This window comes from Gracilimonas sp. (genome assembly GCF_017641085.1).
Taxonomy (GTDB): Bacteria; Bacteroidota; Rhodothermia; order Balneolales; family Balneolaceae; genus Gracilimonas.
This window is the reverse complement of sequence record NZ_JAEPPI010000003.1, coordinates 115,344-173,014: the sequence shown is the minus strand read 5'-3', so window position 1 is coordinate 173,014 and position 57,671 is coordinate 115,344. Positions and strand designations below refer to the sequence as shown.

The 57,671-nt window shown below is 44.5% G+C and carries 47 protein-coding genes (2 of these 47 cut by a window edge); 25 read left to right on the top strand and 22 right to left on the bottom strand.

The window, feature by feature from the left end:
- Positions 1-261, top strand: partial view of a hypothetical protein gene (locus JJ941_RS11730; RefSeq protein WP_290965381.1) — the 3' portion only. 141 nt of this gene lie to the left of the window's left edge; only the last 261 of its 402 coding nucleotides appear in the window; its start codon lies off the left edge, out of view; the stop codon is at positions 259-261.
- 40 nt (positions 262-301) lie between these two features.
- A complete protein-coding gene (locus tag JJ941_RS11725; RefSeq protein ID WP_255133146.1) occupies positions 302-457 on the top strand; it encodes a hypothetical protein in 156 nt (51 codons plus the stop codon).
- A 35-nt stretch (positions 458-492) separates the two neighbouring features.
- On the opposite strand, the gene JJ941_RS11720 is transcribed toward JJ941_RS11725, so the two are convergent.
- The 5 genes from JJ941_RS11720 to JJ941_RS11700 all read right to left on the bottom strand — a co-directional run bounded on the left by JJ941_RS11720 (position 493) and on the right by JJ941_RS11700 (position 7,167).
- Positions 493-1,344 (bottom strand): SDR family oxidoreductase, encoded by an 852-nt coding sequence (locus JJ941_RS11720; RefSeq protein ID WP_290965377.1) that lies wholly within the window; start codon positions 1,342-1,344, stop codon positions 493-495.
- A gap of 80 nt (positions 1,345-1,424) precedes the next feature.
- Positions 1,425-2,609: an acetyl-CoA C-acyltransferase gene (locus tag JJ941_RS11715; protein WP_290965374.1), complete on the bottom strand. Its 1,185-nt coding sequence runs from the start codon at positions 2,607-2,609 to the stop codon at positions 1,425-1,427.
- A 19-nt stretch (positions 2,610-2,628) separates the two neighbouring features.
- Positions 2,629-2,913 (bottom strand): four helix bundle protein, encoded by a 285-nt coding sequence (locus JJ941_RS11710; RefSeq protein ID WP_290965371.1) that lies wholly within the window; start codon positions 2,911-2,913, stop codon positions 2,629-2,631.
- A gap of 103 nt (positions 2,914-3,016) precedes the next feature.
- Positions 3,017-5,362, bottom strand: coding sequence for a 3-hydroxyacyl-CoA dehydrogenase/enoyl-CoA hydratase family protein (locus JJ941_RS11705; RefSeq protein ID WP_290965369.1), 2,346 nt, complete (start codon positions 5,360-5,362; stop codon positions 3,017-3,019).
- Between the two features lie 11 nt (positions 5,363-5,373).
- Complete coding sequence (locus tag JJ941_RS11700) at positions 5,374-7,167, bottom strand: long-chain fatty acid--CoA ligase (RefSeq protein ID WP_290965367.1); 1,794 nt, start codon at positions 7,165-7,167, stop codon at positions 5,374-5,376.
- A 115-nt stretch (positions 7,168-7,282) separates the two neighbouring features.
- On the opposite strand from JJ941_RS11700, the gene JJ941_RS11695 reads away from it, so the two are divergent.
- The 3 genes from JJ941_RS11695 to JJ941_RS11685 all read left to right on the top strand — a co-directional run bounded on the left by JJ941_RS11695 (position 7,283) and on the right by JJ941_RS11685 (position 9,683).
- Positions 7,283-7,720 carry a hotdog fold thioesterase gene (locus JJ941_RS11695; RefSeq protein WP_290965365.1) on the top strand — a complete coding sequence of 146 codons (438 nt, stop codon included), beginning with the start codon at positions 7,283-7,285 and terminating at the stop codon, positions 7,718-7,720.
- Between the two features lie 192 nt (positions 7,721-7,912).
- Positions 7,913-8,881 (top strand): oxidoreductase family protein, encoded by a 969-nt coding sequence (locus JJ941_RS11690; protein ID WP_290965362.1) that lies wholly within the window; start codon positions 7,913-7,915, stop codon positions 8,879-8,881.
- On the top strand, positions 8,862-9,683 hold the full coding sequence (locus JJ941_RS11685; RefSeq protein ID WP_290965360.1) for an inositol monophosphatase family protein: 822 nt from the start codon (positions 8,862-8,864) through the stop codon (positions 9,681-9,683). The genes JJ941_RS11690 and JJ941_RS11685 overlap by 20 nt, the downstream gene beginning before the upstream one ends.
- A gap of 211 nt (positions 9,684-9,894) precedes the next feature.
- Here JJ941_RS11685 and JJ941_RS11680 read toward each other — a convergent pair whose 3' ends face one another.
- The 10 genes from JJ941_RS11680 to JJ941_RS11635 all read right to left on the bottom strand — a co-directional run bounded on the left by JJ941_RS11680 (position 9,895) and on the right by JJ941_RS11635 (position 24,399).
- The gene (locus JJ941_RS11680; RefSeq protein WP_290965359.1) at positions 9,895-12,936 is read right to left on the bottom strand and encodes a T9SS type A sorting domain-containing protein; all 3,042 of its coding nucleotides are present in this window, start codon (positions 12,934-12,936) and stop codon (positions 9,895-9,897) included.
- Between the two features lie 128 nt (positions 12,937-13,064).
- On the bottom strand, positions 13,065-14,717 hold the full coding sequence (locus JJ941_RS11675; RefSeq protein ID WP_290965357.1) for a class I adenylate-forming enzyme family protein: 1,653 nt from the start codon (positions 14,715-14,717) through the stop codon (positions 13,065-13,067).
- 162 nt (positions 14,718-14,879) lie between these two features.
- Positions 14,880-16,226 (bottom strand): M24 family metallopeptidase, encoded by a 1,347-nt coding sequence (locus tag JJ941_RS11670; protein ID WP_290965354.1) that lies wholly within the window; start codon positions 16,224-16,226, stop codon positions 14,880-14,882.
- A 195-nt stretch (positions 16,227-16,421) separates the two neighbouring features.
- On the bottom strand, positions 16,422-18,455 hold the full coding sequence (locus tag JJ941_RS11665) for a hypothetical protein (RefSeq protein ID WP_290965351.1): 2,034 nt from the start codon (positions 18,453-18,455) through the stop codon (positions 16,422-16,424).
- Positions 18,445-19,173 (bottom strand): DUF305 domain-containing protein, encoded by a 729-nt coding sequence (locus JJ941_RS11660; protein WP_290965349.1) that lies wholly within the window; start codon positions 19,171-19,173, stop codon positions 18,445-18,447. The genes JJ941_RS11665 and JJ941_RS11660 overlap by 11 nt, the downstream gene beginning before the upstream one ends.
- A gap of 128 nt (positions 19,174-19,301) precedes the next feature.
- On the bottom strand, positions 19,302-21,092 hold the full coding sequence (locus JJ941_RS11655) for a PDZ domain-containing protein (protein ID WP_290965346.1): 1,791 nt from the start codon (positions 21,090-21,092) through the stop codon (positions 19,302-19,304).
- Between the two features lie 264 nt (positions 21,093-21,356).
- Positions 21,357-22,514 carry a homogentisate 1,2-dioxygenase gene (locus tag JJ941_RS11650; protein WP_290965343.1) on the bottom strand — a complete coding sequence of 386 codons (1,158 nt, stop codon included), beginning with the start codon at positions 22,512-22,514 and terminating at the stop codon, positions 21,357-21,359.
- An 84-nt stretch (positions 22,515-22,598) separates the two neighbouring features.
- On the bottom strand, positions 22,599-23,735 hold the full coding sequence (gene hppD / locus JJ941_RS11645; RefSeq protein ID WP_290965340.1) for a 4-hydroxyphenylpyruvate dioxygenase: 1,137 nt from the start codon (positions 23,733-23,735) through the stop codon (positions 22,599-22,601).
- A gap of 100 nt (positions 23,736-23,835) precedes the next feature.
- On the bottom strand, positions 23,836-23,997 hold the full coding sequence (locus tag JJ941_RS11640; protein WP_290965337.1) for a hypothetical protein: 162 nt from the start codon (positions 23,995-23,997) through the stop codon (positions 23,836-23,838).
- Between the two features lie 21 nt (positions 23,998-24,018).
- Positions 24,019-24,399, bottom strand: a complete 381-nt coding sequence (locus JJ941_RS11635; RefSeq protein WP_290965334.1) for a hypothetical protein — start codon at positions 24,397-24,399, stop codon at positions 24,019-24,021.
- 244 nt (positions 24,400-24,643) lie between these two features.
- On the opposite strand from JJ941_RS11635, the gene paaA reads away from it, so the two are divergent.
- From paaA to JJ941_RS11605, 6 genes are all read left to right on the top strand, one after another.
- Positions 24,644-25,588: a 1,2-phenylacetyl-CoA epoxidase subunit PaaA gene (paaA, locus tag JJ941_RS11630; RefSeq protein ID WP_255134669.1), complete on the top strand. Its 945-nt coding sequence runs from the start codon at positions 24,644-24,646 to the stop codon at positions 25,586-25,588.
- Positions 25,589-25,682: 94 nt separating this feature from the next.
- Positions 25,683-25,985 (top strand): 1,2-phenylacetyl-CoA epoxidase subunit PaaB, encoded by a 303-nt coding sequence (gene paaB / locus JJ941_RS11625; protein WP_255134668.1) that lies wholly within the window; start codon positions 25,683-25,685, stop codon positions 25,983-25,985.
- On the top strand, positions 25,982-26,767 hold the full coding sequence (paaC, locus tag JJ941_RS11620; protein ID WP_290965331.1) for a 1,2-phenylacetyl-CoA epoxidase subunit PaaC: 786 nt from the start codon (positions 25,982-25,984) through the stop codon (positions 26,765-26,767). Before paaB ends, paaC begins: the two co-directional genes overlap by 4 nt.
- Positions 26,768-26,872: 105 nt before the next feature.
- A complete protein-coding gene (paaD, locus tag JJ941_RS11615; RefSeq protein ID WP_290965328.1) occupies positions 26,873-27,379 on the top strand; it encodes a 1,2-phenylacetyl-CoA epoxidase subunit PaaD in 507 nt (168 codons plus the stop codon).
- Between the two features lie 150 nt (positions 27,380-27,529).
- On the top strand, positions 27,530-28,309 hold the full coding sequence (locus tag JJ941_RS11610) for an enoyl-CoA hydratase-related protein (protein WP_290965325.1): 780 nt from the start codon (positions 27,530-27,532) through the stop codon (positions 28,307-28,309).
- Positions 28,310-28,434: 125 nt separating this feature from the next.
- Positions 28,435-28,812, top strand: coding sequence for a DUF4260 domain-containing protein (locus JJ941_RS11605; protein WP_290965322.1), 378 nt, complete (start codon positions 28,435-28,437; stop codon positions 28,810-28,812).
- On the opposite strand, the gene JJ941_RS11600 is transcribed toward JJ941_RS11605, so the two are convergent.
- Positions 28,809-29,234: a type II toxin-antitoxin system VapC family toxin gene (locus tag JJ941_RS11600; RefSeq protein WP_290965319.1), complete on the bottom strand. Its 426-nt coding sequence runs from the start codon at positions 29,232-29,234 to the stop codon at positions 28,809-28,811. The two genes, JJ941_RS11605 and JJ941_RS11600, sit on opposite strands and share 4 nt — an antisense overlap.
- A complete protein-coding gene (locus JJ941_RS11595) occupies positions 29,224-29,460 on the bottom strand; it encodes a hypothetical protein (RefSeq protein WP_290965316.1) in 237 nt (78 codons plus the stop codon). The genes JJ941_RS11600 and JJ941_RS11595 overlap by 11 nt, the downstream gene beginning before the upstream one ends.
- Positions 29,461-29,611: 151 nt before the next feature.
- On the opposite strand from JJ941_RS11595, the gene JJ941_RS11590 reads away from it, so the two are divergent.
- The 7 genes from JJ941_RS11590 to JJ941_RS11560 all read left to right on the top strand — a co-directional run bounded on the left by JJ941_RS11590 (position 29,612) and on the right by JJ941_RS11560 (position 36,565).
- Positions 29,612-30,787, top strand: coding sequence for a 3-hydroxyacyl-CoA dehydrogenase NAD-binding domain-containing protein (locus tag JJ941_RS11590; protein ID WP_290967772.1), 1,176 nt, complete (start codon positions 29,612-29,614; stop codon positions 30,785-30,787).
- Positions 30,788-30,834: 47 nt separating this feature from the next.
- On the top strand, positions 30,835-31,257 hold the full coding sequence (locus JJ941_RS11585; RefSeq protein ID WP_290965310.1) for a hotdog fold thioesterase: 423 nt from the start codon (positions 30,835-30,837) through the stop codon (positions 31,255-31,257).
- Between the two features lie 28 nt (positions 31,258-31,285).
- A complete protein-coding gene (gene pcaF / locus JJ941_RS11580) occupies positions 31,286-32,494 on the top strand; it encodes a 3-oxoadipyl-CoA thiolase (RefSeq protein ID WP_290965308.1) in 1,209 nt (402 codons plus the stop codon).
- Positions 32,495-32,599: 105 nt separating this feature from the next.
- Positions 32,600-33,202, top strand: coding sequence for a transferase hexapeptide repeat family protein (locus tag JJ941_RS11575; RefSeq protein WP_290965306.1), 603 nt, complete (start codon positions 32,600-32,602; stop codon positions 33,200-33,202).
- A 43-nt stretch (positions 33,203-33,245) separates the two neighbouring features.
- Positions 33,246-33,611: a four helix bundle protein gene (locus JJ941_RS11570; RefSeq protein ID WP_290965304.1), complete on the top strand. Its 366-nt coding sequence runs from the start codon at positions 33,246-33,248 to the stop codon at positions 33,609-33,611.
- A gap of 9 nt (positions 33,612-33,620) precedes the next feature.
- A complete protein-coding gene (paaZ, locus tag JJ941_RS11565) occupies positions 33,621-35,687 on the top strand; it encodes a phenylacetic acid degradation bifunctional protein PaaZ (protein WP_290965302.1) in 2,067 nt (688 codons plus the stop codon).
- A 113-nt stretch (positions 35,688-35,800) separates the two neighbouring features.
- On the top strand, positions 35,801-36,565 hold the full coding sequence (locus JJ941_RS11560) for an enoyl-CoA hydratase/isomerase family protein (RefSeq protein WP_290965300.1): 765 nt from the start codon (positions 35,801-35,803) through the stop codon (positions 36,563-36,565).
- Between the two features lie 20 nt (positions 36,566-36,585).
- Here the strand turns inward: JJ941_RS11560 and JJ941_RS11555 are convergent, their stop codons facing one another.
- Positions 36,586-39,576, bottom strand: a complete 2,991-nt coding sequence (locus JJ941_RS11555) for a two-component regulator propeller domain-containing protein (protein WP_290965297.1) — start codon at positions 39,574-39,576, stop codon at positions 36,586-36,588.
- A 157-nt stretch (positions 39,577-39,733) separates the two neighbouring features.
- On the opposite strand from JJ941_RS11555, the gene JJ941_RS11550 reads away from it, so the two are divergent.
- Together JJ941_RS11550 and JJ941_RS11545 are read left to right on the top strand one after the other, a co-directional pair.
- Positions 39,734-43,006, top strand: a complete 3,273-nt coding sequence (locus JJ941_RS11550; protein WP_290965293.1) for an amidohydrolase family protein — start codon at positions 39,734-39,736, stop codon at positions 43,004-43,006.
- Between the two features lie 129 nt (positions 43,007-43,135).
- On the top strand, positions 43,136-43,846 hold the full coding sequence (locus JJ941_RS11545) for a DNA alkylation repair protein (protein WP_290965291.1): 711 nt from the start codon (positions 43,136-43,138) through the stop codon (positions 43,844-43,846).
- Between the two features lie 89 nt (positions 43,847-43,935).
- Here the strand turns inward: JJ941_RS11545 and JJ941_RS11540 are convergent, their stop codons facing one another.
- Entirely contained in the window at positions 43,936-45,300 is a 1,365-nt protein-coding gene (locus JJ941_RS11540) for a HAMP domain-containing sensor histidine kinase (protein ID WP_290965288.1), read from the bottom strand.
- A 75-nt stretch (positions 45,301-45,375) separates the two neighbouring features.
- Complete coding sequence (locus JJ941_RS11535; RefSeq protein ID WP_290965285.1) at positions 45,376-46,749, bottom strand: sigma-54 dependent transcriptional regulator; 1,374 nt, start codon at positions 46,747-46,749, stop codon at positions 45,376-45,378.
- A 350-nt stretch (positions 46,750-47,099) separates the two neighbouring features.
- On the opposite strand from JJ941_RS11535, the gene JJ941_RS11530 reads away from it, so the two are divergent.
- Positions 47,100-48,350 carry an efflux RND transporter periplasmic adaptor subunit gene (locus tag JJ941_RS11530; protein WP_255134651.1) on the top strand — a complete coding sequence of 417 codons (1,251 nt, stop codon included), beginning with the start codon at positions 47,100-47,102 and terminating at the stop codon, positions 48,348-48,350.
- Between the two features lie 16 nt (positions 48,351-48,366).
- Here the strand turns inward: JJ941_RS11530 and JJ941_RS11525 are convergent, their stop codons facing one another.
- Positions 48,367-48,726, bottom strand: coding sequence for a four helix bundle protein (locus JJ941_RS11525; RefSeq protein WP_290965282.1), 360 nt, complete (start codon positions 48,724-48,726; stop codon positions 48,367-48,369).
- 128 nt (positions 48,727-48,854) lie between these two features.
- Between JJ941_RS11525 and JJ941_RS11520 the strand changes: the two genes are divergently transcribed.
- The 4 genes from JJ941_RS11520 to JJ941_RS11505 all read left to right on the top strand — a co-directional run bounded on the left by JJ941_RS11520 (position 48,855) and on the right by JJ941_RS11505 (position 56,393).
- Positions 48,855-49,544 carry an ABC transporter ATP-binding protein gene (locus JJ941_RS11520; protein ID WP_290965279.1) on the top strand — a complete coding sequence of 230 codons (690 nt, stop codon included), beginning with the start codon at positions 48,855-48,857 and terminating at the stop codon, positions 49,542-49,544.
- 114 nt (positions 49,545-49,658) lie between these two features.
- A complete protein-coding gene (locus JJ941_RS11515) occupies positions 49,659-52,040 on the top strand; it encodes an ABC transporter permease (RefSeq protein ID WP_290965276.1) in 2,382 nt (793 codons plus the stop codon).
- A 269-nt stretch (positions 52,041-52,309) separates the two neighbouring features.
- Positions 52,310-54,691 carry an ABC transporter permease gene (locus JJ941_RS11510; protein WP_290965273.1) on the top strand — a complete coding sequence of 794 codons (2,382 nt, stop codon included), beginning with the start codon at positions 52,310-52,312 and terminating at the stop codon, positions 54,689-54,691.
- A gap of 199 nt (positions 54,692-54,890) precedes the next feature.
- Positions 54,891-56,393 carry a family 10 glycosylhydrolase gene (locus JJ941_RS11505; protein WP_290965270.1) on the top strand — a complete coding sequence of 501 codons (1,503 nt, stop codon included), beginning with the start codon at positions 54,891-54,893 and terminating at the stop codon, positions 56,391-56,393.
- Between the two features lie 13 nt (positions 56,394-56,406).
- Here the strand turns inward: JJ941_RS11505 and JJ941_RS11500 are convergent, their stop codons facing one another.
- On the bottom strand, positions 56,407-57,671 hold the 3' portion of the coding sequence (locus JJ941_RS11500) for an amidase family protein (RefSeq protein ID WP_290965267.1). 307 nt of this gene lie beyond the right edge of the window; 1,265 of the gene's 1,572 nt are visible here — the last part of the coding sequence; its start codon lies off the right edge, out of view — the gene reads right to left on this strand; it ends in the stop codon at positions 56,407-56,409.

Below are 57,671 nucleotides of genomic sequence, written 5' to 3'. Positions count from 1 at the left end.
GCTGAGGGAGCCGTTGTTCAGGAAGGGCAGTATTGGAAAGAAGGAGACTTATTTAAGCCCCACGGTAAGTGGGCACTGTATTCCTCTATAGACGGAGATATCGTCACAACCTCTACATTTGATAAGGGAGAGCGAATTTCTGTCGAAACCGTGATTGACGGTAAAGTAGTAAAGGCTGATAAACAGCAGCTTGCTATCAAACAAATTGAACAACAAATAGACCAGCTTGAAAAGAGACTTGCTGATCTGGAAGAAAATTAAATAAAAATAAACCGCACCAAAAAAATGAGGAGGTGCTATTATGAGAGCTAAGTTATATGAAAAATATTACAAGTTAGGATTTGACCACTACATCTTTAAGAACATTTTTGGCCTTCATAAGCCGGATAAAAATGTGAAACGTTTCTATTACGTTTTGATCATCTCTGCACTGGCATTAGGACTGGCTATTTCCTGATCCTAAAGTAATAGTGACAGTGAGAATCAATTCCACTAAGGCTTCATTGCTTTAAATAATTTTTTCAGTTTACTGCGCGACATCAAACCGTCCACGAAGTTGAACTGACCGGCCTGAAGCCTTTCTCCTCCGTCAATAACCACACATTCCCCGGTTATATAGGGAGCGAGGTCAGACATAAGAAAGATTGCAAGATTGGCGAGCTCTTCATGCTCGCCATATCTTTTTGCAGGAATCTTATTCTTAAAATTCTTCTCCAACACTTTTTTAGGCACCAATCTTGACCAGGCGCCCTCGGTAGGGAAAGGGCCGGGGGCTATAGCATTTAATCGGATTCCGTATGTAGCCCATTCAAAGGCAAGTGAACGGGTCATCGCTAACACTCCCGCTTTACTGCAGGCTGAGGGCAACACAAAAGCACACCCCGTACCTTCGGCATAGGTGGTTACCATGTTTAAAATATTACCCTCCTTTTCATTGTCGATAAGGTAGTTACCAAATACATGTGTACAATTGAAGCTACCATGAAGGACAATATCTACCACGGCTTTAAATCCACCTGGTGAAAGATCCTCCGAAGCGGAAAGAAAATTCCCGGCTGCATTGTTCACTAAACCGGTAATAGCTCCAAAATCGTCTATGATTTGTTCAAACATCGTTGTTACACCATCATAATCTCGTACATCACATTGATAATAACGTGCTACAATCCCTTCCCCTTCTTTTTCTATCTCCTTGACGGCCTTTTCCAGCTTCTTTTCCGTACGCCCACAGATGGCAATTTTTGCTCCGCATCGGGCAAAACCCTTAGCCATAGAAAGCCCCAAGCCACTGCCCCCACCTGTAATTAAGATTGTTTGTCCTGATAGCGTGTCTTCTTTAAACATAATTTCCTGTATTGGCGAGCGACCTGTAAAAACAGACTACTGATGACCGGCAGTCATCGCTTGTCAATGGTCGTCCTTAATTAAAGATTTTCAAAAATACCGGCAGCACCCATTCCGCCGCCTATACACATGGTAACCAATCCATATTTTGAATTGCGTTCTTTCATCTCGTAAAGAATCTGCGTGGTCAATTTGGCCCCGGTACAACCAAGCGGGTGCCCCATGGCTATAGCTCCGCCATTTACGTTTGTGATTTCCTGGTCTAACCCAAGCTCACGAATTACCGCCAGCGACTGTGAAGCAAAAGCCTCATTAAGTTCTATCAAATCAATGTCCGATAATTTCAATCCGGTTTTGTTCAGTACTTTTGGAACAGCTTCAATCGGTCCTATGCCCATAATTTGAGGAGCTACTCCTGCTACCTGAAAGCCTACATATCTGGCCATAGGTTTCAGGTCAAGCTTCTCAACCATTTCACCACTCATAACCACTACCCCGGCTGCGGCATCATTCATTTGAGATGAGTTACCGGCTGTTACACTTCCTTCATTTTTAAACACAGGCCGCAGTCCCGATAGTGCCTCAACCGAAGTATCTTTTCTGGGGCCTTCATCCTGTTTAAAGGTGAATGATTCCTCTACTACTTCCCCATCAGCCGTTACTTTCTTTTCATGGACTTCTACAGGAGTGATTTGGCTGTCAAACTTTCCATCTTCCCAGGCTTTTATCGCCCGCTGGTGACTTTGATATGCAAATTGATCCTGATCTTGACGGCTGACTTCGTACTTATTGGCTACATTTTCAGCCGTGATACCCATGCTTACATACACGCCCGGCTTATTTTCAACCAACTCCGGGTTGGGTTGAACCGACATTCCTCCCATTGGGACCAGGCTCATGGATTCTACTCCTCCGGCAATGATCACATCAGCGCCACCAGCCATGATACGTTCTGCTGCCATGGCAATGGTTTGCAACCCCGAGGAACAAAACCGGTTTACGGTAACACCCGGAACTGAGTCTGGCAATCCACCCAACAAAGCGATCTGTCGGGCCACATTTAGTCCCTGTGACGCCTCCGGAAAGGCACAACCCATTATAACATCTTCAACCTGCTCAGCCTCTAATCCTTTAGTTCTGTTCAGAAGATCTTTGACTACCTCTCCCCCCATAGAATCCGGCCGCGTAAAACGAAGTGATCCTTTATTAGCTTTACCACAAGCTGTTCGTGCTGCTGCAACGATGTATGCTGTTTTAGTAGACATAAGATGTTAGATAAAAGATTTAAGAGAATTTTTTTATTAAAGTGAACAACATTCTTTGAATCTCAGTTAACTCTGCTGTTAGTTTTTCAAACTCACTTTTTGTCAAATACTCAAGGTTATGGCTAATAATTAATTGCGTTTCCAATTCGGAACATGACCCAAATGAAATATTCAGTAATTGTCGAAATTCCTTGTCAGAGTTTCTTCCAGCTCCTTCTGCTATGTTTGAACTAATTGAAACAGAGCATCTTCTCATTTGCGAAATAATGCCAAACTTTTCTTCTTCTGGAAATTTCTTGGTCACACTATAATATAGAAGAAGCTAACTCAACTGCTTTATTCCATACCTCCAGCTGTTTGTAATTATGCATCTTCCAATCTTAAATCTTTTATCTAAAATCTATATTCTAATTCCTTAACGGTTTTCCCTTCTTCAGCATGTGTTCCATTCGGGCCAGTGTTCGGTCATCCTGCAGGCATTCAAGGATTGCTTCCCTTTCCAGCTTCAAGAGATAAGATTCCGGGACTTCCTGGACTTCACTTAGATCTCCACCGGCCAACACATAGGCCACCCGTTCGGCTACCACTTTGTCGTAATCAGTGATATACTTTCCTTCATGCATAACATGGAGCATGAGTTTCATGGCAGAAAGAGCAGTCTTTCCTAACACTTTAACCGGGGTTTCAGCCGGCGACTGATAACCCGCGTGAACTAAGTTCAGAGCTTCTTCTTTGGCTCTTTTGATTAAAAGATCACGATTCATAACAATTGTATCGGAAGCCCTCATGTAGCCAAGTTCATGAGCCCGGTGAGCGCTTTCCGATACTTTTGCCATCCCGATAGTCTTGAATACCTCCCGGATAAAAGGCAATGGATCTGCATCTCCCTCCAGTTTTCCCATGGCCCTTCGGAGCAGCTCTGTGGTTCCTCCACCGGCCGGAATTAACCCGACTCCAACTTCTACCAAGCCCATATACAATTCATGATGGGCCACTACTTTATCCGAATACAGGCAAAATTCTACGCCTCCGCCCAAAGTCTTCCCAAAAGGAGCAGCCACTACCGGAAATGGAGCATACCTGAGAGCAACGGCTGTTTTCTGGAAGTTTTCAACAGCTTCCACCACGCTGTCCCAATCGTTATTCTGCTTGGCAACCAGGGCCTCCTTGAGGTTGGCTCCAAAAGCGAAGTTGTCGGCATCATGACTGATAACCAGTGCATCAAATTGATCTTTGACCGTATCCAGCGAATTATACAGGGACTGAACCAGCTCGCTGCCCAGTGTAGAATTTGGGGTGTGGAATTCAAACAGTGCAACTCCATCACCCATATCGTGAAGGGACACACTGTTGTTCTCCATAACCGGAGATTTTTGCTTACGAAGATGATGGACCTTGACTTCTCCTTTAGCCTCCGGCGGAATATCTACCATGGCTTTAGATTGAGGATCGTACACCTTTCCATCTTCATAAAAAGAAGATATTCCGGCATCCAGCATTTCACTTATTAACTCAGGAACTGCAGCACCTTCCTTCTCAAGCCGCTCTACCATGTTGTTAAGTCCTAAGGCATCCCAGCGTTCGAAAGGGCCCATCTCCCAGTTAAACCCCCACTGCATGGCGCGGTCGATGGAAAGAGGGGAATCGGTAATTTCAGGAATTCGATTGGCTGCATACAGCAGTAAATCCCGATGCACATTCCAAAGGAAATCACCAATTTTCTCGCCTGAGAAAACCAGAAATTTCAGTCGCTCTTCCGTGTCTTTTATTTTTTTGGCTTCATCCAGAATTGGGTCTTCCAATTGTTGCTGCGACTCATATTCAAAGTTCTTTGGATTGAGAACGAGATATTCCCCATCCTGCTTAGTGTAAAACCCTTTCCCGGCTTTATTGCCAATTATGCCTTCTTCCACCATTTTTTCGAATTCTTTCGGCAGGTTGAAAGTCTCCCGCATTTCATCATCCGGAATGGATGGATACAGGTTTTTGGCTACATGATTGGTAACATCCAGTCCGGCCATGTCTGCCGTTCGGAAGGTGGCTGCTTTGGAATACCCGGTGAGTGTTCCGGTTAGCAAGTCAATTTCTTCAGCCCGGAAGTCACCATCAAAGAAATAAGGCATGATATTAGCGATGGAGAAAATCCCAATCCGATTGGCGATAAAGTTGGGTGTGTCTTTACAAATCACGACCCCTTTGCCGAGTGTTTTCTCACAGAAGCGGTGCATGAATTCAGTTACATCTTCGGAAGTGGTTGCAGTTGGAATTACTTCCAGAAGCTTCATATACCGGGGTGGATTAAAGAAATGCGTTCCCAGAAAATGGGCTTTAAAATCGTCACTGCATTCTTCGGAAATCTCACTTATTGGAAGCCCGGATGTATTGGAGCTGACAATGGTTTCCGGCTTACGAACCTTTTCAATGCGAGACATCATATCTTTTTTGATGTCCATCTTCTCTACGATCACTTCACAAATCCAGTCAGCCTCTTTTAGCTCATCAAAATCATCTTCGAAATTTCCAATTTCGATTCGTTTCGCCAAATCCGGTTTTCCGAAGGGTGCCGGCTTCATCTTCGAAGCTTTTTGAAGACTTTCTTCCACCATTTTATTGGGGCGAATGGGATCATCACTTTTAAGATCCAGTAACACCACATCCAGTCCGGCATTTACGCAATGCGCTGCAATCTGGCTCCCCATCACTCCTGACCCTAATACGGCTACTTTCCTGATCGAATATTTCTTTGTGCTCATAAATTTAGATCCTAAGATTCTTCCTCTTCTTCTGCATAGATACTGTCGATTTGCTCTTTGTATTTCTCATTGATCACATTTCGTTTAATTTTAAGCGTGGGTGTGATTTCCCCGTCATCAATGGTAAACTGATCTTTCAACAGCTTGAACTTTTTCACTTTCTCCCACTTGGAAAGCTCCTCGTTCACTTTGTCTATTTCCTTCTGAATTCTCTTGATCACAAACTCATTCTCAGTAGGATTATCTTCCGGGAAGTCGTGTCCGGTTGACTTAAACCGTTTTTTCATGTTCTCCCAGTTCGGGACAATTAAGGCACCACAAAATTTATGCTCACTTCCTACAACTACCGCCTGTTCAATAAACCCGCTGTTCACCAAAGCATTTTCTATCGGTTGCGGAGCTACATATTTACCCGTTGAAAGTTTAAAAAGCGATTTCTTCCGGTCGGTTACAAACAACCATCCATCCTCATCAATATGCCCGATGTCTCCGGTATGAAACCAGCCGTCTTTGTCAATTGCCTCCTCGGTTTTTTCCGGCATTTTGTAATAGCCTTTCATGATGTTCGGGCCTTTAGCCAGAATTTCTCCATCCTCGGCAATTTTGAGCTCCACATCCACCAGCGGCTTTCCGGATGAACCGATTCGGAGTTCCCCCACAGGTGGCCCGGTAAGTACCGGGGAAGTTTCTGTGAGTCCATATCCCAACCCGCAATAAATCCCAATTCCGTTCATAAAACGAGCGATATTCGGTGAAAGTGCAGCTCCCCCCACATTAAGCCCCACCAGGTTTCCACCAAACATTTCCCGGATTTTAGCATACACCAGCTTGTCGGCAATTTTCCATTTCCAGGAAGCAGGCGGATCTTCCGGATCATACTCTTCAGCCAAATTAACCGCCCAGTAGTAAAGCTGCTTTTTCAGTCCGCTGAATTCCTGTCCTTTAACTTTTATACCGGTAACAATTTTCTCGAGCAATCGCGGTACGGTAACCATGTAGATGGGCTTCACGGCTTGAAAATCATCCCGTATCTCCTCCACCTCATCGATGTAATAAGGAGGAACCCCCACATAGGCATAGATATAGGATGCTGTACGTTCAAACATATGCGCCAGCGGCAGGTAGGAAAGGACCTTTGGTTCATCGTGCTCTTTAGGGTCGAAAGGAAAAATTTCGTGCGAGGCCAGAGCATTCCCGGCAATATTGTTGTGGGTCAGCATCACTCCTTTAGGTACACCGGTGGTCCCTGAAGTATAGATCAGCGTAGCAAGGTCATCAGGTTGTACGTCGCTGCGAAGCTTATCAAACAAATTCGGATCTTCCTCCCCTTTCTTGTGCCCCATTTCCAGGATTTCATCAAAAGTCTTGAGCTTGTTATGGTTTGAACCTAGAATGGAGATGATCGCCTTCACGTTATCGACACCTTTAATCAGTGGCTTGGTTTCCGCAAACACTTCGTCGTTAGATACAAAATGAACCTTTGCCTCGGAATTCTCCAGAATATATTTAATCTGCTCGCCGGGCTGAGTGGTATAGATGGGCACTACAACCGCCCCCAAAGATAGAATGGCCTGGTCAATGACCAGCCACTCCGTACTGTTTTCAGCATGCAGAGAAACCTTATCTCCTTTTCGAACGCCCAGCTCATACAAGCCCATGGCCAGGTCGTGTACCATCTGGTTAAAATCATCAATGGTTGTTTCAATCCATTTTCCATCCCGCTTTACAGCCGAATATATCCCTGTTTCATTTTTTTCAATTCCTTCAGAGACGACAGACAAAATCGTGGTAGGTTCGTATTTCATATTATTTTCCTATCATGTTTGCGTGTATTTTCTAATATACACTTTCACTATTCATTTGAAAGCGGTTCCGATCTTTATTTTAATAACTTAACACTGTTAATCAAATTCAAATTTCATGTTCATCCAAGAGGATCTAAAAAAGAAAGCCGAGATTTATTTCAACTTTTCCCATAAGCATATGGGGCATGCTTTGGGGATGGAGTTTGAGCACGTGGCCAAAGACAAAATGGTAGCCACCATGCCGGTAAATGAAAATTCGGTGCAACCATTCGGGGTATTACATGGCGGAGCTTCTGTTGCCCTCGCCGAAACGTTGTGTTCGGTAGGCGGCTGGTTTCAATTGGACGAGACCAGTCAAACAGTGGTAGGAGTGGAGATAAATGCCAATCACATCCGGTCAGTGAAGATGGGAGGAAAAGTAACAGGAACTGCAAAGCCTGTTCATGTTGGAAGAAAAATTCAGGTCTGGGAATGTGAGCTTCGCGATGAACGGGAAAAGCTGGTGTGTTCTTCGCGGTGTACCCTGGCTGTGATTAATCGACCTGATAGTTGATATTTCAGTGGTACGTAAATTCGTTATTCGCAAATCGTTAATCGGGTTATCGCAATTCTGCTAATTTGATTGGTGATGGATCGAGCTACCGGTTTGGGATGAACTATTTATTTTTCTCCCTGAGCAAGTATCACCATTGGTAACTTAACTCCCTTCCAATCCACTGCCATATCTTTGCTATCTTCCGGATCAATGAATGAATCGTTTAAAACTTTCATCTTAGAATGCACCGGTGCTACCTCCATCAGCGATGAGGTAGTTATACAGGAGCTTTGGAGTGGTTACGGAAAGATCCTCCGCATACATCTCGAAGGAGCGCAGGTTTCCAATGTGGTGGTAAAGCACGTTCAAACGGAAAAGTCCCAACAACATCCCCGGGGTTGGAACTCCGATATCGGCCATCAGCGCAAGCTCAAGTCTTACGAAGTGGAAACCACCTGGTACGAGCAGTACAGTCATCAATCCAAAGCCCGGCTACCCCGCTGTTTGGCCATTAATCATAAGGAACATGATGTACTTATGGTTCTGGAAGACCTGAATGCCTCGGGTTACCCGCTCCGAAAAACGTCGGTAAGCTGGCAAGAAATCACCCCAATTCTAAAATGGCTGGCGGATTTTCATGGCAGTTACTTGGGTATGGTCCCGGAGGGATTATGGGATCAGGGCACCTACTGGCATTTAGAAACTCGCCCTCAGGAACTTGAGGCATTAAGCGACGAGCACCTGAAAAAGGCCGCCTCCATTATTGATCAAAAACTGAAAGCCTGCAGGTTTAAGACTTTTGTGCACGGAGACGCAAAGCTGGCAAATTTTTGTTTTTCGGAGCGTGGAGAAGTTGCAGCCGTAGACTTTCAGTATGTGGGAGGAGGCTGTGGCATGAAAGATCTGGCCTATTTTATCGGAAGCTGCCTGGATGAGGAAGAGTGTGAAGCCCTCGAGGAACAGATTCTGGACACCTATTTCAGCTATTTACAACAGTCAACGGGCGAGCAAAACCCAGACCTTGAAAAGGAATGGCGACCTTTATACCGGGTAGCCTGGGCAGACTTCCACCGGTTTCTTAAGGGATGGAGCCCGGGGCACTGGAAAATCAACAGCTATAGTGAGCGTGTAACCAACGAAGTGATAAATAACCTTTTAGATGAACCTGTTACCTCTTAAAGAAACTGCTATGGAAGCCGCATTAGCTGCCGGCCGCATCATAAAATCTTATTTGGATACTACCATTGATGTGAAGTTAAAGCCTGATGGCGGAAGTAATTATGCTTCTCAAATCGTGACTAAAGTGGATAAGGAATGTGAAGATGAGATTCTTTCATACTTGCTTCCCACTTGTGAAGAACATGATATAGCCCTGCTAACAGAAGAAACCGAAGACGATGGCAGCAGGTTTGAAAAAGATTATTTCTGGTGCGTGGACCCCATCGACGGCACCCTGGCCTTAAGCCGTAAAATACCGGATTTCTCGGTATCTATAGCCCTTGTTTCCCGGGCCGGAACACCCGTGATTGGCGTCATATACGACCCCAGCACTGAAACCCTCTATCATGCTGCTAAAGGACATAGGGTCTTTAAAAATGATAAGCGCTGGAAACTTCCCGAACCCAATGATTACCTCACCCATATCACCGACAAGCCATTAACCAAAACTCCCCGACCGGATGAGCTGATGAGGCACCTTCATCATAAAGTGGGCGAACTGAATTTAACAGGCTTACGGGTACTACAGGGCGGCGGCTCGGTTCTGAACGCCATCAAAGTAGTACAACATACTCCCGCTAATATGATTAAGCACCCCAAGAAAGAAATTGGCGGAGGCAGTCTTTGGGATTTCGCGGCCACTGCCTGCATATTTCACGAACTTGGATTCCGTGCCACAAATTTTAATGGCGACCCGCTGGACCTAAACAGAAAAGACAGCACCTTTATGCACCATGAGGGCGTGTATTATGAATGTGTATAGCAAAATACATTCGGGATAAAATAGAGTAGAGTTTTAGATTTTATCCGGGAATGTGAGTACAATTTGGTCCTAAATTCAGGAAATGCCTGATTTCATTTTTTAAAAAAGAATACAGGGATGATTACTTATTTCTATTCAAATCTCTATACAGAAATTAAAAAGCCCGGATCCTTAACTGAAGCCGGGCTTTATAATTGAATGTTATTTTCGTCTATTTGATGAGCGTCATTCTGCGCTGAAGACTTAACTCGCCGGCCTGTAATCTATAAATATAGATACCGCTGGCCAGATTGCCGGCATCAAAAGTTGCGGTGTGAGTTCCGGCTGACTTAAAGTCGTTAAGTACCGTCATCACTTCCTGCCCCAGTATATTATAGATCTTCAGCGTAACATCTGTTGCTCGTGGAATATTAAACTGAATATTCGTGGTAGGGTTAAAAGGATTCGGGTAGTTCTGCTCCAGTTTGAAGCTCTTAGGCGTACCGGATGCTGCCGGCTCTTCATTAGATACAGCCATTTGTGACAGTTCATATATATAGGCCGGTGTATCCATGAAATTCAGATCTCCCTGCTGCCAAACCAGTACCGAGGTAACACCCGATGCGGTCATTTCCCCGATCGACATACGATACTGCCGGTTGATGAAGTTTCCATTGGTGTTGAAGCCTACACTTTGATTCGGGGCTTTCAATACGGCATCCGGCGTAGAAGATAATGTGTCTCCTCCAAAGAAGAAGGAACCGTTTCTCTCATATTGCGGGCCAATATACAGTAGTTCGTCCGCTCCATCCCCGTTTATATCGGGCACTGCTGAAATTTCTGCCCGGCCAGAAAATGCGGTGGTATCGCTACCTGTTCCAAGCCTGGAAGGCTGATGTATTTCCTCAAGAAGGGGAAGCACCTGGTCAGGCTGACCATCAAAATTAGCACCCCCGTGAAATATATGAATACCCGGCCTGCCCTGGTTTATATCGTTGAATTCAATATGCCGGAAAGGCTTAATCGCCAGATCAGTAGCTCCGTCACCGTTAAAGTCCCCATGAGCAACCTGATTAAATCCGAAAATCCAATGCCAGGTATTATCGCTGTAGGCTGAGCTATCTGATTTCAGGGTTACATCGGCACCTCCTGAAAAGTCATTGGTTCCTGATGAACCGTAAAATACATGAATGGCGCCATCATTCACGAAAGTGGCTCCGTCAGGTATGTCGTTTAGATCCACTTCATTATTATTGCCAATCAGGAAATCATCAACGCCATCTCCGTTAAAATCAAAGCCGCCCTGAAGAGTTCCACCCCATCCAAAGCTATAGTTTATGTCCGGGTTTTCGGGAAAAGATACCTGGGCATCCGGGTTTAGTGAAAGGGATGCACTGCCGTAGTATATACCAATCGGTGTTAATCCCCGGAAAGGAGCGCCCACCAGTATATCCTCTAGTCCGTCGTCATTAATATCGCCGGCATTAGATATGGTACCTATGAAATTATTGTAGTCATCCAGACCCGGCTGAAAATCCTGACCTTTAATCACATGATAAGGCGAGGTGGACCCGAGTTGATAAAAATGTAATTCGTTCGACCTTTCCGGGTTTTCGTCAGTTCCAACATCTATGGAAATCAGCATTAATATATCTTCCCGGCCGTCCACATTAAAGTCGCCGGATGTCACATATTGAACAAACCCCGGTAAATCAATAGTGCCAATAGTTGCCGAACCATCACTACCGCCTTCATAAATATCCAGGCTTCCGCTTAACCCATCCGATACGATTAAACCATAATCGTCGAGGCCGTTTCCGGAAATATCACCGAATGTAAATGTTCCTTCAATTCGTGTTACCCTGTAATCCCCGGCATTATAGAGATATTCGGTAGGATTGGCATAATTAACCGTTCCGTTTGGGCTCACCCCTTCAAGCCTAAGCTGACCAAATACATCATCGTTCCTGACGTAAAGTAGTGCATCATCATAACCATCATTATTTAAATCGCCCTGGGGATAAAAGCTCCGGTCAACAGATACAAATTCATTATTGCCGAGGGGTGTTCCTATAACCCCTTCGATGCTAAGCGAGGTATCGGACGGGTTGATACTTGCAAAGTTATATTCACCATAGTAATCCACGACCAGGTCTGACCATCCGTTTCCGTTTAGATCACCGACAGCAAAACCTTCCAAAGAATCCAATTCTGCGGGCTGATTTTTATATAAACTCGTATCATTCGACATGGTATACATTTTCAAGTAAGCCCCTCCCGTCGAATCTGTTTCATTTTCATTACCGGACACAACAATATTTGGAAATCCGTTACTATCTTCTGCCAGAGTAATTGTAGAAAAGAAACTGTTCATAGAGAACTTACTGGACTGTACACGAGAGATGGTTTCTGCCGTAAGGTCCAACTCCATGACATATATATAATGACCATTAGTGCGTCCATTCCGCACGGTGGCAAGTATGTATGAAATTCCATTCCACCCTACATATTCAATGTTAGTGATGGTGAAAAACTGAAACTCAATTTGCGTACTTATATCAAACTCCAGAACCGATGAATTTTCCAGCGTGCTGTCAATCAAACCTATATATATGGTGTTTCCTGAAGGGATGATAACATCATCTATAGAATTCCCGTCGATATCCTTCCGGGTAATATTAAAGCTGGAAAAGGGAATGTCCAGGTCTTCTAGTTCCGGTATGGAAATGGAGGAAGTTGTAAAGCTGGTACTGCTAAACTGATACAGGGTTACTCCGGCTTCGTCCTGACTAACAAGCTGAGACTGGCCGGTATTGGCAATATCACCTATAGGCAGTAACCGGTCATAGATTATAAAATCATGATCAATCTGATTACCCGAACCCAAAAAAACCAGGGTCTTAGGTACCCGGTCCGATAAGTCATCCGTTCTTTCATCCCATACTTCATAGGTTCTGATGAAATCCGTAGTTCCGTCTCCATCCAGGTCACCTACGGCTTGTGAAATCCCTGTTGGTGCAAAGTTAATCTTGGGATCGGCCCAGGGCTGTGTATGCCCCCATTTCATGAGTGGATCTACCGTCGTGTAGTCCTCCACGCTCATCGACTTACTTCGAAATAAATAATGCTGTGATGCACTTTTATTAAAATCCGTAATTAACTCGACTGTACCGTTTTTATTCTCTTTGAGTTCAACCTGCTGAGCCTCCACCCCTGATATCAGGAAACTTCCCAGCAGTACGAATATGGATAAACTGAAGCTTATATTATGCATTTATACCCCGTGTTTTTACTGTTCAACTGTTACCTGCTGTAAGTAATTAAATATGTATGACTATATAAACTGCATTATTATGCAGTTTATAACCAGTATTAGCAGGGTGCCGGTGGTACAGTTAATGGCTAATCTTGTTTGGTGAACTGCACCTCTTTCCACTCTTCAAACAGGTGGGCTACTTTCAGACGCTGGTATTTTCCCGTGGAGGTGACCGGAAGTTCCTCGCCGAACACAACCACCTTGGGGGCTTTTGAGAACGGAAGGTGTTCTCTACAATAGTCTAAAATAGCTTTTTTGTCTTGCTTGGCTCCTTCTTTGAGCTGCACATACGCCCCAACTTCCTCCCCGTACCAATCATTTTCGAAGCCCACCGAAATTCCGGCTTTTACGCCCGGGGCTTTGTTAATCACTTCGTCAATCTCCAGCGGAGCCAGGTTAATGCCGCCCCGGATAATCAACTCCTTCAACCGACCTGTAATGAAAAAATATCGGTTTCCTTCCTCATCCTTTTTTATAAATCCTTCGTCCCCGCTTCGAAACCAGCCGTTCTTAAAGGCCGACTCATTGGCTTCCCGGTTGTTGAAATATCCTTTCATCACGTTCACACCCCGGATTACAATTTCTGCCCGCGCGCCTTCAGGAACAGAGTTTCCATCTTCATCCTGAATATCCATCTCATTGGCCGGAACCGGAATTCCAATACTTGGATAGCCAAAATCCCGCATCCATTTATTGTGTTCCTTCTCGGGTTGTTCGGCCGGAATAAAACATGAATAGCAGGTGGTTTCCGAAAGACCATACCCGTGAATTATTGGTATCCCGAATTTCTCTTCAAAGTTTTGTGCAACTTTCACCGTCAGCGGGCCTGCACCGCAGATGATATGTCGGAATTGTTCTGACTCCGGAGCTTCCTTACCTTCATAGTAATTGGTAAGATACTGAAGCAATGTGGGCACCACACTCACAATATGAACCTGTTCTTCTTCAATAGCTTCAAAAAAATGTCCCGCACTAAACTTCTGGTTCAGGACAGTAGATCCACCCACAAAAAACGGCGTTATCATAGTCACAACCGTGCCATTTACATGATGAATAGGCAATACACACATCATTTTTGTTTGACCATCAATGTTGTGCCACTGACTAATAGTTCGGGCGTCTTCCAGTAAATTACGTTGTGTTAAAACAACGCCTTTCGGGTTTCCGGTGGTACCGGAGGTAAATACTATCAGTGCTTCAGATTCGATATTAACTTCTACTTCCCGAAGCTCACCGTCCTCAGTTGAAAAAGAGTCGACGGATTCATCACATTTCACTACTTCAATTTCATTAAGCTCACCGGCCTTGTCAATAATAGCCTGAATGCGTTCTGCATATTCATCTCGTACAAGGGCCAGCTTCACTTCAGCATTTTCCAGGATGTAGGCGATCCGGTTATCATCTTCCCCGAGATTTACCGGCACCACCACTAACCCGCAGAACCAGGCAGCGAAATACTGAACCACCGTATGCCAGTGATTGTGTGAAATAGTGGCAATTTTATCTCCGGGCTGAAGTCCTCTTGTTTGATAAAAACGGGCTGTGTTTACTACATGCTCATAGAACTCCCGATAAGAAATTTCTGTACGATTCTGCCCGGCGTCCCTGTAGATAAGATATGTTTTATCGCTTCCTATTCCCCTTTTCAACAGACTAAAGAAATCATCCTGCAAATCCTCCGGGGGATTTTCGAGCGTTCGGGCGTGTACAATCTTTTCTTCTAAGGTATTGAATTCCATGGTGCTTCAACTTTTTTTGGATGGTAACGGATGAATTTCAAAAAGGCAAAGCGGGTTCGGTCAGAAAGTTTTAATAGATGGTCAAAGAAAATCAGGACTCAGAATTCAGGAGCCAAAACAATCCTGTTCTGAATTCTGAGTCCTGTTTACTGAGTTCTTCCTTTACTGCTTTGCCGGGACTCTTGGAATCATCAAGATTTCACGTTGACGACCATCAATATACCACACGCCGGAATCATCGAAAAAAGCATCTTCTTCCAGCATAATCCGGATTTCTTTGCCCCATTCTTCAATGTAGGTAGCGGCATTCAGCTCAATGGAATAAGCTGTGTTCAAATGTAACGGGTAATCACCATCGCCGGGCACGCCCCCCTGAGCATCCCACATACCAAGTGTGGTCCCCGCAGCATGACCGTGATAACCAATTGGGTGCGTATAGATACTTGGCTTGAGTCCCTCTTCGATAGCCTGCTCACGCGACATCTTCAATACTTCATTACCGGTTCTTCCTTCCTTAAAATTACTGGTGAAGATATCCTGCAGGCGATTCCCATTTTCAAAAGCCTGCACCAGGTAATCCGGCACTTCAGTTTCTTCCGGACGAAGTACATAAGCATGCTGCTGGGTATCCGTATTGAGCCTCAGGTACTTGATACCAAAATCCACATGCAGTAGATCTCCGGGCATGATCACGTTTTCTCCGGGCCGACTGTCAAAGGTTCTCAGGTGATCAAAAGATTCGGGGTCCGCCCGTTGGATGGATACGCTGGGATGAAACCATGTGATCAGTTTCAACTCCCTGATCTTTTCCCGGTACCACCAGACCACGTCCTCAGTTGTTGTGATCCCCGGCTGAATAACAGCATCCGAAAACCCTTCCGCTATGATCTGGTGGGCAATCCGAACAATCTGCGGATACACCTGCATTTCTTTCTCCGTGCGGGTTTCCAGCCAGCGAACAGCCAGTTTCTCAGCTGAAACCAAGCGATCCGTGTATTTCTTGCCAATGGCTTCTTTCATTTCCTCGTAATCGGTTACCACCATGCCATCTGCGTGTCCCCAAATCTCAGAAATATTGATACCAATTCTTTCAGGATCCCTTTCTTCGATAATCTCTTTCAGCCGCTTCCATTGATTGGGTTCCTTCTCTTTATCCCACGCTTTCTTAAAAACTTCTCCCACATCATACCGGGCCACTGCCAGGGTTTCAACGCCCTTTCCAGGACCCAAATCATGCATCACCAAAATAGTACGGCGCCGCGCCGCCAGCCATGTAGCCGGAAGCATGGTTTCAATCACCGGATCTTCATTGTATTCCCTCGAAACCACAATCCACATATCGATGTCGGTTTCCCTCATCATCTCCGGAAGATAATGTTCGACTTTATCCTTAAGCATGTCATTAATTACCGCTGCCCGTTCCTTCATTGGCAAAATGTGCGGATAGTTTTGGGCTGAAAGTGGAAGGGAAAGAATAATCAGAAGGTTGATGGTCAGAAGTTTTTTCATGGCTCGATTAGGTTTAAAATTTGCAGAATATGGGGATGGATGGGCAGAGGTGCAACAATGGATATCAGGGTTTTCTTTTCATTCTCATGAAAGGAGATCCCGGATCAAGTCCGGGATGACTGGCTCATAAAACAAAAAACCCCGGATCAGCTTTCGCTAAACCGGGGTTTGAATATATTTATCGGTGATCCGGATTTACATAGATGCCAAATCACGAAGTGTTTCAGCCAGCTTTCCTGCTTTTGCAGAACCCGAAGCATCAATTCCGTCAGCTAATTCAGCCAGTAGTGCTGATTTTTCTGAACCGGATGACTTCTCTGCTTTCGCAATACCGGATCGGAGTGCTGAAATTTCTGATGCACTCATTTCTCCATCGCGGTCAAGCTGATCTACGTAAGCTTTGGCTAACGCATAGGTTGTAGGCCATTCAAACATAGGCTGTCCCTGAGCGTTCAGGTAATCGAGCGTTACCGTATTCGCTGCATCGATTTCATTCTGAGTGAGTAGCGGATTGGCTTCCAGCTCAAAAATATCCAGTCCTCTGGCAATTTCAGAGTTGATGATCATACCGTTGTACCAATACACCGACCAGCTTCCGCCGTTCGCCATACGGGTAGAATCAACCGGGCCACGATCGTGAAAAGCAATTTCAACCGGGTTGGATGGATCGGTCCAGTCAAACACAGAAATACCACCCTGATACCACGACTGAACCATAATCTCCCGTCCCGGAACCGGAATAAGAGATCCGTTGTGAGCTACACAGTTTTCCTCTGTGGTTTGTGGAGCAGGGAGTTTATAGTAGCTTTCGAATTCCATCTTATTGTTCTCATTGATGGTGAACAGGGCATTAGCTCCCCACTCGTAAGGATCCGTTTCACGGCATTTTGGCTGACCGCCACCGCCCCACTCATCCGTGAACAATACTTTGCTTCCATCGTTACTGAAGGTAGCAGAGTGCCAGTATGAGAAGTTTGAATCAGCAACCGCATCTACCCGCTTAGGGTTTACAGGATCAGTAATGTCCAGTAAGAGTCCGTAGCCTTCACAAGCACCCCCGGCTAAACCAATCTCCGGATAAAGGGTGATGTCGTGACACTGGTTTGGTCCGCGATCGTCTTCTTCATCTCCACCGACTCCAAACTGCTGGTCCACCATCATCTGGATATTTTCACGGAGATAAGCACTGTCAGCCGCTGTAGGTTCTGCACCTTCTCCGGCTCGCTGCTGGGCTACATTCGATAGAATCATTCGTACATACCGCCCAGGAATTACTCGTTCCTGACCAAAAATTTCGGCTGTAAAAGCTCCTTCTTCTTTCGCTTTTTCCAACGCTGCTTTGTCGGCCGGAGCCATACCGTGGGTTGGAGCAGCTGTCAGGTTTTCAAAAATTCGGGGAGAATTTACAATAGCTGCTTCTTCAGGATTATCCAGCGGGACTTTAATTACCTCAATTCTGAATAAGGCGGAATTCGGATCTTCATCCGGCATGGCAGCTGAACATCCGGGCAATTCTTCATTCGGACGAACCGGCGCTGACCCTGACACATAGATATAAACGTTTTCGTCATCTTCAGGATCTTTTAAAACGGAATGCGTGTGTGAACCACGGCAGGTTTGAACGTTGGACACATATTTTGGCTCTTTGACATCGGTAATATCAAAAATACGGATTCCGCGAAGTCGTTCTTCACTCACTGTTTCCTGCACTCCTTCGGTGCCACAATCAAGTCGACCACCCAAGCCTTCACCGGAAACAAAAAGAAGATTTCCATACACAGAAACATCACTCTGCGAAGCCGGGCACAGGTAATCAACAACCAGTTCCGGGGATCGGGGATTGGATACATCCCATACAATCACGCCATTATAATTCCCCTGAAAAGCATAGTTACCTTTAAAGGCCAGGTCAGAATTCGTAACACCCACAAAATCTTCGGGCGGAGGTGTTTGAGACAGCATATTCAGATTCCAGCTGGCTTCTTCGGCATCAAATAAACCGGCTTTCAGCCCTACCCGAGGGTCGGGACTGGGCGGGTTTGCTTCCGTTACCGGCTTGGGTTCAATAGATGGCATCATTGACGGTGAGCTTGAGTCGTCCATCATGGAAGATGACGAACACCCATAGGCACCAATCAATACCGACACCATCAGCATAAAAAATAGTTTCGATTTGTTCATAAGTACGTATTCTGTGTTTTTGTTGACGTGATATTCTTTATTGGCCATTAGCTGCAGTCATCCGGTCCAGCATCAGCTGCATACGGTCAATTTCCGTCCGCTGATCTACCTGAATGTCTGATGCTAAACGGAATGCGGCATCGTCCTGAGCGGCTCCATCGGTATCAAATAATTTGGTGACCATCGTTACTGCCCCTTTATGGTGGTCGATCATATATTTCAGAAACAGACGGTCAAATTCTTCGCCTGTGGCTTCACTGAGTTCTTTTAGCTGAGCCGGTGATAACATTCCTGCCATATTGGTGTGATCCATTTTCATGTGATCTTCCCCAAGCCCATGAATCATCAGGTTCAATCCTTCGATATGTACTTCAGGAACCGGCTGATCACGATCACGGAGCCAGGTTTGCATAGAGCGGATTTCATCTTTCTGGGCATTGATAATGCGGGCAGCCAGGGTTTGGATCTGAGGACTTGCGTTATTTTCCGGTGCAAGTCGCGACATGATTAGTGCCTGTGCATGGTGAGCAATCATCCCGGTCATAAACTTTACATCGGCTTTGGTGAAGTTCATCCGGGCACTGTCTTGTCGGGCCCAATACAAAGCTTCCATTTCGGCGGTAGTCATCCCTGAATCATTGTCCACACTTTGCTCAGTAGCCGTCTCTTTATCTGATTCCGAATTATTGCTTACCGACTCCGAGCTTTTGCATGCCGATAATCCCACCACTAATACCATCAAAAAAAACGATTTAACAAATTTCACTATAAAACGGCTGTTCATATACACAAAATCCATAACATATTAAGCTTGTAGAGTCTCTCTCCCTGTTTAAAGGAAGGCTTATTATAAGAGCATTCGGGGTGAAATACCATTGCAGGAATTAATCAGCATTACTTTTTTAACCATGCATCTCTTCGCTGTTTAGCGGTTCTGTCCGCCTTTTGATTGAGCTCTGATTTAAGAGTCGAGTCTTCGGCCAAAGTCACAGAAGCTGATTTCTCTTCTCCCCAACGGGTAAACGTAATTTCGATTTCATCCCCGGGTTTGTATTCGCTAAGGATATCATCCACGCTTTCCACCTCACTCAAAGAAGTTCCTGCGATAGTTGCGATTTCATCCTCTGATTCAATCCCTGCTTTATAAATCGGTGAACCAATCAGCGCATTGGATTCCAGCTTACCGACCCCATCTTCAATTTCAATACCTGTTCCAAGTACGGCTTTTCCGGGATTTGCTTTGGTCAGTGATATCCCAAAATCTGCCAACAGACTTTCATAATCCGGCAGCTGACTATCAAAAATGTATTTCTCGAAAAACTCATCGGCAAAATCCTCGCCCGCATAATCAACCAGCATTTCATGAATATCACGATTGGTATAAGGGACTTCCGTTCTCCCGAACGCTCTCCACATCAGCTTCATGAAGTCATCGAGATTTTTGTTGCCGTCCATTTTTCTGAGTGAAAGATCCAGCCCGAGTCCGAGCACGCTTCCATAGGTGTAATAAGAAATGAAGGTGTTTGTTTTATTCTGAGGATCTACGGACGTGGCTGCATCCACAAACGGGGCCTGGTAACTCATTTCAACCGGAGAGAAAAACTGTCGTCCGGGCCTGTTGATTACATAGTTCAATCCGCCATCCAGGGCTTCCGCATATTCTGCTGCAGTGTTAATTCCGGCCCTGTGCAGAATCAGGTCATCGTAATAGCTGGTAAAGCCTTCAGCAAACCAGAGCTCGCCACTCATATTGGCTTCCTCAAAATTGAAGGGCTCCAGGCTGGCCGGGCGAATACGCTCCACGTTCCAGACATGAATAAATTCATGAGATACCGTTCCCAAGCTGGTATTCCCAAGTGGTTGGTCTATAGGTTTTGAGTTGGTTACAATGGTGGAATTGCGGTGCTCCATCCCGTCTCCGCTGGCATTGGGCATAAAGCAATTCAGAAATACGTACTCACCGTAGTCAAATTCAGGAAGCTCTCCGAATAGGTTGACCTGTGCATTCACGATGGCCATCACTTTACCAAAGTATTCATCTACTTCTTCATCCGTTGCCGGGGTATGCAAAGCCATTTTAATAAGCTGACCATCAATGGCTTCCTGCCGCTCATGGAAATCCGCAATCTCCACCGGGCTGTCCAGGAAATAATAGAGGTCGGGCGCGTAATAAGTCGTTCCTTCGAGAGGTTTTAGCTGCGTTGCCACTTTCCAGTTCAGATCTTCACGCACATCAAAGGTGATTTCAATCGGGCGGTGTTCGTAATCCCTGGCCCAGGCGAAAGTCGCCGGTATGTTGAGGTGGGCATGGGTTTCATCTACCTGCGAATAGGTACCGTCTCCCCGATTGGCAAACAGGGTGTACTCAAATTTCACGGTTCCATCGTGTCCGCTTACATTCCATTGGTGCGGATTTGGACGGGTCACTTCCAACTCCTTTCCCTTGCCGTCGGTGGCTTTTACCCCATATACATTCTTTGCAAACTCGTGGAGCGCATATCGACCGGGAGAAGTCCGGCTCATTCGCACTTCCAGTACTTTATTCTCCAGGTTGGTATAAATCACTGAAATTTCAGCTTCGTGATGAACCGCATTTTCGAAGGAAATTTCGTACCTGGTTGTCGTTTGAGCGGAGAGTGATAAAGTGATGAGTGAAAACGTGAATAGCAGAAAAACTTTTCTCATGACAGAGTTTTGAAATTTAAAAATAGATGGGCGGGAATATGGAGAGGATAGGGATTAGTTACAAGGTGTAGGTGTTAGGTTTTAGGTGTTAGTAGTTCGAGTCTGAGTTTAGTAATCTTGCTAATCCTTTAATCATTGAAATCATGGTTCAGAAGCTAATTTTGAACCTTGATTCGCAGGATTTATGGATTACCGGGATTTTTTATTTGCTCGGAGCAAATTTGGTGACCACGCAGAGCGATCGTCACCAGTCAGAATTGAACTTTACTTATCTTCAATCCAGGAATACGGATAACTCGGGTCATCTAATCGCATGGCCTCTTCGGTTACATACATCGGGTGGAAAGTGTCTATCATAACCGCATATTCATCGGTTTCTTCGGCTCCAATACTCGCTTCGGCTTTACCGGGTTGAGGTCCATGTGGGATGCCCCCGGGATGTAAAGTAATATCCGCATAGCCAATTCCTTCCCGGCTCATGAAATCCCCCTCCACATAATAGATCATTTCATCAGAATCTACATTGGAGTGGTTGTAAGGTGCCGGAATGGATTCGGGATGATAATCGAATTTACGCGGACAGAAACTGCATACCACGTAATTGTGACCACGGAAGGTTTGGTGAACCGGTGGCGGCTGATGGATACGTCCGGTGATCGGCTCAAAATCTTTAATGTTGAAAATCCACGGATACAGATATCCATCCCAACCGACTACATCACAGGGGTGATGATCAAAGGTGTAATGATGAAAACGCCCTCCTTTTTTAATACGCACTTCAAACTCGCCTTCTTCCGGGAAGAAAAGCTGCTCGGAAGGAAGCCGGAAATCCCGCTCACAGAAGGGAGAATTCTCCATAAACTGCCCCATTTCAGACAGGTAACGCTTAGGGAATTCAATAGGCCCGGTGGATTCAGCAAACAGGAACCGATTTTCATCCGTCTCAAAACTCATTTGATAGGTGGTTCCGCGGGGAAGGAAAATATAGTCGCCATAGCCAAAATCGAGCCGGCCGAAAACAGACTGTATATGTCCCTCGCCTTCGTGGATAAAAATCAGCTCATCATGTTCCCCATTGCGATAGAAATAATCCATATTTCCGTTAGGGCGGGCTGTTCCAATCTGAATGTCGTTATTGAACATCAGCACTTTACGACCGGTAATGGGATCTCCGCCGGCAGGGACGTCCTTCGTCTTCAGTAAGCGATGCCGGAGCGTTTTTTCATCCGCTTTTTTAACAACAACCTCTGCCCCTTCTTCAATTTTAACCACCCGTGTAGGCATATGATGGTGATAGAGCAACGAACTGTTTCCGTGGAAACCCTCCGCCCCGAAAAGTTCTTCCGTATATAGCTCTCCATCCGGACGACGAAAAATGGTGTGACGTTTATGCGGGATTTTCCCTAATGCGTGGTAGTACATGACTTCTGAATTAAAAATGAAAAGTTAAAAATTTAAAATTGGCTCACTCCAATTCTTAATTTTTAATCTTGAATTTTAAATTGATTAAAGGTTGCCTCTGGCGTCTTGTTCGCGTTCGATGGCTTCGAATAGGGCTTTGAAGTTTCCTTTTCCGAAACCGCGGGCTCCTTTTCGCTGAATGATTTCAAAGAATAAAGTTGGCCGATCCACTACCGGCTTGGTGAAAATCTGAAGCAGGTATCCTTCATCATCGCGGTCAACCAGAATTCCCAAATCTTCCAGCTTGTCGATAGGCTCATCAATTTTACCCACCCGGTCTTCCAATTCTTCATAATAGGTAGTGGGCACTTTCAGGAATTCAACGCCGCGATCTCTCAGCTTTCCTACGGTATCGATGATATCACCGGTCAGCAGAGCTACGTGCTGCACGCCCGGCCCTTCGAAGAAATCCAGGTATTCTTCAATCTGGGATTTCTTCTTTCCTTCTGCCGGCTCATTGATCGGGAATTTTATCATCCCGCGCCCACCGGCCATCACACGGCTCATCAACGCTGAATATTCGGTAGAGATGTCTTTGTCATCAAAACTAATATATTGGGTGAAGCCCAGCACATCCCGGTAAAAGTCCACCCAGTCTTCCATTCGGCCCAGCTCCACGTTTCCTACACAGTGATCCACAAACTCAACACCAACCGGGTCTGCTTTTACCAGGCTTTCCTTAGCTTGAAATCCCGGCATGAACAAGCCGTTGTAGTTCGACCGGTCTATAAAAGAGTGGATCACATCTCCGTACGTTTTAATGGCTGCCTTGCGGATGGTACCGTGTTCGTCCTTCATATCATGAGGCTCCAAAACCGGCTCAGCACCCCTTTTCACCGATTCATTAAACGCCCGGTCCACATCTTCCACATGCATGGCAATATCTTTGATGCCGTCCCCATGCTTTTGAACAAACTCTGCAATGGGTGAACCGCTGTTTAGCGGAGCCGAAATGACAAACCGGATATTCCCCTGTTCCAGGTAATAAGAAGCCCGGTCGCGAATACCCGTTTCTAATCCCGAATAGGCCTTCATCTCAAACCCAAAAGTGGTGATATAAAAATGAGCCGCCTGCTTGGCGTTGTTCACATAATGTTCCACATAGTCCACATCCTGTAAGCCAAGATGATCATCAAATTTCTCTTCGAGGGGTCGGTCCAGGGTATCTGATTGGTTCGCCATATCCATGCTTTTACTTAATCTTTACTCACCCATGAAAGTACAAAATAAAAAGCGCTTCCATAAGAGTAAAAATTTGCACGGCAGGAGATTTCGCGAAATGCTACTCGATTATTGGCTTTCCGGCTGCGACACTCCTTCCGGGAAGCTCCAGCTTCCAGTATTGTGGTTTCCGGGTAGACTGGCTCTTAACAGTATCAGGAAGCCCGAGCTTCTCAAGTTGCGTTGCAAAGGTGGTTCTTCGCAACGATGTAAAGACAGGCATTTTTTGCTTTACATCATTTACCTATAAACTCAGTTTTTGATTATTTCCTGGAGCTACGATAAGTATGATCGAAAAAGCAAAACTAATAATTCCCGCAAACCAAGCCAGCAATGCTTCTTTAGAAAAGAATTCATAATAAAAAGACTCGGAAATACAATAGATCAGCATCAAGCAACCCAAACCAAGCAAAGTCATACTTTTCTCGTCTTCAACAATTTCTTGAAGTGACTTAGTCCTGCGCATTGCTACTGGAACAACGCCAAATAGCAGACACAATGCTATAAGCACTATTCTTTGTGAAATGCTTAGTCCATCCCGAAGCGGATTCACAAATAAAATAATTCCGAACAGACTGATCAGCCATATTACTAACCGAGATATTTTTTTTGGAACATCTTTCATAGCACCCTTCTTTTTTCCTAATCAACGTTACCATTCAAACTGCTAATATTCCACACGAAAAAGAGTATTTAAACCGCTTTTCGTTACAACCCTAAAGCATTTTAATATCCACAAGCCATTTTACAGCTAACCAGTTTAGGATACTACATCGTAATCACTTTTCATTTCAATTCCCGAACTACTCTTTTTAAATTCCTGTTGTCAGGATTGAAAAGCGCTTCCAAAAAAATCGTATATTCACACCATGGAAAACCAAGAAAAGTTAGACGAATTTCAAGCCCGCATTGATGCGGGAGAAAAAATAGAGCCCAAAGACTGGATGCCCGAACGGTATCGGCAGCAATTAATCAGGATGATGAGCCAGCATGCTCACTCCGAAATTGTGGGTATGTTACCGGAAGGAAACTGGATTGAACGGGCTCCATCACTGAAAAGAAAATTGGTGCTTTTAGCCAAAGTTCAGGACGAAGCCGGGCACGGACTCTATTTATATAGTGCAACCGAAACGCTTGGCATTGATCGCAGCGAACTTGTTGATCAGTATCTATATGGCAGCGCTAAGTATTCCAGCATTTTCAACTACCCAACTATGACCTATGCCGATATTTGCGCCATTGGCTGGCTGGTAGATGGAGCGGCCATCGTAAATCAAACCATGCTGGCCCGTTCTTCTTACGGTCCTTACTCCCGGGCGAATGTTCGTATCTGTAAGGAAGAAAGCTTTCATAAGAAACAAGGGTATGAGATGCTCGCCAAAATGGCGGATGGAACTCCTGAGCAACAAAAAATGGCCCAGGATTCTGTTAACCGCTGGTGGTGGCCAAGCCTGATGATGTTTGGTCCGCACGATTCTGATTCCCCAAACAGTGCCGAACTCATTAAATGGCAGGTAAAACTGAAAACCAATGATGAGCTGCGTCAGCATTTTGTGGATCGCATGGTGATGGAAGCGGAAGCTATAGGCGTAACCCTGCCCGATCCGGACCTTGAATATAATGAAGAAACCGGTCATTGGGACTTCGGCGACATTCCGTGGGATGAATTTTGGAACGTGGTTAAAGGTAATGGCATCATGAACCGGGATCGAATAAAAGCCCGCCGTAAAGCTCATGAAGATGGTGAGTGGGTTCGTGAAGCTGCAAATGCTTACGCCCGCAAAAAGAAATTGAGCCAGGAAAAGGCATCGTGATTAGAACTCAGAACACAGCAGTCTGAACTCAGAATATTCTGACGACTGAATACTGAGTTTTGACTCCTTTCTTAACTTCGAAAACAGATTATTAATGTCAGAAGAAAACAACAAAGACAATTGGCCTCTGTGGGAGGTTTTCACTCAACCAAAATCCGGGAAACCCCATGAGCATGCCGGAAGCTTACATGCTTCGGACAAAGAAATGGCTTTGCAAAATGCTCGGGATACCTACGCACGTAGAAATGAAGGCGTAAGTATCTGGGTGGTTGAATCGAAATACATAACCGCTTCCACACCTGAAGATATGGGTCCGTTTTTCGACCCGGCCAACGACAAACCCTACCGACACCCTCAGTTTTACAGTGTACCAAGAGCCGTAAAGAAAAGATCATGAGTACAGCTACCAAAGAATTGACTAAGCAACAAGCCTTTTTAACATACCTGTTGAGGCTAGCCGACGACCGTTTGATTTTAGGACAGCGCAACGCTGAATGGTGTGGACACGGCCCACAGCTTGAAGAAGACCTGGCATTGGCTAACATCTCGCTGGATTTAATCGGACACGCCACCGCCTTATATGAATATGCCGCTGAAGTTGAGGGTGAAGGCCATGATGAGGATCACTTTGCTTTCTTCCGGGATGACCGTGACTTCACCAACCTACAGCTTTGCGAATTACCCAAAGGTGATTTCGGATTTACCATAGCCCGACAATTTTTGTTCAGTGCTTTCAGTTACTTCCAATACGAGCGACTGAAAGAAGCTGATGACGAGCAATTTTCCGGAATGATCAGCAAGCATCTCAAAGAAATAAAATATCACCTGCGGCACAGCCGGGAGTGGGTATTGCGCCTGGGTGACGGAACCGAGGAAAGCCATAATCGCATTCAGGAATCCTTCGATGAGTTGTGGATGTACCTCGATGAGCTGTTCTATATGGATGAGGTTGACGATTTATTAATGAAAGAAGGAATCGCAATTGATTCATCTGAGTTCAGGAAGGAATTCAAGAAACTGGTGGAAGATACTCTAACGGAAGCCACACTCACGGTTACAGATTGGGATCAGTTTATGATGAGCGGAAGCCGAAAGGGAATTCACACCGAACATTTGGGACATTTATTAGCCCAGATGCAGTTCCTGCGACGTTCCTATCCCGATGCGGAGTGGAAATGAAATTCATATGAGTAGTGAGGAATGAGTTTTGAGTCGTTAGTTTTCAAAATTTATGACTTGCAACTCATATCTCAATCCTCACTACTCATTACTAAGGCATAAATAATGTCAACAATCCAGCTACACACTAAGGAGCAGATTTGGGAGTACCTCAAAGAGGTTACCGATCCCGAAATTCCTGTATTGAATATCGTGGAGATGGGTATTGCCCGAAAAGTTGAGGTTGAAGATGGGCAAGTATTAGTTAAAATCACCCCCACTTACTCCGGTTGCCCGGCCATGAACGCCATTGAGAAGCTCGTAAATGAGAAGCTGGAAGAACGTCACGTTGAAAACTATTCCGTTAAACTCGACTTCGCTGAGACCTGGACCACCGACTGGATGACCGACGAGGCAAAATCAAAGCTGAAAGATTATGGTATTGCCCCTCCGGAAAAATCCGAAGAGGAAGAAGATTTCCTGAAAAGCCTTTCCAGCACTAAAGTTATTCCCTGCCCTTTTTGTGATTCATTCGAGACAGAGCTGGTAAGTCAATTCGGATCTACAGCCTGCAAATCTCAGTATTTCTGTAATAACTGCGATCAGCCCTTCGAGCATTTTAAGTGTATATGAGCACGGATTTTGGGATTGTGCGGATTTCACTGATTTTTTGCATTCAGTAGTTACTCCAATTATTTGGATAACAATTTTTTGTGAAAAGGCCCTCATTCTATAACTTCATCTCAAACTAAAATCCATTTAATCCTTTAATCTGCCAGATCCGTGATTCAGACTACTTTAAGTAATGGCATTTTCACCATCACCCTGAACCGCCCCGACAAGCTCAACAGCTTTATCTTCGAAATGGCCAATCAGCTCAAAGAAGCCCTCCATCGCGCCGAATCAGATGATGAAGTACGCTGCGTGTTACTTACCGGTGAGGGACGTGCCTTTTGTGCCGGACAGGATTTAGCAGAGGCAACGGAAGTCTCAAACGACCCCGATCGTGATTTAAGTGAAATTGTGCATCACACCTATATTCCCATAATTAAAGGAATTCGAAAATTGGAGAAGCCGGTGGTTTGTGCCGTAAACGGAACAGCTGCCGGAGCCGGAGCCAACATCGCCCTTGCCTGTGATATTGTTATTGCCAGTGAGGAAGCATCTTTCATTCAGTCCTTCTCACAAATTGGGTTGATCCCGGACAGTGGCGGCACCTATATTTTACCCAGACTCATAGGACTTGCCCGTGCCACGGCTCTCACTTTCTTGGGTGAAAAAGTCTCTGCAGCAGAAGCCGTTGAAATGGGCATGATCTGGAAAGCCTATCCCACCGGGAAATACATGGACGAAGCAAAAGCTATAGCATCAAAACTGGCCAACATGCCCACCAAAGGATTTGGGCTTACCAAACGCGGATTCAATGCTGGATTTTCAAACAGTCTTGAAGAACAAATGAAACTGGAAGCCAAACTTCAGGCTGAAGCCGGTAAAACCCACGATTACAATGAGGGAGTAAAAGCTTTTATGGAGAAAAGGAAACCGGAGTTCAAAGGTCAATAGGATCACAGATTTTAATGATTGAGGAATTTCACTGATTTATTTGATCTACTCGATATTCTACAACTAATCAGTGAAGTCTGCGTAATCTGTGATCGACCCTTGTACGTTATTAACAACTCTTCATTATGAATATTGAACTTAGTAAACACCTAAAACTCCTTCTCAATCTTGAAGAACTCGCACTCTTCATCGGTTCCGTAATTCTCTTTGGATTCGTTACATCATACAGTTGGTGGATCTTCGCCCTGCTCTTCTTCCTTCCTGATATCTCATTTGCTGCCTACCTAATTAACACGAATATCGGTTCATGGATCTACAATTTCTTCCATCATAAGGGATTAATGATCGTGCTTGTCCTAGCTGGATTTTTTGCAGAAATAGAATGGCTTATTGCAATAGGAATTGTGTTCTTGAGTCATGCTGCCTTTGATCGTATTTTTGGCTATGGACTCAAATTCCCAGATGATTTCAAGCACACACATTTGGGTAGTATTGGAGGTTAAACTCCCTGAATCTTCTCAATGTGATTTTTGTAATCCGTATTTTGAAGCTCATTAAAAAACCTAACGTCAGCGGTTTGAACAACCGTATTAAACTTCAAGGCTGTTGAAAGGTACAAAGCATCAAAATAGCTGATGTTAAATGAGGTGGAAAGATCAAAAGCTATCTCATCAATTTGGGAATGGGAAATCAATTTACAAGGCAATGCCCGAAAGTTATTTTTTATTTCTTTTGCCTCCTGTGCTTCTAATTCTCTAATTCTTACCCTTTTTGTTAACACTGCATCAATTTCCAAATAGAAAACCTCCGGGCAAATGAATACATCCAACTCATCCAAGAGTGATAATGCTTCTTCTGAATGCTGCTCGTTAATAGCCCACTTCAGCGCTAAAGATGCATCAATAACTTTTAGATCACCGGTCACGAATCTCCCGTATATGTTCAACGCTGTCAGAAAATTGCCTTCCTTCTGCTTTATATTTTTCTAAAGTAGCCCTTATTTCTTTTTTTACTTCTTCCGGATCGGTTCTACCCAGAGAATCTATCACATCTTTCAATTCCGCTTGTAGCGAACGGTTGTTCCTCTTTGCTCTCTTCTTCCAGTTATTAAGCGTTTTCTCATCAATATTTCTTACTAAAACGTCAGGCATAATTATACCTCTTATTTATTTGATATCATTATGATATCTTTTTTCCTTATTACTTTCAAGTTTGAAAATTTCCCTCAATTTACAACGCATTCCGTCTCAGATTCCTTATCTTGGAAGCGATTTTTCAGACGATAAAACACGATATTTACTTATGATTAACAACGATGCGAAAATCGGCGTAGTTGGAGCCGGAACAATGGGAACCGGAATTGCACAGGTTGCCGCTACTCAAGGTCACCACGTTTTCTTATACGATGCTTATCCTGAACAACTTGAAAAATCCAAAGCGGGACTGGAAAGTATTCTTGCCCGGCAGGTCGAAAAAGAGCGAATGACTCAGGATGAAGTGGATGGTATCTTAAATCGCATTGAGTTTGTGGATAATATCACCGGTTTCGGGGAATGCGGATTTGTGATTGAAGCTATTGTTGAAGATCTGGATGTAAAAAAAGATACTTTTTCCAGGCTGGAGGCGATTGTTCCCCGTGATTCCGTGCTGGCGTCCAACACTTCATCCCTCTCTATTGCCGCTATTTCATCAGCCCTTAAAAAGCCCGAGCGATTTTTAGGCGTCCATTTTTTCAACCCCGCTCCCCTTATGAAGTTAGTAGAGGTTATTCCCGGTATCGCCACCGGAGACGATGTCTTCAAATCTACCAAAGAATTTATTCGAAGCTGGGACAAAATCACCGTTTCAGGTAAGGACACTCCCGGCTTTATTGTAAACCGGGTTGCCCGGCCTTTTTACGGGGAAGCGCTGCGTATTTATGAAGAAGGCATCGCTGACGCCGCTACCATCGACTGGGCCATGAAGGAAATTGGAGGCTTCCGAATGGGGCCTTTTGAGCTCATGGACCTGATCGGGCATGATGTAAATTATGAAGTTACCTGCTCGGTATTTGAGGCGTTTTATTATGACCCAAGATTCAAACCTTCCTTTGCACAGAAACGAATGGTAGAAGCCGGCTGGTTAGGTAGAAAATCGGGACGCGGTTTTTATGACTACCGGGAAGGAGCAGATAACCCGGCTCCCACAAAGGATAAAGAGCTTGGTGAGACAATCTTCAACCGGATACTGACGATGCTCATCAACGAAGCTTGCGATGCTGTATTTATGAACATCGCATCTATTGAAGACGTTGACCTGGCCATGCAAAATGGAGTCAACTATCCCAAAGGTCTCCTGAAATGGGCCGATGAAATTGGGCTCAAAAATGTGCTTGACCGAATGACAGCCCTGCAGGTTGAATACCGGGAAGACCGATATCGCCCAAACCCATTGTTGAAGAAAATGGTGGCTCAGGAAAAGAATTTTTATGAAGAATAGCGGTCAGCTATCAAACTACTAACGGCTGATAACTTTGCACCAAAACTATGAGTAAAGACATCAATCCTGTTATAAACCATATGCTCGCAAACGACCCGTTCTCACAGTGGATGGGTATCGAGGTATTGGAATCGGCACCCGGTTATTGCAAACTCTCGATGGAAATCAGAGAAGAAATGACCAATGGATTTGGTGTTTGTCATGGCGGGATTACTTTTTCGTTCGCGGACAGCGCCTTGGCTTTTGCCTCAAATTCCCGAGGGGCTATTTCACTGGCTTTGGAGAATAATATCAACTTCACCAAAAAAATATCTGTTGGGGATGTTTTAACGGCTGAAACCGAAGAACTTCAAAATGGACGAACAATCGGGGTTTATAAGGTAAAGGTATCCAATCAGGATAAAGATCTGGTTGCTGAGTTCAGAGGTACGGTTTACAGGACAGGAAAGCAGCATGATTTGGGTAATTAAAAATTTAGAATTCAAAATTTAAAATTATATGTCTGAAGCATATATCGTTGACGGAATACGAACTCCCATTGGAAAATTAAAAGGATCGCTTTCTCCCATCCGGGCTGATGATCTGGCGGCAATTCCCATCAAAGAACTTATAAACAGAAACCCGGGGTTAGATCTTGAAGCGATTGAGGATGTGATTTTAGGCTGTGCAAACCAAGCTGGGGAAGATAACCGAAATGTTGCTCGCATGGCTTCATTATTGGCTGGAATTCCTGTTTCTGTTCCAGGTGAAACCGTGAACCGATTATGTGCCTCAGGTATGAGTGCCACCGTAAAGGCTTACCATGCCATAAAAGCCGGCGAAGGAGACGTATTTATTACCGGAGGAGTGGAACACATGACCCGCGGACCCATTGTTTTAGGAAAGGGTTCCTCTCCCTATTCCGGAACTACTGAAATGCATGACTCAACCTTCGGCTGGCGGTTCATCAATCCTAAAATGGAAGAGATGTACGGCACCGATGGAATGGGGATGACCGCAGAAAATGTAGTGGAAATGCATACTATCAGCCGGGAAGATCAGGATAAATTTGCAGCCTGGAGTCAACAAAAAGCCGGAGCTGCGCGCGATTCTGGTCGATTGGCTAAAGAAATTGTACCCGTAGAAATTCCCCGCAGAAAACAAGATCCATATTTATTTGAACATGATGAATTTATGCGTCCGGATACTACTGCTGAAGTATTGGCTAAACTTCGTCCTGCATTCAAGAAAGACGGGACCGTTACTGCTGGAAATGCATCAGGTCTGAATGATGGTGCCGGAGCCTTGCTGGTCGCTTCAGATAAAGCCGTGAAGGATTTTGGTTTCAAACCCAAAGCCCGAATTGTAGCCCATGCCGTGTCAGGTATTGAGCCCCGAATTATGGGATTAGGTCCGGTTGAAGCCGCTCAAAAAGTATTGAAACGAGCGGGAATGAAACTGGACGACATGGATGTAATTGAATTGAATGAAGCATTTGCAGGCCAATCTTTAGGTGTAACACGAATGCTGGAAATGGATGATAACGATCCCCGGCTCAACCCGAACGGAGGAGCTATTGCTTTAGGACACCCATTGGGCATGACCGGACAGCGACTATTGCAAACAGCCACTGTAGAACTTCACGAAAAAGATTCACACAAATATGCTTTATGCATGCTATGTGTAGGTGTTGGGCAAGGAATGGCAGTCATTCTGGAGAAAACATAGTAATCAACCACAAAGTCTGCGGAGATCTCGCAAAGAACGCTAAGTAATTTCTTTGCGAACTTTGCGTAACCTTAGCGCTCTTTGCGGTTCAAAAAATGGTGATCTATGGCAATTTATGAGTTTAATAGCTTCAAACCAGTCGTTCACAAATCGGCTTTTGTGCATCCTCAGGCAGCGGTAACAGGCAATGTGATTATAGGGAAAGATGTGTACATAGGTCCGGGTGCGGCTATTCGTGGTGATTGGGGTAAAATCGTTATCAAAGATGGTTGCAATGTTCAGGAGAACTGTACCATCCATATGTTTCCCGGCGTGACGGTTACCTTAGAAGAAAGCGCCCATGTGGGACACGGAGCTATCATTCATGGAGCGCATCTCGGGAAGAACTGCCTGATTGGAATGAATGCTGTCATCATGGATAACGTGAAAATTGGAAAAGAATCCATAGTAGGGGCATTAGCTTTTGTGCCGGAAGGAATGGAAATTCCAGACCGGAAAGTTGTTGTGGGGAATCCTGCAAAAATCGTTAAAGATGTGACGGATGAAATGGCGGCCTGGAAATCAAAAGGAACTGAATTATATCAGCAACTGCCGGGCGAACTTCATGAGACTCTGAAAGAATGTAAACCGTTGCGGGAAGTCCCTGAAGATCGGGAAGTCCAACAGATGGGATATGAGACGTGGGGGAACTCGAAACTGGATTCTTGAAACTGGATTCTAGTTCTACTTCTCTTAAATTGACACTTTTGAAATGAGCTATAGAAATCAAGAAATTTGGAAGCTGGCTAAAGAACAATCTAATAGGATTCACAAAATGACCTTTTCTTTACCAAAATTCGAACAGTTTGAAACTGCCAGTCAAATTCGTCGATCTTCAAAATCGGTAAGATCAAATATTGTAGAGGGTTATGGAAGAAGAAGATATACTCAGGAGTATATTCGGTTTCTTATTTTTGCATTAGCTTCTAACGATGAAACACGGGATCACCTTGATTCTCTATTCGAAACCAAATCTTTAAATAATGAAGCCTTTTACAAAGAGCTCATTGAGCTTAATGACAAGCTTGGAAGAAAATTGAATCTTTTTATTCAATCTGTTGAAAGATCACAAAAGTAAATTAAAGGAATGAAAGAACAAGAAACCAGAAACCAAATACGAGTTACCAGCTACATTAAAGGCGAATGGCTCAATGAAGGTGCAGAAACTGACCTGGTTAGTGCCGTAACTAACGAGCCGGTTGCCCAAATGGTGGAAGCCGAGATTGATTACAAGTCAGCGCTGGAGTATGCACGTACAGTGGGCGGACCAAAACTCCGCGAGATGAGTATCCACGAGCGGGCCTTCAAGATTAAATTTCTTGGGCAGTATTTGATGGAGCGAAAGGAGAAGTATTATGAAATCTCTACCCATACAGGCGCCACCCGCAAAGATTCCTGGATTGATATTGAAGGGGGGCTGATTACCGCTTTTGGCATTTCCAGTAAATCACGCCGGGAACTTTCGGACCTGCCCTGGCATGTGGAAGGTGACACTGAACGACTTTCCCGCAAAGGCACCTTCATGGGGCAACATATTTGCGTTCCTCGTCACGGAGTGGCCGTTCACATCAATGCATTTAATTTTCCGGTTTGGGGAATGCTGGAGAAATTGGCACCAGCCATCATTGCCGGTATGCCCGTTATCGTAAAGCCGGCTCCCACTGGTTCTTATCTTGCCTGGGAAGTTTTCAAAGATATGATAGAGGCGGACATCCTTCCGGAAGGATCTGTTCAATTTATTGCCGCAGATAAGCCTGGCGATTTATTGGATCACCTGATTAGCCAAGACATGGTGGCGTTCACCGGATCAGCCGTCACTGGAAAAAAACTGAAGGCACATCCCAATATCATCGCAAACAACGTGCCTTTTAACCTGGAGGCCGATTCACTCAATTGCTCTATTCTTGGGGAAGATGTAACGCCCGAGATGGAAGAATTTAAACTTTTCATCAGGGAAGTATCGAATGAAATGACCGTTAAAACCGGGCAAAAATGTACGGCCATCCGGCGGACCATTGTTCCTGAGAATTTGGTTGATGATGTCATTGAAGCACTGAAAGCCCGGCTGGAGAAAACAACAATAGGTCACCCTGCTGAGAAGGAAACACGGATGGGCCCTTTGGCCAGCAACCTTCAGGCTGAACGTTTTGAAGAACAGCTACAGCAGCTATCAGAGATTACAGAAACGGTGTATGCTTCAACCGGTAAACAAAATGGTGCTTTTACTAACCCAAGAGTACTTGTTTGTCACAAGCCCATGCAGGTTGATGACATTCACCGGCTAGAGGCTTTCGGCCCAATGACAACCGTCATGCCTTACAAGAACACGCAGGAGGCCATCGACCTTGCCAATAAAGCAAATGGCTCACTCGTGGGCTCTCTTTTTACCGCTGATGATGAAATTGCGCAAGAGGTTGCCCTGGGATGCGCTCCTTACCACGGGCGTTTTATGGTGATCAACCGGAACTCCGCCGAGGAGTCTACCGGACATGGATCACCCATAGCCTCCCTTGTGCATGGTGGACCCGGACATGCCGGTGGCGGTGAAGAGCTGGGTGGGGCACGTGCTGTGCTTCATAACATGCAGCGGGTTGCCTTACAGGGATCGCCTACTACTCTTCGAAATATTGTTAATCAACACATCAAAGGAGCTGAAACCGAGGAATCGGATAAGCATCCCTTCCAGAAGTACTTTGAAGAGCTTAAGATCGGCGAAGCTTTAACCACTGATAAGCGAACTGTTACTGATAAAGACGTTGAAGAATTTGCAGAATTAAGCGGAGATCATTTTTATGCACACACCGATCCTGAAGCTGCATCCCGGTCTCTGTTTGGCAAGATTGTAGCCCATGGCTATTTCGTACTTTCAGCTACAGCAGGTTTGTTTGTTGATCCCGATGAAGGTCCGGTGATGCTTAATTATGGCCTGGAAAATCTACGGTTCGTGGCTCCAGTTGCCCCAGGCGATACCATTCAGGCTAAATTGATCCTTAAACGAAAGAATGTCCGCCAGCAAAAGAAAGATGATCCATTTCCTTTCGGAGTGGTTTATTGGGATGTGGAAGTAACAAATCAGGAGAATGTCGTTGTTGCGGAATACACTATTTTGACTCTTATGAAGAGGAAAAACAAATTACCTATAGACGAACAGTAATTTTAAACGCAAAGACCGCCAAGTTTGCGCAAAGGACGCAGAGTCTTCATTGCGAACTCTGCGAATCCTCTGTGCACTCTGCGGTTTTTAAACAAACTTTGAAATAGGAAAAAATGTCAGAACAGAACGGAGCAGTAAATCTCACTATCAACAACAACATTGGGACTATTGAGTTCTACCACCCCAAAGGGAATTCTTTACCCGGAGCCATCCTCAGAAAATTGGCACAGACTATCACCGAGGCAGGCGAGAATGATGATATCAGGGTTCTTGTAATCCAAAGTCGCGGTGACGGAGCTTTTTGCGCCGGTGCATCTTTTGACGAGCTCATTGCCATCGATGACTACGATACAGGGAAAGAATTCTTCATGGGATTTGCCCTGGTTTTAAATGCCATGCGTACCTGCCCGAAGCTCATCATCGTGAGAGTTCATGGTAAAACTGTAGGCGGTGGAGTTGGGATTGCTGCAGCCGGAGATTATACCTTTGCCGAAGAAAAAGCAGATATCAAACTGAGCGAACTTGCACTCGGCATCGGGCCGTTTGTAGTTGGTCCGGCCGTTGAGCGGAAGGTTGGCAAGAGTGCTTTTTCAGCTCTTTCTATTGACGCCACTAACTGGTACGATGCGGAATGGGCGCTGGAGAATGGCTTATTCAACAAAATTTTCGGTTCTACTTACGATCTGGACCAGGCTGTAAGGACATTAGCTTCCGAATTAGCCAAAAGCAGCCCTGAAGCCATGAAAAATCTGAAAGCCGTTCTCTGGAAAGGAACCGAAGACTGGGATTTACTGCTTGAACAACGGGCTGAAATCAGCGGTCGATTGGTGCTGTCTGATTTCACCAAAAACTTCATCAAGAAGTTCAAATCTAAATAAAGTAAGAAACTAATTAACGGTTATTTAGGGATCACTATGCTGATAGTGGTCCCTTTTTCATTTTTGTATTCAACAGTTCCTTTTATTTGTGAAACCAATGAGTTGATGAGTGTAAGCCCAAGCGTAGACAATTTAGAATTGATCAGCTGTTCAGGAATACCAATTCCATCATCCTTCACTTCCAACTTATACTCATGCTCATTAATCGACCGGAAGAAGACTTTAATACTCCCCTTATCGGTTTCCTTAAAAGCATGTTCATAACAATTACTCAAGGCTTCATTCAGAATGAGACCACATGGGATAGCGGAATTTACACTAATACTCCCCTCCTCAATATCTAAATCAACTGTTACTTCCTTATCATCCCCTTTAAGAGAGCTTGCGACATTTCGCACCAAATCCTCTGCAAATGTCTTAAAGTCAATTTTAGAAAGGTCCTTATTCTGATATAGCTTTTCATGGATAGAAGACATTGTTTGTATTCGTAGCTTGCTATTCTCTAAAGCTAATTTTGCATGCCCATCATCCATCTTCCAACTTTGCAAATCCAGCAAACCTGAAACTACAGCCATATTGTTCTTAACCCTGTGATGAACTTCCTTAAGAAGTACTTCTTTTTCAGAAAGAGCCTCTTTCAAATCAGCTGTTTGTTCATCAACAAGTTCCTTTAATTTTCTCTTTTCAACGATGTTTACATATACCTGAACAGTAAAAAAGATGATTCCTCCGCCGGTAACTACGCATAAAAGGATAAACCAGCCACTTAACCAAAAAGGTTTAGCTATTTCTATAGTAATAGCAGCGGCCTGATTACTCCAATCCGATGCGGGAGACTTCGACATGACCTCAAAGGAATATTCTCCCGGGCTCAGATTCGTATATACAGCCTCTCTTTTATCGTAGCCGGTATTCCATTTCTCTTCAAATCCGTTCAATCTATACCGATAGAACATTCGGTAAGGATCTTTATAGTTTACCGCTCCATATTCTATTTCAACATTATTTTGGTTGTGCTTCAGTTTAAGTCCATTGAAATCGTCAGATGTAGTGCTTTGGTCATATACTTTTCTTTCGTTTACATAAACCTTTCTTATAAAAGTTGATGGAGATTTTCTGTGAATGGAGGTTGGTGGCTTCTCGGATTTATATTGTAACAGACCGTTCGAAGCAGTTCCAAACCACAGGTACCCGTCTGCTGCTGCCAATGCGGCTGCCCCATTAAATTCCAACCCCTTTCCATATTCCCTAAGTGCAAAGTGCACTTTATTCATGGTTCCGCTCTTATACCACTGTTCTACATCATAATAATTTAGACCGCCATTGGTTCCCTGCCAAAGTCCTCCATTATCATCAAAAAGCAGAGATATTGTTTCAGGTAAAAAGATTTCATCTGGTTCAAAAACTTCTATTTCTACCGATGAACCCTCTTCTCCAAAACCCTTAATAACAGAAAGACCTTTATTAGTTCCGATCCAGATATTCCCTCTGAAGTCTTCTTTTATCCCATATACACTGGAACCTCTTAAACCCTCTTCTTCAGTAAAATAAACAAAATCTTCGCCATCAAATTTTGCAAGCCCTCCTTCTGTTCCCAACCACAAATTTCCTTTGCTGTCACTATAAATCAGGTTGATGTATGCTTGCCAGTACTCCTCGCTTGGATTAAAAACCTCAAGATTTCCGTTGTCATATTTAATCAAAGATTGACCGGTACCTATCCAAATATCACCATTCTCCTCCACCATGATATCATTGATATAATAATCCATCAGCGGTTCATTCATGGATGAACGGAAAAACCTCTCCCCGTCAAATTCGAGAATCCAGTAGTTATAGGTTAGTAATAACAGGTTCCCGTTGGGCAGTTGCTCGATATCCCAAATTTCATCCTCATCAAAGATTTCGTTGGGTACCTCATAAGTTTTAAATTTCCCTTCATTATAGCTTCCAAGTCCGTCTTCTTTACCAAACCAGATTACACCATCTTCATCCTGGAAAAGGCTATAAACTCCATTCGAAAGAACTCCGCTATCTTTATCAAAAAACCTGAATTGCTTGTCTTTAAAAATACTTACTCCATTTCCATCTGTTGCAACCCAAATGGTGCCATCAGCTGCTTTAATCAGACGGTAGATATAGTTACTGCTCAATCCATTTTTTTTGGTGATGTGGGTATAATCTTCTCCATCAAACCAGTATAACGCTTTCCGCTCGGTTCCTATCCAAATCAACCCATCATCATCTTCAGCAATATTGTATATATATCCCAGTTTCTGACCATTGATTTCCGTGATGGTAGTCAGCTCATCCTGTGCACTTATAAGTGTTATGCCTGAATTGGTCGGGATCCAAATCGTATTATCAGAAGCCTCAAAAGCCTGGTATGTAATCTCTCCGCTTAACCCATCTTCTTTTTTCCAGGATTTAAAAATACCGTGTTCTTCTTTATAAACAGCCACCCCATTCATCGTTGCAATCCAGACCTCGTTTTCTCTTAGGAATTGAATATCCCAAATTTGATTACTTGGAAGCCCTGTGTCTGTTGTTATTCTATCGAAAGACGAACCATCCCAAACCATCACTCCATGTGCATCGGTGCCGAACCAGATTTCTTTGCCCGGTGACTCAATCACATAATTTATCAGCATGGTATCCAACACCGAAAATTCCGGATCGTATCTAACAGAATCCCCCTCTAATAATCCAACTCCTCCTGTTTCAGTAGATACCCAGAATCTTTTTTTTGAATCTTCAAAGATATCATAGATAATTTCATCTCTGAGCCCATTTTTTTTATCATAAGTTTCAAATTCGAACCCATCAAACTTCACCAGGCCATAGGCCGTTGCGAACCATACGAATCCATTGTCACTCAAGTGAATATCATAAACCTGACTGGATGGAAGGCCGTCGTTAACCGAGTAGGTTTTTATATTATATTTTTGAGCTTGGGCTACACAAAGCCAAAGTGCAAAAAACCCTAATAATGTAAACCGCTTAATAATCAATCTCCGTTATTAGCTGAAACCTGAATCAAACAAATATTATAAATTTAATTGTATATCTACATTAATAATCTGTAAGAATTTAACTCAAGTAATGGCATTCCAATTTTAACTCATAATTTGGTATTATCGTCACAATCAACCTACTCCTGAATTACTTATGAAATACTTAGCCTGCATTCTTTCTACCTTTATACTACTCTCAACAACTCATGCCCAGAATAAATGGGATATCACCAATCCCCCGCTTGGCGACTCCACCCATGTTTCATTCACCACCGATGAAGGTACCTGGATGAACCTGGATGTAAGCCCCGACGGACAGGAGATTGTGTTCGACTTATTGGGCGATATTTACATCATGTCGGTGAATGGCGGCGACGCAACACTGCTTAGAGGCGGACATGCCTATGAGGTACAACCGCGATTCAGCCCCGATGGCATGCACATCTCCTTTACCAGCGATGCCGGCGGTGGCGACAATATCTGGGTGATGGACCTGGACGGAAAAAATGCCCGGCAGGTGACCGACGAAAGCTTCCGGTTACTAAACAACGCAGTATGGACTCCGGACGGTGAATACATCATCGCTAAAAAACACTTTTCGTCCACCCGCTCATTAGGTGCCGGTGAAATCTGGATGTATCACAAATCAGGCGGCAGCGGAATTCAACTGGTGGAAAAAGCCAATGCCCAGCAGGATATCGGCGAGCCATGGGTTTCTCCGGATGGTCGTTATGTGTACTACAGCCAGGATGTTTATCCCGGGGGATTTTTCCAATACAACAAAGATCCGAATAGCCAGATTTATGCTATCAAACGTTATGACCGGGAAGAGGGAGAAATTGAGACTGTAACCGGAGGAAATGGAGGTGCAATCAGGCCACAAATTTCACCGGATGGGGAGACACTGGCTTTTGTTCGCCGGGTTCGCACAAAATCCGTTCTATATTTGAGGGATTTGGATACGGGAAGAGAATACCCGGTGTATGATAACCTTAGTAAGGATATGCAAGAAGCCTGGGCCATTTTCGGCCCTTATGCCAACTTTAACTGGCTGCCTGATAACCGGCACATCATCATTTGGGCAAATGGTAAAATCAACAAAGTTGATACTCGTACCGGTGAATCTGAAATTATTCCTTTTGAGGTTGAATCTTCACACAATATCGTGAAGGCGGTTCGATTCAAGCAGGATATTGCGCCCGATCAGTTCAGAGTAAAAGCTGTCCGACAACTGGTCACTTCGCCTGATGGTCGTAACCTGGTTTGGAGCGCAGCCGGCTACCTTTGGACTAAGCTGCTCCCGGATGGAACCCCCCGCCGTGTAACCAATTCAACAGATTTTGAGTTTGAGCCTTCTTTCTCTCCTGATGGAAAATCCATTGCTTATGTTTCCTGGAGTGATGAGAATATGGGGGCAGTGAATGTGGTTCAATTGAATTCAGGGCAGCGAACTTCCACACCCACAAAGGTAACTTCTGAAAAAGGCATTTATCGGGAACCGCGCTTCTCACCGGACGGAAACACCATTGTATTTCGCAAAGAAAGTGGTAACGGACAGCAGGGCTTTGTACATACATTGAACCCGGGAATCTATACCATCCCTGCTCGGGGAGGAACCGAAACCATGATTACGGACGAGGGCGCTATGCCACGGTTCAACGCCAAAGGAGATCGTATTTACTACCAAACGGGCGGATATATTTTTGGAGCTATAAACAAATCGTACAAAAGCGTGAACTTGCGTGGGGAAGACGAGCAAACCCACTTCACTTCCAGTTACGGGCACGAATTTGTTCCAAGTCCTGACGGAGAGTGGATGGCTTTTTCTAACCTCCACAAAGTTTATATAGCGCCGATCCCCAAAACCGGAAAAACCATAGAGCTGGAACCGAATACAAAATCCGTTCCTGTAAAACAGGTGTCTTCCGAGGCCGGTTATCATATGCATTGGTCGGCAGAAAGTGACAAGCTTCACTGGACCCTCGGAGAGGAATATTTTACCGTGGATCTGAAAGAGACATTTTCTTTCGTGGACGGCGCTCCCGATTCACTACCTGAGCCGCCAAGTACCGGTAAAAAACTGGAGCTCGATATTGAAACCTATGTTCCCGAAGGCTCTATTGCTTTCACCAATGCACGGATCATCACCATGCAGGGAGATACCGTTCTCGAAAACGCCTCCATATTGGTAGAAGGCAACAGAATTGCTGCCATGGGAACCGATATTCAAATTCCATCTTCAGCAAAAGTGATTGACGCCACCGGCAAAACCATCATGCCCGGTATTGTAGATGTACATGCCCACATTGGGAATTTCCGGTTGGGAGTTAGTCCGCAGCAGCAATGGGAGTACTATGCGAACCTCGCTTATGGGGTAACCACGGCTCATGACCCGTCTTCCAATTCGGAAATGATTTTCTCTCATGCTGAAGCCATCAAAGCCGGACATATGGTAGGCCCTCGGGTATTCTCCACCGGGGTGATTTTATACGGAGCTGATGGATCCATCAAAACGGAAATCAACAGTTACGAAGATGCGCTTTTTGCGCTCGAAAGAACCAAAGCCTGGGGAGCTTTCTCTGTGAAGAGCTATAACCAGCCTCGCAGAAACCAGCGCCAGCAGGTTATCAAAGCTGCACAGGAACTGGAAATGATGGTGATGCCTGAGGGCGGTTCCACTTTCACCCATAACATGAGCATGATTCTTGACGGACATACCGGTATTGAGCATAACATCCCGGTTGCTCCTCTTTATAAAGATGTAATTCAGCTTTGGGGCGCCAGTGAAACCGGATATACACCTACCCACGTTGTAAATTATGGCAGTATGAGCGGTGAATATTATTTCTATCAGAAGAATAATGTGTGGGAAAATGAGAAACTGCTGACCTTCACTCCCCGCGGTGTAATTGATCCCCGCTCCCGTCATCGTACTATGATTCCTGACGAAGAATACGAAAACGGCCATATTTTGACCGCCGAGTCTGATAAAATGCTGGCCGATGCCGGTGTGAAAGTAAACCTCGGGGCACATGGTCAGCTTCAGGGATTGGGAGCCCACTGGGAACTCTGGATGTTTGAGCAGGGCGGCATGTCTAACATGGAAGCCCTCAGAGTAGCCACCCTGAACGGAGCTCATTACCTGGGAATGGATCATAAAATAGGTTCCCTGAAAGTTGGGAAACTGGCCGACCTGATCGTTTTGGATGAAAATCCCCTGGAAGATATCCGAAACACAAATTCAGTTACTTATACCATGGTAAACGGCCGCTTGTTTGATGCTGCAACCATGAATGAAGTGGGCAACCAGCTTAAGGAGCGACTTCCTTTCTGGTGGGAACGAGATGGCTACCGAGATGAATTCGACTGGCATGCCATCACCCTTGAAGCAGCCGGATTGCAGTGTACCTGCTTTGGCAGTCACTAACGTTCGTACCGACGCGGAGCGATCAGCACGAGGTTTTATATTCTATATAAGAATGGCTTCGCTAGTCTTGACTCTAAACTAATACTGGCTCCTGACGCTCTGCGTCGGAGCCTTTTTAATGTACCGGACATGAACCAGCAAGACGTCATCAACGAACTGAAAAAATATGCTGACCCTGAGAAGGCGAAGCACTCCAGGCGGTTTTTTAAATCGGGCCAGGGAGAATATGGTGAAGGCGATGAGTTTTTGGGCATCAAAGTTCCCGATCAACGAAAAGTAGCTAAAAAATACAGGGAGCTGCCTGCATCAGAAATTGGGAAGTTACTGCAACATAAGATTCATGAAGTCCGACTTACGGCAGCCCTGTTGATGGTTTATAAGGTTGAGAAAGGCGGGGACGAAGAACTCGAACAAATGACGAAAGTGTATCTTAACAATCTCGCCGGCTTTAATAATTGGGATATCATCGACAGTTCCTGCCATAAGATCCTCGGCCCTTTTTTGGAAGATAAAGACCGGGGTTTGTTGTATGATTTTGCTAAATCCAATGATCTCTGGAAAAAGCGAATCGCCATGATTACGTGCTATCATTTCATCAGGCAGAATGACTTCGAAGATGCGCTGGCTATCGCTGAGATACTGGTGCATAATGATCACGATCTTATTCAAAAAGCTGTAGGCTGGATGCTGCGTGAAATCGGAAACCGCGATCTGGGTATGGAAGAAGAATTCCTGAAAAAATACTACCGGAACATGCCGAGAACTATGTTGAGATATGCCATCGAGAAGTTTGACGAGCCAATTCGTTTAAAATACCTGCATGGTGAAATTTATGGGTGAGCTTTAGATAGAAATAACTCTTCCAAAGTAATACCGGATTAAATATTAATTATAGTCCCTTTACAACTTTGGAAGAGTTATTTATTGGGTTAAAACCGCAAGGTAAAAGTTGAACCTTTTCCGGTTTCGGAATTCAAAATCAGGCTGCCGCCATGGAGCCGCATTATTTGTCGGGAAAGGCTCAGCCCAATACCTGATCCTTTACTTTTCCCGTTACTGCCCACCGTATAAAACGGGATGAATATCTTCTCTTTCATAGCTTTCTTCACACCCGGCCCGTTATCCTGAATTTGAATAATCACTTTACCTGATTCCTCTATCCCTCCTTTCATCAAAATTACCCCATCTTCCTGATCGGACAAAACCCGAATCGCATTCTTAACCAGGTTGATCAGGACCTGTTCAACCAGGTGAGGGTCAGCGGTGAGTTCCAGGCTTTCCGGGTCTACTTCTACCTTGATTTGTATGCCCTCTTTGGCGGCTTCTGTCTTCATTAGGCTGGCGGTTCGGTCCAGTGCTTCTTTCACCTTGAAAAGCTCATAACTCGGTTCCGGAATCTGGGTAAAATCACGATAAGAATTCACAAACCGCATGAGTCCCTGGCTTCGGTTACTGATGGTCGTCAAGGCATCAGTCACATCTTCAATGGTTTCCTGATTCAGCTCTACATGATGTTCTCGCGGAACCATATTCTCCTCAAGCAACATTTTCACCGTGCCGGAAAGGGATGAAATCGGGGTGATGGAGTTCATAATCTCGTGAGCCAGAACCTGGGTAAGGTTTTGCCAGGCCTCCATCTCTTTTTCCTCCAGCTCGGTATGAATGTTCTGAAATGAAACGAGCTTGTACGCTTCGTCTCTCATCCTGAACTCGGTGGCATACATCGCCAGCTGCAGCGTTTCGTTTTGGATAGTCACCCGAATCAGGCTTCGATTGCCTCCCTTCTGTTTTTTTACGGTTTTATAGAGCGACCCGGATATATTTTTAAGGGAATCCAGAGTCCGTAAGGTCGCTACTTTAAACAGCCGTTTGGCTGCGGTATTCAGTAAAACCACCTCTCCTTTTCCATTAAAACAAACCAAGCCAATACCGATGTGCTGAACCACCGTTTCCAGGTATCGAATGCTTTCCTCTTTTTTGCTGCGCTCTTCTTTGAATTTTTCGATAACATCACTGAAAGCCGCATTTAAATCATCAAAGTTACTACCCAAACCATGATTTCTGAAAGCTCCTGTGAAGTCTGAATATCGAATAGCCTCCAAAAAACGGGTGAGTAATACATTGGTTCGTTCCAGGTACCTTATCAAAGCAATCACCTGCCCGACGATAATAGCTCCCAGAATCACCATGCTCACGTAGTACTCCGTTTCGAGCACCAGGTAACACACCAGCAGCAAGGTTGCAGCCAGCATCAGAATGCGTAGTATGATTCCAAATCGGAAGCTTTTAATCATGATGTTTTATCATTTACATTGCTTTGGTTTCAGGTATCAGAATAGTAATGTCAGCTGACCATTGAAGCCTGACAGCTACAGTCCATATTTCTCCAATCTTCGGTACAGAGACGCCCGGGTTAGTCCCAACTCTTCCGCTGCATGCGATATATTACCACCGTGTTTATCCATTGCTTTGCGGATCACCGTCTTTTCCACTTCTTCCAGGTTCAATCCCGATACCGGCAGTTTATGATCGTTACCTGAAACGGAGGTAAGCAGGAAATCACCCTTCTGCAGCTGCTCTTCGTCCGTCATAATAACCGCCCGCTCAACGGCGTGTTCCAGCTCCCGGATATTACCCGGCCAGTGATATTCCTTAAGGTGATTCAATGCCTGATCCGTGATCCCTTTGATTTCTTTTTTGTACTTCGATCTGTACTGTTTCAAAAAATGTTCAGCCAGCAAAGGAATGTCTTCCGTACGCTCCCGAAGTGGTGGCAACTTAATCTCAATGGTGTTGATCCGGTAAAGCAGGTCCTGACGAAATTCCTGTTTCTCCACCATCTCCCCCAAGCTTTCGTTGGTTGCACAAATCAGCCGAATATCAATTTTTGTGGTTTTGTTGGAACCGATTCTCCGAATCTCATGGGTTTGCAAAGCAGATAAAAGCTTAGGCTGCAACTGAAGCGGTGTGTTTCCAACCTCATCAAGAAAGAGCGTTCCTCCGTGGGCTATTTCAAACCGACCGGCCCGTGATTCTTTAGCATCGGTAAAGGCGCCCTTTTCGTGGCCAAATAATTCACTTTCGAACAAGCCTTCTGGCAAAGCTCCCATGTCAACGGTAATAAAAGCATTCTCACTTCGGTTTGAGCGCCTGTGCAATGCCCGGGCCACCAGTTCTTTTCCTGTTCCGTTCTCCCCGGTAATCAAAACGTTGGCGTCTGTTTTTGCCACTTTTTCAATGGTTTGAAAAACCTGCTCCATCGCCCGGCTTTTCCCGATAATATTCTGATATGGCTGTTCCATATCCGCTTTTAGCGCGGCATTTTGTGTTCGTAGTTTCTGAGAATCCCTTTTAGACTGACTCAGATTCATAGCCGAAGTGACGGTGGCCAGCAGTTTTTCATTTTGCCAGGGCTTTAGTACAAAATCAGAGGCACCTGTTTTTACTGCCTGAACTGCTTTTTCCACGTCACCATAAGCCGTTATCAACACCACGGCCATCGCCGGATCTATCTCCAGGATTTTCTCCAGCCAATAGAAACCCTCTTCCCCGCTGCTCACATCCTCATGGAAGTTCATATCTAACAATATGGCATCGTAATCATATTCTTTCATCAGGGCAGGAATCAGCTTGGGATTGCTTTCGACATCCACTTTTTCAACATGCTGCTTTAAATACAAACGGGCTGCATTCAGCACATCGGTATCATCATCCACTACAAGTATTCGGCCTGTTTTCTTCATTTAGTTTAAGTGAGATTGTGTTGAAGTGCTAAAGTACTAAAGTGTTAAAGTGTTAAAGTGTGTGCGTATTCAAAAATCAAAAAAGTAACACTCCAACACTTTAGCATTTTGACACTTATTAGCTAATATCATACCAGATGTAACATTTACCCTTTGAGATAGTCTAGTCCCTATAATTCCACAATCGAAGTGTACGATATCGAACATCTGATGTTGGAATGTGAACATTAATCAGGAAAGAATCATCCTTAATTCACTTTTAGCACACATTCATTTAATTTGGCACGTATCTTGATTATCTACTTCAAAAATTAACTACATAAAAACCGGCTGGACGATTACGAATGGGAATGGATCGAAAAATTGAAAAGAAAACCTGGACGTTAAAACGCTTCCTTATGATTGCAGGCGTTCTCGCTTTTGCAAGCTTAAGCGTGTATGCATTTTGGTTTATGGATGTGCGATCTACGTTGAATGTGGAAAGAGAAAAACTAACCATCGCAACCGTACAGGAAGACACCTTTCAGGAGTTTATACAGGTAACGGGAACGGTTCAGCCTATTCAAACCATCTACCTTGATGCCATTGAAGGCGGCGTGGTGCAGGAAGTTTTTCTTGAATCCGGAACGATGGTTGAGGAAGGCGATACCATCCTGACCCTCACTAATTCCGGGCTGCAGCTTCAGGTGATGCAGCAAACTTCGGGGCTCTACGATCAAATCAATAACGTGCGCAACTCAAGATTAAACCTGGAACAGAATACTCTGCAGCTTCAGGATCAGCTGGCAAGTGCCAAATCCCAAATGGAAATTTTAAAGTCGCAGTATGATCGTCAGAAAAAGCTGGTTGAACGGGATCTGATTTCTGAACAAGAATTCCAGACCACAAAGGAGAATTATGAGTATCAGAAACGGCGCTACGAATTGACCTACGAATCCTATAAGAAGGATTCCATTCAAACGATTACGCAGCTGAGGCAGCTTAATAATTCCGAAGACAGAATGTTTCAGAATCTGGAAGCCGTTCAGCAAATCCTGGATAACCTATCCGTTACGGCACCTATTTCGGGTCAATTGAGCACCATTGAATTAAACCAGGGGCAGTCCATTTCTTCCGGTGAGCGTATTGGTCAGGTTGATATCATGGATGGTTACAAAGTTCGGGTAGCCATTGATGAATATCACTTATCGCGAATAACGCAGGGGCTCCGGGGCTCTTTCCCTTTTGACGGGCAATCGCACGAGCTGGTGATTACAAAAATTTATCCCGTCATTAACAACGGGCAGTTTGAAGTGGATATGGAATTTGTGAATAAAGCACCGGAAGGCCTGCGCCGGGGACAAACAGTGAGAATACGTCTTGAGCTGGGGGAATCGGCCAGTGCGGTTCAGATTCCAAGAGGTGGGTTTTATCAAACTACCGGCGGCAACTGGGTATTTGTTGTAAATGAAAGTGAAGGAAAGGCCTATCGCAGAGATATCAGACTCGGCCGGCAGAATCCTGAATATTTTGAAGTACTGAGCGGAGTATCGCCCGGAGAAAAAGTGATTACCTCCAGTTATGATACGTTTGGGGATAATGAAGTGCTGGTTTTGGAATAGTTTTAGCGTACAGACATCAGCTATCAGCCAGCACTTTTTGATGAAATGAGGTCAGCATTCGCTTTACCTCTGTTACTTTATTTGATTGTTCTTTGAAAATATGATCGGTAACAAAGCCCAGATCTTTGGCCAGCATCAGTTGATATTGAAGCTCTGATGCTGATCCCAAAGCAATATTTATGAAGTGGGCCAGCTGAGATTGGGTATTTCTTCCACATCCTTCAGCTAAATTAGTTGGGATAGACGAAGCTGATCTCCTCATTTGGCTTATAAGCCCGTACAATTCTTCTTTAGGAAAAGATGCCGTCGAGTTATAGATAGATAAAGCCAATACATGACTTTTTTGCCAAACTGATAATGTTTTAAAATCTCTCATGAGTAATCCTTGAATTGAATACCTGTAAGCTGACTGCTGTTGGCTGACAGCTTACACAGTAAGAGCACTCAAAAACAAATTCTTTACAAAAAATTTTAAAAAAGACCGACAACCTAAACCTTACTACCATGATTCAAACAAAAAACCTTAAGAAAGTATATACCACTGAAGAAGTGGAAACGACTGCGTTGAGCAACGTGAACCTCGAAATCAAAGAGGGTGAATTTGTAGCCATAATGGGGCCTTCAGGCTGCGGGAAATCTACCTTGTTGAATATTATGGGACTTTTGGATAACCCAACTGATGGTGAATATCACTTTTTAGGACATGAGATCTCTACTCATTCTGAAAGAGAAAGAGCCCAGCTCAGAAAAGGGAATATTGGATTTATCTTCCAGAGCTTTAACCTGATTGATGAGCTCACGGTATTTGAAAATGTAGAACTGCCACTGCTCTATCTCGGAGTTGATTCCGCCGAAGGCAAAGAGAAAGTGGAAACGGCGCTCGACCGAATGGGAATGATGCACCGACGCAATCACTTTCCGCAACAACTTTCCGGTGGTCAGCAACAGCGCGTTGCCATTGCCCGTGCTGTAGTAGCAAATGCCAAACTGATCCTCGCCGATGAGCCTACCGGTAACCTGGATTCGGATCACGGCGATGAAGTGATGAAACTTTTGGCTGAACTTAACGAAGCCGGCACCACCATCGTGATGGTAACCCACTCTCCTCATGATGCCGACTACGCTCGTCGTGTAATTCATCTGTTTGACGGCCACGTAGTGACTGAGAATATGCAGGAAGGGTTTCATGTGTAATAGTTTTCAGCCGACAGCTGTCAGCTTTCAGTTTACCCTTCCGGATTTAAACTGAAAGCAGAGGCCTGCAAGTATGTAAGGAAGCTTGCCCACAATCAATAACAAAGGAGAACTATGCTGAAGAATTATTTTAAAATTGCCTTTAGAAATATCTCTAAGCATAAAGGCTATTCTTTCATCAATATTTCGGGGCTGGCAATAGGCATTGCATGCTGTCTGCTAATCCTCATATATGTGAGGCATGAACTCAGTTATGACCAATTCCATAAAAAAGCGGACAGAATTGTTCGGATCAGTATGGAAAGCGGTGGCGATAACATTGCCGTTACGCCTTCCATGGTGGCTCCAACGCTGAATCAAATCTCACCAGAGATTGAACGATGGGTTCGGCTTTATGAACCTACCCGTTACAGCCCGGCCATCATCAGTACCGGTGAGAATAAATTTCAGGAAGACAGCTTCCTATATGCCGATTCCAGCTTTTTCCAGATTTTCAGTTTTGATTTTATTGCCGGAAACCCCGAAACAGCACTCAAAAACCCAAGATCATTGGTTTTACCCAAATCTACAGCCCTGAAATTATTTGGGTCTGTTGATGTACTTGGTGAAACTGTTAATGCCCGGATTTTCAATACCAATTATGATTTTGAAGTGACCGGCGTCATTGAAAACGTTCCTGCAAACTCCCACTTTACATTCAATTATCTGGGCTCGCTGCATACCATGAGCAGTTGGTCTCAGCTGGATGATTCTCAGATCAGGGCCGCTAATTTTTTCACTTATCTGCTACTGAATAGCAGCTCCTCCACCGAATCATTAAGACAGACAGCAAATGCCTTCATAAGGGATAATCAGATTCAGGACCGTGTTGATCAACTGATCTTTACCCCCGTCACAGAATTGTACCTGAACTCAAACTTCGATTTCGAAATTGCCCCCATGGGCAGTATGCAAAATGTGATTGGATTTATTTTCCTTGCTCTGATGGTACTCCTTATCGCTACTATAAATTACGTCAACCTCTCAACCGCCCGTTCTTCAAGGCGTGGAGCTGAAGTGGGTATCCGAAAGGCACTCGGTGCGGTAAAATCGCAACTGGTAAAGCAGTTTTATGGGGAATCTATATTGATTACGCTGATATCAGTTGTATTAGCACTGATTCTGGTGGAGTTTTTCAAAGAACCCTTTTTCCAACTGATGGGCAAAGACATCGGCTTTAACCTTTTTACCGATCCTTCCGCATGGATGCTTTTAGCCGGTGTGACCATCATCACCGCTGCCCTCGCCGGAAGCTACCCGGCTTTTCTGCTTTCATCTTACCAGCCGGTGCGTGTACTCAAGGGACTGCTTGGCTCCACCGGGTCAGACGGCACCCTTCGCAAAGGGCTGGTGATCTCACAATTCGCCATATCCACTTTCCTCATTCTATGTACCGTCATCATCTATCAACAAACAAACTTCATATTAACTGCAGACCTTGGTTTTGATGATGATGAAGTTATTGTGTTACCTGCAAGAGATAATGAGCTTGCTCAAAAACAGGACCTGCTGAAAAGTGAGGTTCTCCGTCAGCCGGGTGTTAAAGGAGCAACCTACATGTCAAATATTCCCGGTAAAGTTTTTGGCGGGTATGGATCGGTTCACAACACCACGATGGAACCGATAGGAACTGCAGCCGGTGCAGCTGATGCCGATTTGGTTCAAACATTAGATATTGAGGTCATCGCCGGCACTTCTTTTCCGGATAGTCCTTCCTATACCAGAGAACAGGGTTATGTGTATCTCATCAACGAGCAGTTAGCGCAGGCTCATGGCTGGTCGCCACAGGAAGCCATTGGCAAGCCTTTCAATGTACTGGGAGGAAGAGAAGGCGAGGTGGTTGGCGTGATGGCAGACTTTAACTACCAGTCTCTCAGAGAAAATGTAGAGCCCCTGGCGTTATTCATTCATGAGCAGATGTATAACTACCTGTTAGTGAAAGTTGAACCGGGGAACATCCAGGGCACGATAGCATCTCTGGAGAATATGTGGCAGGATGTTGCCCCACACCGGCCTTTTGAATTCGAGTTTTTAGATCAACAGCTGAATGCTCTCTACCAATCTGAACTGCAGACCCGAAACCTGTTACTGGCATTTTCCGGGCTGGCTATTTTCATCGCCTGTCTTGGCCTTGTAGGGCTTTCATCCTTCCTGATTGAACGCCGGGCAAAAGAAATTGGAATTCGAAAAGTGTTGGGAGCTTCCGTCTCAAAAATAGTGGCTTTGCTTTCAACCGACTTCCTCAAATTAGTGGCTATCGGTTTTGTAGTGGGAACGCCCATCGCCTGGTACGTAATGGATCAGTGGCTTACCAACTTTGCCTATCGTATTGATATGAATGTTGCTGTTTTTATAACCGTAGGACTGATTGCGATGATTATCGCGATTTTGACTGTTAGCTGGCAATCTATCAAAGCCGCCGTGGCTAATCCTGTGGATAGTTTGAGAAGTGAGTGATAGGTTTTAGGTGCAAGGTGTTAGGTTTTAGTGGTGCCTGGATGGACACACTAAAACCTAACACCTAAAACCCTACCCCCACTGTCCATTATCGAACATCGGGTGTAACATATCGAACAGATTACCACGGGGTAAAGGGGTTGGAAGGCTAAACACTGGCTTTTGCTTCACTTGGTACGATTGTTGAATTAAGTTTTGTGAGTAAGCATACATCGGCTATAAGTGTTCTGTTGTGGTTTACTTTTGCTCTTTAAATAAAATTGATGACGATGCTTAAGAACTATATCAAAATTGCCTGGCGAAATTTTCGGAATAATAAGTCCTACTCTCTGATTAATGTTTTAGGCCTTGCAATTGGTTTGTGTTGCCTCATCCTTATTTCTCTCTTTGTAACAGATGAACTCAGCTACGACCAATTCCATGAGAACAGTGAGCAGATATACTTCGTGGGAAGAGAAAGTTCTTACGGTAGTAACACTAATAAAGGATTAAGTACCCAATATCCTGTTGGCCCGGCAATGAAAAATGTAATTCCTGAAGTAGATGATTTCCTCATTACTTTATATAAAGGATCAGGAGATGTAAGCGTAAATGGTGAAGATTTCTCTGAAGAAGATCGCATTATTCATGCTTCAGAAAGCTTCTTCAGGATGTTTTCCTTCCCTTTAAAAATTGGCCAGCCAGAGACCGTTCTTTCTGATCCAAAATCAGTTGTTATTACTGAAGAAATAGCTGAGAAATATTTTGGAGACGAAAACCCCATTGGTAGAACACTCTTAATTAATCGATATGAGGAAGGGGAATTTATAGTTACAGGAGTTGCTGAAAATATGCAGCAGAATTCCTATCTCAATTTTGATATAGTTGCTTCCATTAATAATACGTCCTACTCCAAAACACATCGTGATTCTTGGGGGTCAAGTATGTTCAATACCTATGTTCAACTTCAGGAAGGTTCAACTTGGTCAGACATTTCTCCAAAAGTTTCAGAATTGGTGATAAAAAATATGGGAGAAGAATCAACGACCTCTTTTTTCTCCATTCCTATTTCTGATCTTTACCTATCGGAGCATTCACTAGCCAGTGGTTTTAAAGGTGATAGAAAGTATATCTATATTTTTTCAGCCATTGCCCTTTTTATTCTGATACTGGCATGCATAAATTACATGAACTTATCTACAGCCCGTGCTATGCAACGTTCCAGAGAGGTCGGAGTTCGTAAAGTAGTAGGAGCCGGAAAAACACAACTTATAATGCAGTTTATTGGAGAAGCTGTATTAGTTGCTGTATTTGCTTTCATTTTGGGGTTATTTATAGCCGAACTTGCCCTGCCCTTCTTCAACAATTTTGTTGAGAAAGAGTTGTTAATGACCTTCAAGGAAACCGGTTCTTTATTGTCTCTCCTGTTTTTGACTTCTATAGGAGTCGGAGTACTTTCTGGAAGCTATCCGGCTTTCTTTTTGTCGCGATTTAAACCATCAATTGTTCTTAAAGCGGCTTCTCATCAAAGCTCTAAAGGTGGTGGTTTCAGAAGAATGTTAGTCACACTGCAATTTGTGGTTTCTACAGCATTGATCATCTGTACTCTCATTGCTTTCAATCAGCTGCAATTCGTACTCGAAAAAGACCTTGGGTTTGAGGATGATCAGGTGATGTATATTCCTGCACATCAAATTCGTGGTAATATCGAAACATTTAAAGAAATCGCGCTAAATCATTCTGCAGTCATTCACGCTTCTGCCACAACAGATATCCCCAGCAGGTTTGGGATGCGAACCGGCCAGGCTTTTGACCCTGATAATCCGGATAATCAATTCTATGCACATAGTCTCAGAACCGATGCTGACTACGATGATGTCCTAAACCTTGAAATGGCTGCTGGCAGGTTTTTTGACGAGAACCGCATTACGGATCGTAACAAAGCTCGTGTTATAAATGAAGCTATGGTGAAAAAATTAGGATGGGGCAATCCGGATAGTGCTGTAAACAGAATGCTTTCAGATAGTTCAACAATAGTAGGGGTTGTAAAAGACTTTCACTTCAAGTCACTTCATAGCAATATTGGACCTGTTTATATCCGAATGAAGCCAACCGATCCAAACAAATATAATTCGTATAACATGCTTGCCATAAAATTTCATCCTGAACAAGCGCAGTCATTGATCTCATACCTTCAGGAAGAATGGACTAAGCTTTGGCCTGAAGATCCTCTCACCTACCATTTTCTTGATGATAAATTTGCAGAACAATATGCTACTGATCAAAAACTGAGTAGAGCGTTTACAGCATTTGCTGCTATTGCCATTTTCATAGCCTGCTTAGGATTATTTGGTTTAGCCGCCTTCTCAGCCGAACGCCGCACCAAAGAAATCGGCATCCGCAAAGTTCTGGGAGCTACCGTTTCCAACATCGTAGCGCTGCTTTCCAAAGATTTTATCCTGCTTGTACTCACAGGGTTTGCCATAGCTATCCCTATCGCCTGGTACGCCATGAACCAATGGCTGGCGGACTTCGCCTACCGTATCGAAATTGGACCCGGTATTTTTGCCCTGGCCGGCGGTGCCGCTTTAATCATCGCCTTGCTGACCGTAAGCTGGCAATCCATCAAAGCCGCCGTGGCTAATCCCGTGGATAGTTTGAGGAGTGAATGATAGGTTTTAGGTGCAAGGTGTTAGGTTTTAGTGTGCCCATCTGGGAACCACTAAAACCTAACACCTAAAACCTCGCCACTTTCCATCCGTTTCCTTCTTCCCCAATTGTTGCTACCTTCGGTCTGCCCCTGAAAGAGTTCCATATTCTGTTTTTATGCCGAAGAAAATCTCGTGCTGTCTTTATTTGTGTTTACTTTTGATGCTTTCCAGTTGTCAGTACCTCAAACTTTCCCCGAAAAAACCGGCTGATTCCCATCCTGAAATTCAGCGTGAATTCAGGGCCGCTTGGGTTGCTACGGTTGCCAACATCAACTGGCCCAGTGAACCGGGTATCCCCGTGGAGCAGCAGAAAGAAGAGGCTATAAAACTGCTCGATCTTTTGCAGGCCACAAACTTTAATGCCGTTATTTTCCAGGTTCGCCCCCAATCTGATGCTTTATATGAAAGCGAGCTGGAACCCTGGTCGTATTACCTGACCGGCCAGCAAGGCGTGCCACCAACTCCCTATTATGATCCCCTGAGTTTCTGGATTGAAGAAGCCCATAAAAGAGGACTTGAGCTTCATGTTTGGCTTAATCCTTACCGGGCACACCATGTGAGAGGCGGCCCCGTTTCGGAGCACTCCGTCGTGAACACAAAAGATGAGTTGGTAGTAGGATTAAAAAGCGGGTACTGGTGGTTCGATCCCAGCCTGCAGGAAACCCAGGATCATGCCCACGCCGTAGTTATGGACATCGTAAAGCGATACGATATTGACGGCGTTCATTTTGATGACTACTTCTATCCCTATCCATCTTATAATTTTGGGGAAGACTTTCCGGACGATGAAAGCTGGGACGCTTATGTAAACTCCGGCGGAAAGCTTTCCCGAAGTGACTGGCGAAGAAAAGCCGTAGACACATTCATACAACGGGTATATAGATCCATAAAAAAGGAAAAGCCTTATGTGAAATTTGGGCTAAGTCCCTTTGGTGTGTGGCGACCGGGAAGTCCGCCATCCATTGCAGGAATGGATCAATATGAGGTGCTTTACGCTGATGCCAAAAAGTGGCTCAAAAAAGGCTGGGTTGATTACTTCTCACCCCAACTGTATTGGCCCATAAACCAAGTACCACAGAGCTTTCCGGTTCTTTTGGGATGGTGGGAAGAGCAGAATTTTACAGACCGGCATATCTGGCCGGGCATGAGTATTTCCCGCTATGAAGGAGAGCAACAAGTGGACGAGGTCATTAATCAAATTATGATAACACGCGGCATGCTGCCGGAAGCACCCGGAACCATCCACTGGAGTATGACGGGAATAGTTGAAAATGACTCGCTCCAACAAGCCCTGCTTGATAAACCTTATAAACGGGAAGCCCTGATTCCTTCCATGAACTGGATCAACCATCGTCCGCTAAAAGCACCTGACATTTCTTTTACCGGTGAAAAGGGGGCCCTTTCTTTTGTATTGGAGGAAGATATGAGCCGTGTTTCAAAATGGATTGTTTATGCTCGATATGATAACACCTGGCAAACAATTATCATCCCAAAAACCCGGGAGTCTGCCGTTATCCCTTATTACAGGATAAACCATGCACCTGCCAGTTCACCTCTTCGAAAAGGAAGGGTTTCGCTGCTGAAGGAACTTCATATTACCTATATCGACCGGTTAGGATTTGAAAGTTCGGCCTTCATTCAAAATTTTGAACATCTCGATTAACAATAAGCTTTATTTACTTCGAGAACATTTTGGGCTTTCTTCGATGCTGAGTTGCTCTCTCATAGGCGTATGCGTAACTCAGAATTTTATGGTCGTCAAAAATACGACCTAAAAACTGTATCCCTGCCGGCAGGTTCTCAGGCAGAAATCCCATAGGAACCGTCACTGCCGGTTGCCCCGTATGTGGAGCTATAATGTGGTTATTATCTCCCGTAATAGCATATACCGTTCCCGCTTTAATGGGCGCTCGATTCCAGGATGGGTAGATTAATACATCTACCCGTTGGTGGTTCATAGCCTGTTCAATAGCATTCCTGAATGCAATTCTTTTAGTATCCGAAAAAGGACCGCCACAAACCGTCTCTCCTTGTACTTTCATGTATTTTTGATAATTAATCAGATCATTCTCTATGTATTTCGAATATTTACCCGAAGCTATAACCTCTTGTAAGTTATTAACCGGAACTTCATCACCAAGGCTACCCAAAAACTCATTCAAATCTTCCTGAAATACCGCACACCATTGATTGTGGCGCAGAGAATCAAAGCCGGGGACCTCGAAAGGATCAATAATAATTGCACCCAGTTTCTCCAGCTCATAAATAGCTTGTTGAAATAAAGTATCTATCTGAGGACTGGCATAATTACTGAGCTTTCTAAAAACACCTATTCGAATTCCTTTTAAAGCATCTTTTTGTAAAAACTCAGTATAACTATCCGGCAATTTTTCTTTTCCATATTCGGTTAGCGGGTCTTCCGGATCATATCCATTTATTACCTCAAGTACCCGAGCTGCGTCTTCTGCTGTTCTGGTCATAGGACCGGGTACATCATTCCTTAAATTAAGCGGTATAATTCCCTTTCTGCTCGTCAACGCCATTGATGGTCTTACACCTACAACAGCATTATGGGAAGCCGGACCCCGGATAGAACCACCCGTATCTGTTCCTATTCCAATGATCCCAAAATTGGCAGCAATTGCTGCGGCTGGGCCTCCGCTTGAGCCCGCTGTTGTATATGCAAGATTGTAGGGATTCAGCGTTTCACCAGCTACCGAACTTACTGTAATATTGGCGCTGATACCCCATTCTGCCATATTAGACTTAGCCAAAACGATGGCTCCAGCCTCCTTTAATTTCTTAATAATGTAGGCATCCTCTTTAGGCATAAATCCCTGCATTGCAAGCGAACCGGCTGTGGTCTGAAGTCCTGCCGTGCTGATATTCTCCTTCACAATAACGGGAATACCATGCAATGGTCGCAGCTCCCCGGTATTTC

Excerpts from the sequence above, each read along its gene's own strand:
- JJ941_RS11725 (WP_255133146.1), top strand. The coding sequence starts at position 302 with ATGAGAGCTAAGTTATATGAAAAATATTACAAGTTAGGATTTGACCAC.
- JJ941_RS11720 (WP_290965377.1), bottom strand. The coding sequence starts at position 1,344 with ATGTTTAAAGAAGACACGCTATCAGGACAAACAATCTTAATTACAGGT.
- JJ941_RS11715 (WP_290965374.1), bottom strand. The coding sequence starts at position 2,609 with ATGTCTACTAAAACAGCATACATCGTTGCAGCAGCACGAACAGCTTGT.
- JJ941_RS11705 (WP_290965369.1), bottom strand. The coding sequence starts at position 5,362 with ATGAGCACAAAGAAATATTCGATCAGGAAAGTAGCCGTATTAGGGTCA.
- JJ941_RS11700 (WP_290965367.1), bottom strand. The coding sequence starts at position 7,167 with ATGAAATACGAACCTACCACGATTTTGTCTGTCGTCTCTGAAGGAATT.
- JJ941_RS11695 (WP_290965365.1), top strand. The coding sequence starts at position 7,283 with ATGTTCATCCAAGAGGATCTAAAAAAGAAAGCCGAGATTTATTTCAAC.
- JJ941_RS11690 (WP_290965362.1), top strand. The coding sequence starts at position 7,913 with ATGAATGAATCGTTTAAAACTTTCATCTTAGAATGCACCGGTGCTACC.
- JJ941_RS11685 (WP_290965360.1), top strand. The coding sequence starts at position 8,862 with ATGAACCTGTTACCTCTTAAAGAAACTGCTATGGAAGCCGCATTAGCT.
- JJ941_RS11680 (WP_290965359.1), bottom strand. The coding sequence starts at position 12,936 with ATGCATAATATAAGCTTCAGTTTATCCATATTCGTACTGCTGGGAAGT.
- JJ941_RS11675 (WP_290965357.1), bottom strand. The coding sequence starts at position 14,717 with ATGGAATTCAATACCTTAGAAGAAAAGATTGTACACGCCCGAACGCTC.
- JJ941_RS11670 (WP_290965354.1), bottom strand. The coding sequence starts at position 16,226 with ATGAAAAAACTTCTGACCATCAACCTTCTGATTATTCTTTCCCTTCCA.
- JJ941_RS11665 (WP_290965351.1), bottom strand. The coding sequence starts at position 18,455 with ATGGCCAATAAAGAATATCACGTCAACAAAAACACAGAATACGTACTT.
- JJ941_RS11655 (WP_290965346.1), bottom strand. The coding sequence starts at position 21,092 with ATGAGAAAAGTTTTTCTGCTATTCACGTTTTCACTCATCACTTTATCA.
- JJ941_RS11650 (WP_290965343.1), bottom strand. The coding sequence starts at position 22,514 with ATGTACTACCACGCATTAGGGAAAATCCCGCATAAACGTCACACCATT.
- hppD (WP_290965340.1), bottom strand. The coding sequence starts at position 23,735 with ATGGCGAACCAATCAGATACCCTGGACCGACCCCTCGAAGAGAAATTT.
- JJ941_RS11640 (WP_290965337.1), bottom strand. The coding sequence starts at position 23,997 with ATGCCTGTCTTTACATCGTTGCGAAGAACCACCTTTGCAACGCAACTT.
- JJ941_RS11635 (WP_290965334.1), bottom strand. The coding sequence starts at position 24,399 with ATGAAAGATGTTCCAAAAAAAATATCTCGGTTAGTAATATGGCTGATC.
- paaA (WP_255134669.1), top strand. The coding sequence starts at position 24,644 with ATGGAAAACCAAGAAAAGTTAGACGAATTTCAAGCCCGCATTGATGCG.
- paaB (WP_255134668.1), top strand. The coding sequence starts at position 25,683 with ATGTCAGAAGAAAACAACAAAGACAATTGGCCTCTGTGGGAGGTTTTC.
- paaC (WP_290965331.1), top strand. The coding sequence starts at position 25,982 with ATGAGTACAGCTACCAAAGAATTGACTAAGCAACAAGCCTTTTTAACA.
- paaD (WP_290965328.1), top strand. The coding sequence starts at position 26,873 with ATGTCAACAATCCAGCTACACACTAAGGAGCAGATTTGGGAGTACCTC.
- JJ941_RS11605 (WP_290965322.1), top strand. The coding sequence starts at position 28,435 with ATGAATATTGAACTTAGTAAACACCTAAAACTCCTTCTCAATCTTGAA.
- JJ941_RS11595 (WP_290965316.1), bottom strand. The coding sequence starts at position 29,460 with ATGCCTGACGTTTTAGTAAGAAATATTGATGAGAAAACGCTTAATAAC.
- JJ941_RS11590 (WP_290967772.1), top strand. The coding sequence starts at position 29,612 with ATGATTAACAACGATGCGAAAATCGGCGTAGTTGGAGCCGGAACAATG.
- JJ941_RS11585 (WP_290965310.1), top strand. The coding sequence starts at position 30,835 with ATGAGTAAAGACATCAATCCTGTTATAAACCATATGCTCGCAAACGAC.
- pcaF (WP_290965308.1), top strand. The coding sequence starts at position 31,286 with ATGTCTGAAGCATATATCGTTGACGGAATACGAACTCCCATTGGAAAA.
- JJ941_RS11575 (WP_290965306.1), top strand. The coding sequence starts at position 32,600 with ATGGCAATTTATGAGTTTAATAGCTTCAAACCAGTCGTTCACAAATCG.
- JJ941_RS11570 (WP_290965304.1), top strand. The coding sequence starts at position 33,246 with ATGAGCTATAGAAATCAAGAAATTTGGAAGCTGGCTAAAGAACAATCT.
- paaZ (WP_290965302.1), top strand. The coding sequence starts at position 33,621 with ATGAAAGAACAAGAAACCAGAAACCAAATACGAGTTACCAGCTACATT.
- JJ941_RS11560 (WP_290965300.1), top strand. The coding sequence starts at position 35,801 with ATGTCAGAACAGAACGGAGCAGTAAATCTCACTATCAACAACAACATT.
- JJ941_RS11550 (WP_290965293.1), top strand. The coding sequence starts at position 39,734 with ATGAAATACTTAGCCTGCATTCTTTCTACCTTTATACTACTCTCAACA.
- JJ941_RS11545 (WP_290965291.1), top strand. The coding sequence starts at position 43,136 with ATGAACCAGCAAGACGTCATCAACGAACTGAAAAAATATGCTGACCCT.
- JJ941_RS11540 (WP_290965288.1), bottom strand. The coding sequence starts at position 45,300 with ATGATTAAAAGCTTCCGATTTGGAATCATACTACGCATTCTGATGCTG.
- JJ941_RS11535 (WP_290965285.1), bottom strand. The coding sequence starts at position 46,749 with ATGAAGAAAACAGGCCGAATACTTGTAGTGGATGATGATACCGATGTG.
- JJ941_RS11530 (WP_255134651.1), top strand. The coding sequence starts at position 47,100 with ATGGATCGAAAAATTGAAAAGAAAACCTGGACGTTAAAACGCTTCCTT.
- JJ941_RS11525 (WP_290965282.1), bottom strand. The coding sequence starts at position 48,726 with ATGAGAGATTTTAAAACATTATCAGTTTGGCAAAAAAGTCATGTATTG.
- JJ941_RS11520 (WP_290965279.1), top strand. The coding sequence starts at position 48,855 with ATGATTCAAACAAAAAACCTTAAGAAAGTATATACCACTGAAGAAGTG.
- JJ941_RS11515 (WP_290965276.1), top strand. The coding sequence starts at position 49,659 with ATGCTGAAGAATTATTTTAAAATTGCCTTTAGAAATATCTCTAAGCAT.
- JJ941_RS11510 (WP_290965273.1), top strand. The coding sequence starts at position 52,310 with ATGCTTAAGAACTATATCAAAATTGCCTGGCGAAATTTTCGGAATAAT.
- JJ941_RS11505 (WP_290965270.1), top strand. The coding sequence starts at position 54,891 with ATGCTTTCCAGTTGTCAGTACCTCAAACTTTCCCCGAAAAAACCGGCT.